The 57,671-nt window shown below is 70.1% G+C and carries 50 protein-coding genes, 3 tRNA genes and 1 pseudogene (1 of these 54 running past the window's edge); 22 read left to right on the top strand and 32 right to left on the bottom strand.

Annotation, left to right across the window (positions count from 1 at the left end; genetic code table 11):
• On the bottom strand, positions 1-236 hold the 5' portion of the coding sequence (locus IOD14_RS00270) for a 3-hydroxyacyl-CoA dehydrogenase (protein ID WP_212669350.1). It extends 1,282 nt beyond the left edge of the window; only the first 236 of its 1,518 coding nucleotides appear in the window; the start codon lies at positions 234-236; its stop codon lies beyond the left edge, outside the window.
• 160 nt (positions 237-396) lie between these two features.
• Between IOD14_RS00270 and paaN the strand changes: the two genes are divergently transcribed.
• Entirely contained in the window at positions 397-2,088 is a 1,692-nt protein-coding gene (paaN, locus tag IOD14_RS00265; RefSeq protein ID WP_212669348.1) for a phenylacetic acid degradation protein PaaN, read from the top strand.
• Here paaN and IOD14_RS00260 read toward each other — a convergent pair.
• Genes IOD14_RS00260 through IOD14_RS00250 form a run of 3 tightly spaced genes read right to left on the bottom strand, consistent with a single transcriptional unit; the run spans position 2,085 to position 5,349 of the window.
• Positions 2,085-2,834, bottom strand: coding sequence for a TrmH family RNA methyltransferase (locus IOD14_RS00260; RefSeq protein WP_212669346.1), 750 nt, complete (start codon positions 2,832-2,834; stop codon positions 2,085-2,087). The two genes, paaN and IOD14_RS00260, sit on opposite strands and share 4 nt — an antisense overlap.
• A complete protein-coding gene (locus IOD14_RS00255; protein ID WP_212669344.1) occupies positions 2,831-4,294 on the bottom strand; it encodes an HTTM domain-containing protein in 1,464 nt (487 codons plus the stop codon). Before IOD14_RS00255 ends, IOD14_RS00260 begins: the two co-directional genes overlap by 4 nt.
• Positions 4,291-5,349, bottom strand: coding sequence for a DUF5819 family protein (locus IOD14_RS00250; protein WP_212669342.1), 1,059 nt, complete (start codon positions 5,347-5,349; stop codon positions 4,291-4,293). Before IOD14_RS00250 ends, IOD14_RS00255 begins: the two co-directional genes overlap by 4 nt.
• Positions 5,350-5,662: 313 nt before the next feature.
• Here IOD14_RS00250 and paaA point away from each other — a divergent pair, with 313 nt between their 5' ends.
• The 7 genes from paaA (at position 5,663) to IOD14_RS00215 (ending at position 10,784) form a co-directional block, all read left to right on the top strand.
• A complete protein-coding gene (gene paaA, locus IOD14_RS00245; protein ID WP_123990419.1) occupies positions 5,663-6,673 on the top strand; it encodes a 1,2-phenylacetyl-CoA epoxidase subunit PaaA in 1,011 nt (336 codons plus the stop codon).
• Positions 6,670-6,957 (top strand): 1,2-phenylacetyl-CoA epoxidase subunit PaaB, encoded by a 288-nt coding sequence (paaB, locus tag IOD14_RS00240; protein ID WP_123990418.1) that lies wholly within the window; start codon positions 6,670-6,672, stop codon positions 6,955-6,957. The genes paaA and paaB overlap by 4 nt, the downstream gene beginning before the upstream one ends.
• Positions 6,954-7,703 carry a 1,2-phenylacetyl-CoA epoxidase subunit PaaC gene (paaC, locus tag IOD14_RS00235; RefSeq protein ID WP_123990417.1) on the top strand — a complete coding sequence of 250 codons (750 nt, stop codon included), beginning with the start codon at positions 6,954-6,956 and terminating at the stop codon, positions 7,701-7,703. The genes paaB and paaC overlap by 4 nt, the downstream gene beginning before the upstream one ends.
• Complete coding sequence (gene paaD / locus IOD14_RS00230; RefSeq protein WP_212669341.1) at positions 7,697-8,224, top strand: 1,2-phenylacetyl-CoA epoxidase subunit PaaD; 528 nt, start codon at positions 7,697-7,699, stop codon at positions 8,222-8,224. Before paaC ends, paaD begins: the two co-directional genes overlap by 7 nt.
• Positions 8,224-9,282, top strand: a complete 1,059-nt coding sequence (locus tag IOD14_RS00225) for a 2Fe-2S iron-sulfur cluster-binding protein (RefSeq protein ID WP_123990415.1) — start codon at positions 8,224-8,226, stop codon at positions 9,280-9,282. Before paaD ends, IOD14_RS00225 begins: the two co-directional genes overlap by 1 nt.
• Positions 9,283-9,381: 99 nt before the next feature.
• Positions 9,382-10,524 (top strand): acyl-CoA dehydrogenase family protein, encoded by a 1,143-nt coding sequence (locus IOD14_RS00220; RefSeq protein WP_123990414.1) that lies wholly within the window; start codon positions 9,382-9,384, stop codon positions 10,522-10,524.
• A gap of 74 nt (positions 10,525-10,598) precedes the next feature.
• Positions 10,599-10,784, top strand: coding sequence for a hypothetical protein (locus tag IOD14_RS00215; protein WP_123990413.1), 186 nt, complete (start codon positions 10,599-10,601; stop codon positions 10,782-10,784).
• A gap of 30 nt (positions 10,785-10,814) precedes the next feature.
• Here IOD14_RS00215 and IOD14_RS00210 read toward each other — a convergent pair whose 3' ends face one another.
• The 5 genes from IOD14_RS00210 to IOD14_RS00190 form a co-directional block, all read right to left on the bottom strand.
• The gene (locus tag IOD14_RS00210; RefSeq protein WP_123992746.1) at positions 10,815-11,144 is read right to left on the bottom strand and encodes a rhodanese-like domain-containing protein; all 330 of its coding nucleotides are present in this window, start codon (positions 11,142-11,144) and stop codon (positions 10,815-10,817) included.
• A gap of 56 nt (positions 11,145-11,200) precedes the next feature.
• Entirely contained in the window at positions 11,201-12,055 is an 855-nt protein-coding gene (locus IOD14_RS00205; RefSeq protein ID WP_249125782.1) for a J domain-containing protein, read from the bottom strand.
• Positions 12,056-12,134: 79 nt separating this feature from the next.
• Complete coding sequence (locus tag IOD14_RS00200; RefSeq protein WP_249126231.1) at positions 12,135-13,616, bottom strand: DUF2252 domain-containing protein; 1,482 nt, start codon at positions 13,614-13,616, stop codon at positions 12,135-12,137.
• Between the two features lie 176 nt (positions 13,617-13,792).
• The gene (locus IOD14_RS00195; RefSeq protein ID WP_282959513.1) at positions 13,793-14,425 is read right to left on the bottom strand and encodes a response regulator transcription factor; all 633 of its coding nucleotides are present in this window, start codon (positions 14,423-14,425) and stop codon (positions 13,793-13,795) included.
• Positions 14,425-15,732 (bottom strand): sensor histidine kinase, encoded by a 1,308-nt coding sequence (locus IOD14_RS00190; RefSeq protein ID WP_212673165.1) that lies wholly within the window; start codon positions 15,730-15,732, stop codon positions 14,425-14,427. Before IOD14_RS00190 ends, IOD14_RS00195 begins: the two co-directional genes overlap by 1 nt.
• A 191-nt stretch (positions 15,733-15,923) precedes the next feature.
• On the opposite strand from IOD14_RS00190, the gene IOD14_RS00185 reads away from it, so the two are divergent.
• Both IOD14_RS00185 and IOD14_RS00180 read left to right on the top strand, forming a co-directional pair.
• A complete protein-coding gene (locus IOD14_RS00185) occupies positions 15,924-16,865 on the top strand; it encodes an ABC transporter ATP-binding protein (protein WP_212669339.1) in 942 nt (313 codons plus the stop codon).
• Positions 16,859-19,375 carry an ABC transporter permease gene (locus IOD14_RS00180; RefSeq protein ID WP_212669337.1) on the top strand — a complete coding sequence of 839 codons (2,517 nt, stop codon included), beginning with the start codon at positions 16,859-16,861 and terminating at the stop codon, positions 19,373-19,375. Before IOD14_RS00185 ends, IOD14_RS00180 begins: the two co-directional genes overlap by 7 nt.
• A gap of 278 nt (positions 19,376-19,653) precedes the next feature.
• Here IOD14_RS00180 and IOD14_RS00175 read toward each other — a convergent pair.
• Positions 19,654-19,740, bottom strand: a tRNA-Leu gene (locus tag IOD14_RS00175).
• 467 nt (positions 19,741-20,207) lie between these two features.
• On the opposite strand from IOD14_RS00175, the gene IOD14_RS00170 reads away from it, so the two are divergent.
• The 6 genes from IOD14_RS00170 (at position 20,208) to pknB (ending at position 28,394) form a co-directional block, all read left to right on the top strand.
• Entirely contained in the window at positions 20,208-21,092 is an 885-nt protein-coding gene (locus tag IOD14_RS00170; RefSeq protein ID WP_123990409.1) for a DUF3662 and FHA domain-containing protein, read from the top strand.
• 10 nt (positions 21,093-21,102) lie between these two features.
• Positions 21,103-21,615, top strand: a complete 513-nt coding sequence (locus IOD14_RS00165) for an FHA domain-containing protein (protein ID WP_020134183.1) — start codon at positions 21,103-21,105, stop codon at positions 21,613-21,615.
• Between the two features lie 98 nt (positions 21,616-21,713).
• Positions 21,714-23,282, top strand: a complete 1,569-nt coding sequence (locus IOD14_RS00160; RefSeq protein ID WP_123992743.1) for a Stp1/IreP family PP2C-type Ser/Thr phosphatase — start codon at positions 21,714-21,716, stop codon at positions 23,280-23,282.
• Between the two features lie 27 nt (positions 23,283-23,309).
• Complete coding sequence (locus tag IOD14_RS00155; protein ID WP_123990408.1) at positions 23,310-24,761, top strand: FtsW/RodA/SpoVE family cell cycle protein; 1,452 nt, start codon at positions 23,310-23,312, stop codon at positions 24,759-24,761.
• Positions 24,758-26,230 carry a penicillin-binding transpeptidase domain-containing protein gene (locus IOD14_RS00150; RefSeq protein ID WP_123990407.1) on the top strand — a complete coding sequence of 491 codons (1,473 nt, stop codon included), beginning with the start codon at positions 24,758-24,760 and terminating at the stop codon, positions 26,228-26,230. The genes IOD14_RS00155 and IOD14_RS00150 overlap by 4 nt, the downstream gene beginning before the upstream one ends.
• A gap of 169 nt (positions 26,231-26,399) precedes the next feature.
• The gene (gene pknB / locus IOD14_RS00145; protein WP_212669335.1) at positions 26,400-28,394 is read left to right on the top strand and encodes a Stk1 family PASTA domain-containing Ser/Thr kinase; all 1,995 of its coding nucleotides are present in this window, start codon (positions 26,400-26,402) and stop codon (positions 28,392-28,394) included.
• Between the two features lie 66 nt (positions 28,395-28,460).
• On the opposite strand, the gene IOD14_RS00140 is transcribed toward pknB, so the two are convergent.
• The 6 genes from IOD14_RS00140 to IOD14_RS00115 are packed head-to-tail and all read right to left on the bottom strand — an operon-like array spanning position 28,461 to position 32,627.
• Positions 28,461-29,198 (bottom strand): class E sortase, encoded by a 738-nt coding sequence (locus IOD14_RS00140; RefSeq protein WP_212669332.1) that lies wholly within the window; start codon positions 29,196-29,198, stop codon positions 28,461-28,463.
• Positions 29,199-29,211: 13 nt separating this feature from the next.
• The gene (locus tag IOD14_RS00135) at positions 29,212-30,285 is read right to left on the bottom strand and encodes a class E sortase (RefSeq protein WP_123990404.1); all 1,074 of its coding nucleotides are present in this window, start codon (positions 30,283-30,285) and stop codon (positions 29,212-29,214) included.
• Positions 30,282-30,920, bottom strand: a complete 639-nt coding sequence (locus tag IOD14_RS00130; protein ID WP_123990403.1) for an aminodeoxychorismate/anthranilate synthase component II — start codon at positions 30,918-30,920, stop codon at positions 30,282-30,284. Before IOD14_RS00130 ends, IOD14_RS00135 begins: the two co-directional genes overlap by 4 nt.
• On the bottom strand, positions 30,917-31,078 hold the full coding sequence (locus tag IOD14_RS00125) for a hypothetical protein (RefSeq protein WP_155057297.1): 162 nt from the start codon (positions 31,076-31,078) through the stop codon (positions 30,917-30,919). The genes IOD14_RS00130 and IOD14_RS00125 overlap by 4 nt, the downstream gene beginning before the upstream one ends.
• Before the next feature lie 52 nt (positions 31,079-31,130).
• The gene (locus IOD14_RS00120; protein WP_123990401.1) at positions 31,131-31,820 is read right to left on the bottom strand and encodes a class E sortase; all 690 of its coding nucleotides are present in this window, start codon (positions 31,818-31,820) and stop codon (positions 31,131-31,133) included.
• Between the two features lie 27 nt (positions 31,821-31,847).
• Complete coding sequence (locus IOD14_RS00115) at positions 31,848-32,627, bottom strand: DUF881 domain-containing protein (protein WP_123990400.1); 780 nt, start codon at positions 32,625-32,627, stop codon at positions 31,848-31,850.
• A 140-nt stretch (positions 32,628-32,767) separates the two neighbouring features.
• On the opposite strand from IOD14_RS00115, the gene crgA reads away from it, so the two are divergent.
• Positions 32,768-33,022 carry a cell division protein CrgA gene (crgA, locus tag IOD14_RS00110; protein WP_123990399.1) on the top strand — a complete coding sequence of 85 codons (255 nt, stop codon included), beginning with the start codon at positions 32,768-32,770 and terminating at the stop codon, positions 33,020-33,022.
• 265 nt (positions 33,023-33,287) lie between these two features.
• Here crgA and IOD14_RS00105 read toward each other — a convergent pair whose 3' ends face one another.
• Together IOD14_RS00105 and IOD14_RS00100 are read right to left on the bottom strand one after the other, a co-directional pair.
• A complete protein-coding gene (locus IOD14_RS00105) occupies positions 33,288-34,172 on the bottom strand; it encodes a rhomboid family intramembrane serine protease (RefSeq protein ID WP_212669331.1) in 885 nt (294 codons plus the stop codon).
• A 105-nt stretch (positions 34,173-34,277) separates the two neighbouring features.
• Positions 34,278-34,811, bottom strand: coding sequence for a peptidylprolyl isomerase (locus tag IOD14_RS00100; RefSeq protein WP_123990397.1), 534 nt, complete (start codon positions 34,809-34,811; stop codon positions 34,278-34,280).
• A gap of 241 nt (positions 34,812-35,052) precedes the next feature.
• Between IOD14_RS00100 and IOD14_RS00095 the strand changes: the two genes are divergently transcribed.
• Positions 35,053-35,754: a DUF5324 family protein gene (locus tag IOD14_RS00095; RefSeq protein ID WP_123990396.1), complete on the top strand. Its 702-nt coding sequence runs from the start codon at positions 35,053-35,055 to the stop codon at positions 35,752-35,754.
• 118 nt (positions 35,755-35,872) lie between these two features.
• Positions 35,873-36,874, top strand: a complete 1,002-nt coding sequence (locus IOD14_RS00090) for a glycosyl hydrolase (RefSeq protein ID WP_249125781.1) — start codon at positions 35,873-35,875, stop codon at positions 36,872-36,874.
• 268 nt (positions 36,875-37,142) lie between these two features.
• On the opposite strand, the gene IOD14_RS00085 is transcribed toward IOD14_RS00090, so the two are convergent.
• A tRNA-Ala gene (locus tag IOD14_RS00085) sits at positions 37,143-37,215 on the bottom strand.
• A 184-nt stretch (positions 37,216-37,399) separates the two neighbouring features.
• Here IOD14_RS00085 and IOD14_RS00080 point away from each other — a divergent pair.
• On the top strand, positions 37,400-37,948 hold the full coding sequence (locus IOD14_RS00080; RefSeq protein WP_031036313.1) for a DNA-binding protein: 549 nt from the start codon (positions 37,400-37,402) through the stop codon (positions 37,946-37,948).
• A gap of 238 nt (positions 37,949-38,186) precedes the next feature.
• Positions 38,187-39,083: pseudogene (locus tag IOD14_RS00075) on the top strand (serine/threonine-protein kinase); the annotation flags it as partial.
• Between the two features lie 1,274 nt (positions 39,084-40,357).
• Here the strand turns inward: IOD14_RS00075 and IOD14_RS00070 are convergent.
• The 3 genes from IOD14_RS00070 to IOD14_RS00060 form a co-directional block, all read right to left on the bottom strand.
• Positions 40,358-40,564 (bottom strand): hypothetical protein, encoded by a 207-nt coding sequence (locus tag IOD14_RS00070; RefSeq protein ID WP_212673528.1) that lies wholly within the window; start codon positions 40,562-40,564, stop codon positions 40,358-40,360.
• A gap of 530 nt (positions 40,565-41,094) precedes the next feature.
• Positions 41,095-42,534, bottom strand: coding sequence for a hypothetical protein (locus tag IOD14_RS00065; RefSeq protein ID WP_123990395.1), 1,440 nt, complete (start codon positions 42,532-42,534; stop codon positions 41,095-41,097).
• A 245-nt stretch (positions 42,535-42,779) separates the two neighbouring features.
• Positions 42,780-42,908, bottom strand: a complete 129-nt coding sequence (locus IOD14_RS00060) for a DLW-39 family protein (protein ID WP_003999697.1) — start codon at positions 42,906-42,908, stop codon at positions 42,780-42,782.
• A 339-nt stretch (positions 42,909-43,247) separates the two neighbouring features.
• Between IOD14_RS00060 and IOD14_RS00055 the strand changes: the two genes are divergently transcribed.
• The gene (locus IOD14_RS00055; protein ID WP_212669325.1) at positions 43,248-43,589 is read left to right on the top strand and encodes a DUF6344 domain-containing protein; all 342 of its coding nucleotides are present in this window, start codon (positions 43,248-43,250) and stop codon (positions 43,587-43,589) included.
• Between the two features lie 435 nt (positions 43,590-44,024).
• On the opposite strand, the gene IOD14_RS00050 is transcribed toward IOD14_RS00055, so the two are convergent.
• From IOD14_RS00050 to dnaA, 10 genes are all read right to left on the bottom strand, one after another.
• Positions 44,025-44,378, bottom strand: coding sequence for a VOC family protein (locus IOD14_RS00050; protein WP_212669324.1), 354 nt, complete (start codon positions 44,376-44,378; stop codon positions 44,025-44,027).
• A 212-nt stretch (positions 44,379-44,590) separates the two neighbouring features.
• Positions 44,591-44,667 (bottom strand) — tRNA-Ile (locus tag IOD14_RS00045).
• Positions 44,668-44,778: 111 nt separating this feature from the next.
• Positions 44,779-45,612 carry a DUF3566 domain-containing protein gene (locus IOD14_RS00040; protein ID WP_212669323.1) on the bottom strand — a complete coding sequence of 278 codons (834 nt, stop codon included), beginning with the start codon at positions 45,610-45,612 and terminating at the stop codon, positions 44,779-44,781.
• Positions 45,613-45,630: 18 nt separating this feature from the next.
• Entirely contained in the window at positions 45,631-48,228 is a 2,598-nt protein-coding gene (gene gyrA / locus IOD14_RS00035) for a DNA gyrase subunit A (RefSeq protein WP_123990390.1), read from the bottom strand.
• A 42-nt stretch (positions 48,229-48,270) separates the two neighbouring features.
• Complete coding sequence (gene gyrB, locus IOD14_RS00030) at positions 48,271-50,340, bottom strand: DNA topoisomerase (ATP-hydrolyzing) subunit B (protein WP_212669319.1); 2,070 nt, start codon at positions 50,338-50,340, stop codon at positions 48,271-48,273.
• A 372-nt stretch (positions 50,341-50,712) separates the two neighbouring features.
• Complete coding sequence (locus IOD14_RS00025; protein WP_212669318.1) at positions 50,713-51,279, bottom strand: DciA family protein; 567 nt, start codon at positions 51,277-51,279, stop codon at positions 50,713-50,715.
• Positions 51,276-52,397 (bottom strand): DNA replication/repair protein RecF, encoded by a 1,122-nt coding sequence (gene recF, locus IOD14_RS00020; RefSeq protein WP_123990387.1) that lies wholly within the window; start codon positions 52,395-52,397, stop codon positions 51,276-51,278. Before recF ends, IOD14_RS00025 begins: the two co-directional genes overlap by 4 nt.
• A 53-nt stretch (positions 52,398-52,450) precedes the next feature.
• Positions 52,451-53,326 carry a phosphogluconate dehydrogenase (NAD(+)-dependent, decarboxylating) gene (gnd, locus tag IOD14_RS00015; RefSeq protein WP_123990386.1) on the bottom strand — a complete coding sequence of 292 codons (876 nt, stop codon included), beginning with the start codon at positions 53,324-53,326 and terminating at the stop codon, positions 52,451-52,453.
• A 217-nt stretch (positions 53,327-53,543) separates the two neighbouring features.
• Positions 53,544-54,674, bottom strand: a complete 1,131-nt coding sequence (dnaN, locus tag IOD14_RS00010) for a DNA polymerase III subunit beta (RefSeq protein ID WP_053847949.1) — start codon at positions 54,672-54,674, stop codon at positions 53,544-53,546.
• An 881-nt stretch (positions 54,675-55,555) separates the two neighbouring features.
• Positions 55,556-57,571 (bottom strand): chromosomal replication initiator protein DnaA, encoded by a 2,016-nt coding sequence (gene dnaA / locus IOD14_RS00005; protein WP_212669316.1) that lies wholly within the window; start codon positions 57,569-57,571, stop codon positions 55,556-55,558.
• Positions 57,572-57,671: the final 100 nt, after the last annotated feature.

The raw sequence follows: 57,671 nt of genomic DNA, 5'->3' as shown, positions 1-57,671 counted from the left end.
TCGGCGGCCACCAGCCGGGCGCGGGCCGCGTCCCGGTCGGCGGCGGTGAGCCGGTCCTTCTCGACGAGCCGGTCCAGGCGGGCGCCGATCGCGTCGGCCGCCTCCCGCGCACGGCCCGGGACGGCGTCGTACAGCCGCACCGGGTGCCCGGCGACGAGCGCGACCTGGGCGATGCCCTGGCCCATGGTGCCGGTGCCGACGACGGCCACGGGGCTGCTGAGGTCGAGTGCTGTCATGTGCGCGATCCTCCCGCACGGGGTTTTCCACAGATGCGGCGGACCCCCTTGTCCCGACCGATCGTTCGGTTACTCTAACTCTGTCTGGCTGTTCCTGCCCATGTTTCTGCCCAGGTCATGAGCTCGACGAAGAGTTCGAAAGACGAGGAGTTGGTCCCGCATGGCCGCCGAACTGACCGCCCACCAGCTGATCGCCGCGCACCGGCCCACCCTCGACCAGGCGCTGGAGGCGATCCGCACCCGCGCGTACTGGTCCCCGCACCCGGAGCACCCCAAGGCCTACGGTGAGAACGGCAGCCTGGACATGGCGGCGGGCAAGGCCGCCTTCGACGCCCTCCTCGGCACCCACTTCGACCTCGGCCAGCCCGGCACGGACGGCTTCGTGGGCGGCGAGGTCTCGCCGTACGGCATCGAGCTGGGCGTCGAGTACCCGCACGCGGACGTGGACGTGCTGCTGCCCGCGATGAAGGCGGGCCAGAAGGCCTGGCGGGACGCGGGCGCGGAGATCCGCGCGGTGGTCTGCCTGGAGATCCTCAAGCGGATCAGCGACCGGACCCACGAGTTCGCGCACGCGGTCATGCACACCAGCGGCCAGGCCTTCATGATGGCGTTCCAGGCGGGCGGCCCGCACGCGCAGGACCGCGGCCTCGAGGCGGTGGCCTACGCGTACGTGGAGCAGGCCCGCACCCCCGACACCGCGGAGTGGACCAAGCCCCAGGGCAAGCGCGACCCGCTCGCCCTCACCAAGCAGTTCACGCCGGTCCCGCGCGGGACCGCCCTGCTCATCGGCTGCAACACCTTCCCGACGTGGAACGGCTATCCGGGCCTGTTCGCCTCCCTGGCCACCGGCAACGCGGTCCTGGTAAAGCCGCACCCGCGCGCGGTGCTGCCGCTCGCGCTCACGGTCCAGGTCGCACGGGACGTCCTCGGCGAGGCCGGATTCGACCCGAACCTGGTGGCCCTTGCCGCCGAGCGCCCCGGCGAGGGCATCGCGAAGACCCTCGCCACGCGCCCCGAGATCCGGATCATCGACTACACCGGCTCGACGGAGTTCGGCGACTGGCTGGAGGCCAACGCCCGTCAGGCGCAGGTCTACACGGAGAAGGCCGGCGTCAACACCGTGCTCGTGGAGTCGGCCGGGAACTACAAGGGGATGCTCTCCAACCTGGCCTTCTCCCTGTCCCTGTACAGCGGCCAGATGTGCACGACCCCGCAGAACCTGCTGATCCCCCGCGACGGCATCCGCACCGACGAGGGCCCCAAGACCTACGACGAGGTGGTCTCCGACATCGCCCGCGCCGTCGACGGCCTCCTCGGCGACGACGCGCGCGCGAACGCGCTGCTGGGCGCGATCGTCAACCCGGACGTGAAGGCGCGTCTGGAGGCCGCGGCAGGGCTGGGCGAAGTCGCCCTCGCCTCACGGGAGGTCGCCAACCCGGAGTTCCCGGGCGCGGTCGTGCGTACACCGGTCGTCGTCAAGCTGGACGGCGCCAAGCCGGACGACGAGGCCGCCTACATGAGCGAGTGCTTCGGGCCCGTCTCCTTCGCCGTCGCGGTCGACTCGGCGGCCGACGCGGTGGAGCTGCTGCGGCGCACGATCCGCGAGAAGGGCGCCATGACGGTCGGCGCGTACACCACCGACGAGGAGGTCGAGCAGGCCGTCCAGGAGGTCTGCCTGGAGGAGGCGGCGCAGCTGTCGCTGAACCTCGTCGGCGGGGTGTACGTCAACCAGACGGCCGCGTTCTCCGACTTCCACGGTTCGGGCGGCAACCCGGCGGCCAACTCCGCGCTGTGCGACGGGGCGTTCGTCGCCAACCGGTTCCGGGTCGTCGAGGTGCGCCGGGAGGCCTAGACACCGCCGCCCAGGCTCCAGTGGTACAGCGTCATCGCCACGCTCGTCGCGAGGTTGTAGCTGGAGACCTGGGGGCGCATCGGCAGCGCCACCAGATGATCGGCACGCGCGCGCAGTTCGGGGGACAGGCCGCTGCGTTCCGAGCCGAAGGCGAGGACGGCGTCGTCCGGGAGCTTCACGCCCCGGATGTCGTCGCCCTCAGGATCCAGGGCGAACGTCGGTCCGCAGGGCAGTTCGGCGACCGTGAGCCGCTCCACCGCGGTCGCGAAGTGCAGGCCCGCCCCACCGCGTACGACCGTCGGGTGCCAGGGGTCGAGGGTGCCCGTGGTGACCACCCCGGTCGCCCCGAAGCCCGCGGCCAGGCGGATCACGGCGCCCGCGTTGCCGAGGTTGCGCGGGTTGTCGAGGACCACGACGGGTGCGGTGCGCGGTGTGTGCGCCAGCTTCTCCAGGTGGGCGGCCCGGGAGGGTCGTACCGCCAGGGCGGCCACCGCCGTGGGATGCGGTCGCGGCACGAGTGACGCGTACACCGACTCCGGGACCTGCGTCAGCAGTCCGTCCAGGGTGTCCCGTACGTCCGGCGCCAGCTCCTCGGCCAGGGCGAGCGCGGCACCCCGGTCGACGGCGACCGCCACCGGTACCTCGGCCCCGAAGCGCAGGGCGTGCTTGAGGGCGTGGAAGCCGTCGAGCAGCACGGAGGTGTCGGCGAGCCGGTGCCACAGGCTCACGGGTTCGGGACCGGTCATGCGGGGAAGCCTACGTGGCTGTGATCGGGGTTCTCGGGGTCGCCGGGGTCGGGACTGCCGGGGTTGCCGAGGCCGGGGTTCGTGGCGTGTGCGGGGCCGGGGTTCCTGGTGTGTGCGGGGCCGGGGTCTTCGGGGCGGCCGGAGTCGACAGCAGGGCCGGCGTGGACGGCACTGCCGCTTTCGGCGGGGTGCGGGGTCTTCGCGAGCTCCGGCTCCTCCTGTGCGCCCCGACCCTTGCGACCGGGCCGGGCCTCGAAGCCCCGTCGCCCTTGCGGACCACGCTGCCGGGGCAGCCCCGGACCAGGGACGGCCGCGCCCGCCAACCGTGCCCACAGCAGGCCACGCGCGCGTGCGACCGTTTCGCCGAGCCGGCGGAGGAACGACGTCGGCAGGAAGACCGAGTCGGCAGCGATCATCGCCAGCGAGAAGAACGGCAGGCCGAGAACGACCGCGATCACCGCGTGCTCCGTGATCATGGCGGCCAGCAGCACGTTCTTGACCCGCCGGTTGAACAGCGTGAACGGGAAGGCGACCTGCACGGCGACCGTGCCGTACGTCACCAGCATCACCATGACGCCGTTCGCCGACAGCAGGTCCGCGAGGGCGGGCCAGGGCGAGAAGGACTCCAGGTGGAGGGGGTAGTAGACGGCGGTGCCGTCCTGCCAGCGGGAGCCCTGGATCTTGTACCAGCCCGCCGTGGCGTAGATGAGACAGGCCTCGGCCATGATCACGAGCAGCGCGCCGTTGTGGACGATGTTGGCGACCACGTCGAGCATGATCCGCGGCTGCCCGGACCGGGCGAACCGTCCGACGACCCACCACAGCGCCTGCGCCAGCCACAGGGCCCACAGGAGCGCCGGGACGACCCAGTCGCCGCTCAGCCTGTCCAGGAAGGTCGCCGCCACCAGCACGAGCCCGAGGACGCCCCACAGGGCCGGCCCGACGCGGTCCACGACGTCCTCTCCACACGTGCGTGCCTCCCGGGTACGCCGGGCCCGTCGCTCGTCCAGCGACCAGACCTGGCCGCAGCGCGTGAAGATCAGGTAGATGCACATCAGATGCAGGACGTTGTCGCCGCCGTCGCCCATGAAGACGCTGCGGTTCTGGAGCGAGAGCACGCCGACCATGAAGAGCACGGACATCACGCGGGTGCGCCAGCCGAGCAGCAGCAGGAGGCTCGACAGGGCGGCGAGGACGTAGACCGTCTCGAACCAGAACTGTCCGTCCGACCACATCAGGGCCGTGAAGGCGCCGTTGGTCGAGATCAGCTGCTCGGCGAGGTTCCAGTTCCACGGGCCGTCCGGGCCGTAGAGCTCCTGGCGGTGGGGGAACTCGCGCAGCAGGAACAGCAGCCAGGTCGCGCTGAAGCCGATGCGGATCATGGCGGTCTGGTAGGGGCCGAGGGCGGCCTCGGTGACGCGGGCGATGCCGGTCGACACCGACAGAGCGAATCGGTTCACCGCGCGTTCCTCTCGGTGTCGTCCGCCGTCACGGCCCACCAGGGCAGCTCACGGTAGACCGGCTGCACGGAGACCTTCTCCTCGCTCCACTTCGGCGGCGGGACGTTGCTGGTCCTGGAGCGGACCTGGACGCTCGCGAGGACGTCGCCCCGCGCGGTCGCGTCCTCACGCTCCAGGCGCAGCACCACGATGCGGCGCAGATACGTCTCGGAAAGGCTGCCGCGCAGCCCGATGGGGCGGTTGTCGGCGTCGTGGGTGGCGACGAAGAAGTCCCAGGAGCGGCGCAGTTCGTTCTGCTGGGTGTGGCTGGGCAGCAGGTTGCCGTCGATGGCCCGGCCGTCCTGGGCGGACAGGTCGTACCAGCCGGTCGTACGGCTGCCGCCGTCGACGCCCCGTATCCGGGCCCTGACCTGCACCGCGATGTCCTGCTGAAGGGGATTGGGCGCGAAGAGCTTCCAGTTCTGCTCGAACTCCGGGTAGACCCAGTCCTCGACCGCCCTGCCGTGCTGCCTGGTCACCGTGTTCTGCGGCGCGACGTGCAGGAACACCATCCCGATGTGCACACAGACGGCGACGGCCACGACGGCGAGCGCCAGGGCGACGCCGATCTGATAGCGGAGGGAGAGGGCGGCGATGCCGGTACGGGGGTCGGGGGCGGGGGCGGAAGCGAGGCCTGGGGCCGGGGCGGCTGGGCGTATCGCCAAGTGGTGGGAGGAGGGGCGGGTGTCCGTGGGCTCGGTGTGCGGAGCGGGTGGAGCTGGAGGAACGGGTCGCGCCTCGGCGGGCTCACGAACCGGAACGTCGGCGGACTCGCCGACCGACGGGGAGGCCGACTCGGGAACGGGCGCGGTGGCCGACTCAGGAACCGATGCGGTGGCCGGCTCACCCGACTCGGTGGACGCGTCCGGCTCACCTGACGCTTCCGGCCCGTCCAGCCCGTAGTCCCCCTCCGGCCCGTATTGCCCCTCCGACCCCTCCGACTCGGGGGCATCGCCCGGCTCGCTCGGGGCGCCCGGCCGTCGCCGGGCGTTCGAGCCTCCGTCGTACGCGTCCATTCCGCCCCGTTCCCGATTCCGGTTCGTCCACCGCCGCCCGCCCCGGGGGACGGCTGCGCCCGGTGACCGGCGCCCGCACCCGCCTCGCCGCGGTGGCTCGCATCGGCACGGTACTCAGGGCCGACCGCCCCGCACAGCCCTTCTCGACAGGCACCGCCGTGGGCGTTCTCACTGCCGCCCAGGTTTTCCACAGGGGGTCTCGCGGGTTTTCCACAGCGGTTGACACCTTACGGCGCCCGGCACACCATGGAATCGCACGAACCGAACGATCGGTCGGGAGCGGATTCCGGCAGAGCCCAGGCGAGGGGGCCTCATGGCGACAGCAGCCGCGCATCAGACGGCGAGCTCACAGACGTACGGCGCCGAGGGCGCCGTCGACGACACCACCGCGTACCAGAGCGTCTTCGACGCCGCCGTGGCCGCCGACGAGCGCATCGAACCGCGCGACTGGATGCCCGACGCCTACCGCGCGACCCTGGTCCGCCAGATCGCGCAGCACGCCCACTCCGAGATCATCGGCATGCAGCCGGAGGCGAACTGGATCACGCGCGCCCCCTCCCTGCGCCGCAAGGCCATCCTGATGGCCAAGGTCCAGGACGAGGCGGGGCACGGCCTGTATCTCTACAGCGCGGCGGAAACGCTCGGCACCGGCCGCGACGAGCTCCTCGACAAGCTCCACTCCGGCCGCCAGAAGTACTCATCGATCTTCAACTACCCGACTTTGACCTGGGCGGACGTCGGTGCGATCGGCTGGCTGGTGGACGGCGCCGCGATCACCAACCAGGTCCCCCTGTGCCGCTGCTCCTACGGCCCCTACGCGCGCGCGATGGTCCGCATCTGCAAGGAGGAGTCCTTCCATCAGCGCCAGGGCTACGAGCTGCTGCTGGCGCTGAGCAACGGCACCCCCGAGCAGCACGCGATGGCCCAGGACGCGGTGGACCGCTGGTGGTGGCCGTCCCTGATGATGTTCGGCCCGCCCGACGACGAGTCCGCGCACTCCGCGCAGTCGATGGCGTGGAAGATCAAGCGCCACTCCAACGACGAGCTGCGCCAGCGCTTCGTCGACATCTGCGTCCCCCAGGCCGAGTCGCTCGGCCTCACACTCCCCGACCCGGACCTGAAGTGGAACGAGGAGCGGGGACAGCACGACTTCGGCCCGATCGACTGGACGGAGTTCCGGGAGGTCCTCAAGGGCAACGGCCCGTGCAACGAACAGCGGATCACCCAGCGCAGGAAGGCGCACGACGAGGGCGCCTGGGTGCGGGAGGCGGCCACGGCCCACGCGGCGAAGCACACCGGCGAAAAAGGAGCGGCACGCGCATGACGAACACCGACTGGCCCCTGTGGGAGGTCTTCGTGCGCTCGCGGCGCGGACTCTCCCACACCCACGCCGGCAGCCTGCACGCCCCGGACGCGGAGCTGGCCCTGCGCAATGCCCGTGATCTGTACACCCGGCGCGGCGAGGGCGTCTCCCTCTGGGTCGTGCCCTCGTCCGCGATCACGGCCTCCTCGCCCGACGAGAAGGACCCGTTCTTCGAGCCGTCCGCCGACAAGCCGTACCGGCACCCGACGTTCTACGAGATCCCGGAGGGGGTGAAGCACCTGTGAGCACCTCTGAGACGACCGCTGTCGCCGCTCCCGCCCCGGTCCCCACGGCGGCCGCCCTCGCCCTCGGCGACGACGCGCTGGTGCTCTCGCACCGCCTCGGCGAATGGGCCGGCCACGCGCCGGTCCTGGAGGAGGAGGTCGCCCTCGCCAACATCGCCCTCGACCTGCTCGGCCAGGCCCGGGTGCTGCTGTCCATGGCCGGTGACGAGGACGAACTGGCGTATCTCCGCGAGGAGCGCGCCTTCCGCAACCTCCAGCTGGTGGAGCAGCCGAACGGCGACTTCGCCCACACCATCGTCCGCCAGCTCTACTTCTCCACCTACCAGCACCTGCTCTACACCGAACTGGCCGCGGGCGACGGCCCCTTCGCCCCGCTCGCCGCGAAGGCCGTCAAGGAGGTCGCCTACCACCGCGACCACGCCGAGCAGTGGACCCTGCGGCTCGGCGACGGCACCGAGGAGAGCCACGCGCGGATGCTGCGGGCGGGTGAGGCGCTGTGGCGGTTCACCGGCGAGATGTTCCGGCCGGTCGACGGGGTGGACGTGGACGGGGAGCGCATGGAGGCCGCCTGGCTCGCGGCCGTGGGGGAGGTCCTGCGCCGGGCCACCCTGCCCCTCCCCGAGGGGCCGCGCGCGGGCGCATGGGCCGCAGGAGCGGGGCGGCAGGGTCTGCACACCGAGCCCTTCGGGCGGATGCTCGCCGAGATGCAGCACCTGCACCGCAGCCACCCGGGGGCGTCATGGTGACGCTCACGCCGCTGGAGACGGAGCTGTTCGCGCTCGCCGGTTCGGTGCCCGACCCCGAGCTGCCCGTGCTCACCCTGCGCGAGCTGGGCGTGCTGCGCGCGGTGCATGTCCGGGACGCGGACTCGGTCGAGGTGGAGCTGACCCCGACGTACACCGGCTGCCCGGCGATCGAGGCGATGTCCCTGGACATCGAGCGGGTGCTGCGGGAACACGGCGTGCGGGAGGTCACCGTCCGCACGGTGCTCGCACCCGCCTGGTCCACCGACGACATCACGGCCGAAGGGCGCCGCAAGCTGCGGGAGTTCGGCATAGCGCCACCCCGCGTCGTGGTGGCATCCGGACCCGTCCCGGTGGGGCTGGGGCCGACGCGCACCCTCGACGCGGAGCTCGAGGACGTCGTCTGCCCGCACTGCGGTTCCGCCGACACCGAACTGCTCAGCCGGTTCTCCTCCACCGCGTGCAAGGCGCTGCGGCGCTGCCTGGACTGCCGTGAACCGTTCGACCACTTCAAGGAGTTGTGATGGCCCGCTTCCACCCGCTCCCGGTGGCCGCGGTCGACCGGCTCACCGACGACTCCGTGGCACTGACCCTCACCGTGCCCCCGGAGCTGCGCGAGCAGTACCGGCACGCCGCGGGCCAGCATCTCGCCCTGCGCCGCACGGCCGACGGCCAGGAGATACGCCGGACCTACTCGATCTGCTCCCCGGCTCCCGACGCACAGGGGCCCCGCGAACTGCGGGTCGGCGTACGGCTGGTGGAGGGCGGTGCCTTCTCGACGTACGCCCTCAAGGAGATCAATGTCGGTGACGAGCTGGAGGTGATGACCCCGGCGGGCCGGTTCACCCTCGACCCGGCGCCCGGTCTGTACGCGGCGATCGTCGGCGGCAGCGGCATCACCCCGGTGCTGTCCATCGTGGCGACGCTGCTGGCGCGCGAGCCCGAGGCCCGGTTCTGTCTGATCCGCAGCGACCGCACCGCCGCGTCCACGATGTTCCTGGAGGAGGTCGCCGACCTGAAGGACCGCCACCCCGAGCGGTTCCAGCTGGTCACGGTGCTCTCCCGGGAGGAGCAGCAGGCGGGGCTGCCGTCCGGGCGGCTCGACCGGGAGCGGCTGACCGGGCTGCTGCCGGCGCTGCTGCCGGTGGACCGGGTGGCCGGGTGGTTCCTGTGCGGCCCGTTCGGACTGGTGCAGGGTGCCGAGAAGGCGTTGCGGGAGCTCGGGGTCGCCCGTACCCGGATCCACGAGGAGATCTTCCATGTGGACGCGGGGGCTGCCCCGGCGCCGACGGTTTCCGCGCCCGCGCACAGCACGGTGACGGCCCGGCTCGACGGACGGGGCGGCAGCTGGCCAGTCCAGGACGGTGAGTCGCTGCTGGAGACCGTGCTGCGCAACCGGTCCGACGCTCCCTACGCCTGCAAGGGCGGGGTGTGCGGGACCTGCCGGGCCTTCCTGGTCTCCGGCGAGGTACGCATGGACCGCAACTTCGCGCTGGAGCCGGAGGAGACGCAGGCGGGCTATGTCCTGGCATGCCAGTCGCATCCGGTGACGGAGAAGGTGGAACTGGACTTCGACAGGTAGGCCGGGAGGAGCCCGTTCCCTTCTTCTAGAACCTGTTCTATCTTGACGGACCGTCAGATCAGCGACCGGATCTGCCGACCCGTCGGAAGGACAGGGACCGTGGACTTCACCTTCAGCGAGGAGCAGCAGGCGGCGGCCGAGGCGGCACGGGGGGTGTTCGCCGACGTCCTGCCGGACGCGGTGCCGTCCCCTGCGCTGACCCCGGGTGCGGTGGCCGACGAGTTCGACCGCTCGCTGTGGGCCCGGCTCGCCGAGGCGGACCTGCTGAGCCTGCTGGTGGCGGAGGAGTACGGCGGGGCAGGCTTGGACGCCGTCGCGCTGTGCCTGGTGCTGCGTGAGTCGGCGAAGGTGCTGGCGCGGGTGCCGCTGCTGGAGAACAGCGCGGCCATGGCGGCCGTACAGGCCTACGGCGGCCAGGAGTTGCGGGCGGAGCTGCTGGAGCGGGCCGGGCGCGGGGAGACCGTGCTGACCGTCGCCGCGAGCGGTCGTACCGGGCACGACTCGGCGGAACTCGCCGTCGGGGCACGGCAGGAGGACGGGGAGGGCGCCGACTGGATCCTGGACGGGGTGCAGACGGCGGTGCCGTGGGCGTACGACGCCGACTTCGTCGTCGTGCCCGCGCACACCGCCGGAGGCCGGACCGTTCTCGCACTGGTGCCCCCGGGCCATGACGGGGTCGGGCTCGGCGAGCAGTTCTCCACCAGCGGGGAGCGGCTGGGCGAGTTGCGGCTGGAGTCGGCGCGGATCGCCGCTCGCCACGTCATCGACGTCGAGGGCGCCTGGGAGTGGCTGCGGGACCTGCTCACCACGGGGACGTGCGCGCTGGCGCTCGGACTGGGCGAGCGGGTGCTGCGGATGAGCAGCGAATACACCAGCAAGCGGGAGCAGTTCGGGTTCCCGGTCGCCACCTTCCAGGCCGTCGCCGTACAGGCGGCCGACCGTTACATCGACCTGCGCGCGATGGAGGTCACCCTGTGGCAGGCCGCGTGGCGGATCGCCTCGGGGGCACAGGGCGCGCTGCCGGTCGCTGGGGATGTCGCCGTGGCCAAGATCTGGGCCTCGGAGGGGGTGCGCCGGGTGGTGCAGACGGCACAGCATCTGCACGGCGGGTTCGGCGCCGACGTCGACTACCCGCTGCACCGCTACCACGCCTGGGCCAAGCATCTGGAGTTGTCGCTCGGTCCGGCGGCGGCGCACGAGGAGGCGTTGGGGGAGCTGCTGGCGGCGCATTCCCTGGGGTGACGCCGGATGCGTCCCACCGTCCGATCATCGGCTGAGATGATGACGGGGACCGCAACAGCAGAAGGAGACCGAGCATGCTGGTGCTCGTCCTGTCCGTCGTCCTCGTTCTCGTCGTCGGGGGATGCGTATGCGTCTGGTGGGCGGCGCGGGGCGGCCCGCGCTGGGTGCGGGCGGTGTCCGCGGCGACCCTCGCGGCGGGCGAGCTGGCCCGCGTCGTGAGCCGCGTGGAACGGAACCCGGGCGGCAAGGACGAGGGCTGAGCTCCCGCCCCCGCCGCGCGCGGTGGGCTGCTAGAGCACGAAGCCCGGCCGGCCGTCGTCGGTCACCACGGGGCGGCCCGCCTCGGCCCACAGCTGCATGCCGCCGTCGACGTTCGCCGCGTCGATGCCCTGCTGGGCCAGGTACATCGTGACCTGGGCCGAGCGGCCGCCGGAGCGGCAGATCACATGAACACGGCCGTCCTGCGGGGCGGCCTCGGTCAGCTCGCCGTAGCGGGCCACGAAGTCACTGATGGGGATGTGCAACGCCCCTTCGGCGTGACCCGCCTGCCACTCGTCGTCCTCGCGGACGTCCAGCAGGAAATCGCCGTCCTTGAGGTCCGTGACCTGGACCGTGGGCACACCAGCACCGAAATTCATGGCCCCGACGCTACCTGACGCCCCCGGGACGCGGTCGCTCACTCCTGCTCGAGCAGCTCCGCGAGCTCCGCCTCGCGCGTGGAGACGTCGGCGAGGAGTTTCTCGGCGATCTCCTCCAGGAGGCGGTCCGGGTCGTCCGGTGCCATCCGGAGCATCGAACCGATCGCGCTCTCCTCCAGCTCCCGGGCCACCACGGAGAGCAGTTCCTTGCGCTGGGCGAGCCATTCGAGGCGGGCGTAGAGCTCCTCGCTGGGGGTGGGACCCGGCTCCGGCGGCTTGGGCCCGGCGGCCCACTCCTCGGACAGTTCCCGCAGCAGAGGCTCGTCGCCGCGGGAGTAGGCCGCGTTGACCCGGGTGATGAACTCCTCGCGCCGGGCCCGCTCGGTCTCGTCCTGGGCGAGGTCCGGGTGGGCCTTGCGGGCGAGCTCGCGGTAGAGCTTGCGGGCCTCGTCGCTGGGGCGCACCCGCTGCGGGGGCCGCACCGGCTGCTCGGTGAGCATCGAGGCGGCTTCCGGGAACAGGCCCTCCCCGTCCATCCAGCCGTGGAACAACTCCTCGACCCCGGGCATCGGCATCACCCGGGCACGGGCCTCCTCCGCCTTGCGCAGATCCTCGGGGTCCCCGCTGCGGGCGGCCCGGATCTCCGCGATCTGCGCGTCCAGCTCGTCGAGGCGGGTGTACATGGGGCCGAGCTTCTGGTGGTGCAGGCGGGAGAAGTTCTCCACCTCGATGCGGAAGGTGTCCACCGCGATCTCGTACTCGATGAGCGCCTGCTCCGCGGCCCGCACGGCTCGCTCCAGCCGCTCCTCGGGCCGGGGGGCACCCCCGCCCTCGGCAGCCACCTGCTCCGCACCGGCGCCGCCGTCGTGCCGCTCAGCTTCCGGGGTCATCATCCGAACAGCGTAGGCCACGAGCGGAGGGCCGCCTCAACGATCGCCCCGGGTCCACCGCACCCGCCGCCGCGAAGACCGCTCACACGCCCGTCTCCCCCGCGATCCTCCCCGTCCGCACGGCCGCCAGCAGCTCCGCGTGATCCGCTTCCGTGCGGTCCGCGTAGGTCACGGCGAACGTGGCGATGGCCTCGTCGAGCTCGTCGTTCTTGCCGCAGTAGCCGGAGACCAGGCGCGGGTCGACGCTGTGCGAGTGGGCGCGGGCCAGGAGGGCGCCGGTCATGCGGCCGTAGTCGTCTATCTGGTCGGCGGAGAGCGCGGCGGGGTCGACGCTGCCCTTGCGGTTGCGGAACTGGCGGACCTGGAAAGGCCTGCCCTCCACGGTCGTCCAGCCCAGCAGGCTGTCGCTGACGACCTGCATCCGCTTCTGGCCGAGCACGACCCGGCGGCCCTCGTGGTCGACGGTCGGGGCGTCGAAACCCGCGGCGAGCAGGTGGGGCAGCAGGGCGGAGGACCTCGCCTCCTTGACCTGCAGGACCAGCGGTTCACCGCGGTGGTCGAGCAGCAGGACGACATAGGAGCGCGTGCCCACGCTGCCCGTGCCGACCACCCGGAACGCCACGTCGTGCACCGCGTGGCGGGCCAGCAGCGGGAGGCGGTCCTCGGAGAGCGTGGTCAGGTAGTGCTCCAGGGACGCGGCCACGGCGGCGGCCTCCTCGTCCGGCACCCGGCGCAGCACCGGCGGCGCGTCCACGAACCGTCGGCCGCCGTCCTCGGTCGGCTCCGTCGACTTCGCCGCGAAGCGCCCGCTGGTGTTGGCCCGCGCCTTCTCCGAGACCCGCTCCAGCGTGCCGACCAGGTCGTGGGCGTCGGTGTGGGAGACGAGTTCCTCGTCCGCGATCGCGTTCCACGCGTCCAGGACCGGCAGCTTGGCCAGCAAACGCATGGTGCGCCGGTACGCGCCCACCGCCCCGTGCGCCGCCGCACGGCAGGTGTCCTCGTCGGCACCGGTCTCCCGGCCCGCGAGGACCAGGGAGGCGGCGAGCCGCTTGAGGTCCCACTCCCAGGGGCCGTACACCGTCTCGTCGAAGTCGTTCAGGTCGATGACCAGGTCGCCGCGGGCGTCGCCGTACAGCCCGAAGTTGGCCGCGTGCGCGTCGCCGCAGATCTGGGCGCTGATCCTGGTCATCGGGGTGCGGGCGAGGTCGTACGCCATGAGGCCCGCCGAGCCGCGCAGAAAGGCGAACGGCGTGGCCGCCATCCGGCCGACCCGCAGCGGGGTGAGCTCGGGGATGCGGCCGCGGCTCGACTCCTCGACCGCGTGCACCGCGTCGGGGCGGGAGAGGTCGAGATCGAGCGCGGCATGGGCACTGCGCGGGACGCGCTCGCGCAGCGCCTTGCCCTCCTTCTTGGGCGAACCCTCGACGGGCCACTGGGCGAAGCCGGGCACCAGGGGCAGCCGCCGGGCCAGGCCCGCGGCGGTATCGGCCGACACCGAAGCCGACGCCGATGCGGACACCGGGGCCGACGCCTCCTGTGCCTCGGTCCCGTGACCGGCTCGCATCCCGGCCGTCGCGTTCACACCCGCATCGGTCACCGCGACCGCCTCCCCCGCAACTCGCAATTCGCAAGAACATCAACTTGTGCCGACCGTACAACGACCAGCCGAAACGCGTCAGACCCTGTGGACAACTCCGCGGCTGTGGAAAACAGATCCCGGAAAAGGATCCCCCGGGGCCCTCACGCCCGCAGGTACGCCAGCACCGCCAGCACCCGCCGATGGGTCTCCTCCGCCGGCGGCAGGTCCAGTTTCGTCAGGATGCCGCCGATGTGCTTGCCGACGGCCGCCTCGGAGACGACCAGTTCCCGCGCGATCGCCCCGTTGGACTTCCCCTCGGCGATCAGCGCGAGCACCTCACGCTCGCGCGGGGTGAGCCGCTCCAGCGGATCGCGGCGGCGGCGCAGCAGCTGGCGTACGACCTCGGGGTCCACGACCGTGCCGCCGTCCGCGACCTCGCACAGGGCGTCGACGAACTGCTCGACCTGGCCGACCCGGTCCTTGAGGAGATAGCCGACGCCCGTGCCGTCGCCGGAGTCGAGGAGTTCGGAGGCGTACGTCCGCTGCACGTACTGGCTGAGGACCAGCACCGGCAGGCCGGGGCGCCACTCTCGCAGCCGGACCGCCGCGTGCAGGCCCTCGTCCTGGAAACCGGGCGGCATACGGACGTCCGTCACCACGATGTCCGGGCCGTGCTCCTCGACCGCGACCAGCAGTGCCTCGGCGTCGCCGACCGCCGCCACGACCTCATGACCGCACCTGCCGAGCAGGCCGATGAGCCCTTCGCGCAGCAGCACGCTGTCCTCGGCCAGCACTATCCGCAGCGATCGGCCCGTGCCGCCAACCCGCTCGCCCCGCTCGCCCCGGCCGATTCCGTCAACTCGCAAGGGAACTCCACACGCAACAGGGTCGGACCACCCGGCGGACTGGACAGGGTGAGTGTGCCATCCAGCACCGACACCCGGTCGGCGAGTCCGGTCAGCCCACTGCCCGCCGAGGCGTCCGCGCCACCGCGACCGTCGTCCCGCACCTCCAGCAGCAGCCGTCCGCGGGAATGGCCGCCACGCACCTCGGCCCGTCCCGCGCCGCTGTGCTTGGCGACGTTGGCGAGGGCCTCGCAGACCACGAAGTAGGCGGCCGACTCCACGGCCTGATCCAGCCGCCCCGGCACCGCCAGCTCGACGTCCACCGGTACGACGGAACGGTCCGCCGCGTCGGCGACGGCGGCAGCGAGGCCGTAGTCCGCGAGGACCTTGGGGTGGATGCCCTGAATGAGCTCACGCAGTTCGGCGAGGGCCCGGCCGGCCTCGTCGTGGGCCTTGGCGAGCTGGTCGGCCAGGGGCCCCGGCGGGGCGTCGAGACGGGCCAGGCCGAGCGTCATCGTCAGGGCGACCAGGCGCTGTTGGGCGCCGTCGTGCAGATCGCGCTCGATGCGCCGGCGCTCCGCCTCGAAGGCGTCCACCAACCGCACGCGGGAACGGCTCAGTTCGACCACCCTGGCGTCCAGCTCACCGTCGCGCGAGGCGATCAGCAGCCGCGTCAGCCCGGCCCGGGCACCCGCCACGACCCCCATCGCGTACAGGCCCGACGCCAGGAGCAGCAGCCCGAGTACGGCCACCCCGAAGGCCGTCGGCCAGGTGGTGACCGTCCACTGCTTGAGCACCTTCGCCTCCCGGCCGTCCCCGACCGTGGCCATCAGCAGCGGAGTGGCGGCCATGGATGCCGGAACGAGCACGGCCACGGTGACCGCGAGGACGTCGAGCGGCCAGAGCAGTCCGGCGAACAGCAGGGTGTACCCGAGTTCACGCCAGGTCGCCTGTTCCTTGAGCCGCGTCGTCAGCCACGCCCACAGCCCTGTGGCAGCGGGTGCGCGGTGCGGATCGGGTAGCGGGTCCCCGTCGAGAAGGCGCAGCCTCCACCGCTCCGTCCGGGCGACCACGACGCCGGACAGCGCCAGCATGACGAGCAACGGCAGCCCCACGAGTACGGCCGCGAGCGCCCCGCCGGCCACCGCCAGCGTCACGACGCCCACCAGCACGACCGCGCCGGCCACGGCACCGGTCAGCAGATAGCCGACCGAGCGCCAGGGCCATGCCGACAGCAGGAAGCCCGGCCGGGACATGGCCTGCCACACATTCCGAGGATGCATGCGGATCACCGTAGAAGCGGGGCGCGGGGCGGGGCCATGGGCCAGGACGGAGGAGTCGGGGTATGGCCGGCCCTACCCCGGGTCTAGGTCCCGCCGCACTGCGCCCGACCGCCTCGGAACGGTTTCGTGGAACCACCGCGGACAACCGGACGAGTGGGGGACCCATGAACACCGACGCCATCAGCCTGCGATCCGTCAGCAGGACGTACGCCGGGACATACGGCAGGGCACTCGGCAGGGCATTTGGCAGGACGTACGCCAGGACGCGCCCCAGGAACACCAGCGGCGCCTCACCCGACGACACCTCCGTGACCGCACTCCACGACGTCACCCTCGCCTTCCCCCGCGGCACCTTCACCGCCGTCATGGGCCCCTCCGGCTCCGGCAAGTCGACCCTGCTGCAGTGCGCCGCGGGCCTGGACCGGCCCACATCGGGCTCGGTCACCATGGGCGGCACCGAGCTCACGACGCTCAGCGAGACCAAGCTGACCCTGCTGCGGCGCGAGCGCATCGGATTCGTCTTCCAGGCGTTCAACCTGCTGCCCTCGCTCACCGCCGAGCAGAACATCGCCCTGCCCCTCAGGCTGGCCGGCCGGCGCGTACCGAAGGCCCGGACCCGAGAGGTGCTCCACCAGGTGGGCCTGGCCGAGCGCGCCCGGCACCGGCCCACCGAGCTGTCCGGCGGCCAACAGCAGCGTGTCGCCCTGGCCCGGGCCTTGGTCACCCGCCCCGAGGTCCTCTTCGCCGACGAACCGACCGGCGCCCTGGACTCGCGGACCGGCCGCGAGGTACTGGCCCTGCTGCGCGCCATGGTGGAGCGCGAGGGCCAGACCGTCGTCATGGTCACGCACGACCCGGTGGCCGCGTCCTATGCCGACCGTGTGGTCTTCCTCGTCGACGGCCGGGTCAACGGCGAACTCGTCGGGGCCACCACCAACGACATCGCCACGCACATGACCAAGCTGGAGCCGGCACCCCCGACCCGACCGAGCGCCCGTATCGAGCCAACGCCCGAGCCGACCGCCCGCACCACACGCCCGACCCAGCCGACCGCCGCCCCTCCCACCCCCGGCACCGAGACCCGCCCGGAGAGCCACCCGTGCTGACCGTCGCCCTCCACGCCCTCCGCATCCGCTGGTCGACCTTCCTGGGCACCTTCGTCGCCCTCTCCCTCGGCGTCGCCCTGCTCGCCGTGATGGGCCTGACCCTCGCCTCCTCACTGGACGCGCCGAAGAGACAGCCCGAGCGGTTCACCACCGCACCTGTTGTCGTCCAGGGCCAGAACACCCTGAGCGTGCCGATCTCGATCGGCGGCCATGTTTCACGTGAAACACGCAAGCTCGCCCACCCCCACGCGGTGCCCGAGACCACCGTGGCCAAGTTGAAAAGGCTCGGCAGGGTCGTCCCGGACCGCTCCTTCCCGGTACGCGCCGAGGGCGCCCCACGCGATCTCGTCGGCCACCCCTGGTCCACCGCCGCCTTCGCCCCGTACAAGATCGCCGAGGGCCGCGCACCGCGCACCCGGGACGAGGTGGTCGTCACCGGTGGCTGGACGCACCCCGGGGACCGGCTGCGTACCGACCACGGCACGGTGCGCGTCGTAGGAACCGTCCCCTCCCGGGGCTTCGAGACCGCCGTCTTCTACAGCGACGCCCGGGCCGCCGAACTGTCCCCGCAGAGCACGCAGCTCGTGGTGGAGGCGGAGGCGCAAGACGTACGCGAAGCAGTGGAGGGGGAAGCCGTCCACGTCCTCACCGGCAGCGCCCGCCGTCTCGCCGACCCCGATCCGGACCGCGACCGGGAGGCGCTCACCGCCATGAACGCCCTGTTCGGCACCGCGGGGGGAGTCACCGCCTTCGTGTCGGTGTTCGTCGTGGCGTCCACCTTCGCCTTCTCGGTGGCCCAACGGCGCCGGGAGTTCGGCCTGTTGCGCACCGCGGGAGCCACGCCCGGCCAGATTCGCCGGACGGTGTGTGCGGAGGCACTCCTGGTCGGCGTGCTCGCCTCGGCCACCGGCTGTGTGCTCGGTGCGTACGGCGCCCCACGCCTCGCCGACCGAGTGGTCGACGTCGGCCTCGCACCGGACTGGTTCACCGTCGGCGACTCCAAGTGGCCGTACCACATGGCCTTTTGGACGGGTCTGCTCGTCGCGCTGCTCGGTGTGGTCGCCGCGTCCTGGCGTGCGGGCCGCACGAGCCCCGCCCAGGCACTGCGCGAGGCCTCCGTGGACGCCGGAGCGATGACACGGGGCCGGCTGCTGTTCGGGGCCGGTCTGCTGCTGACCGCCGCGGCGATGCCGGCCCTGGCCCTGATCTCGGACCCGGGCGAGCTGCTTCACCGCAAGACCTACGTGAGCCACCCGATGCTGCTGATCACCGCGGTCGCGTTGCTGGCGCCGGTCCTGGTGCGTCCCTTGACCCGGCTGTTCGTCTGGCTGCCGGCCCACCTGCCGGGAGCGGGCGGGATGCTGGTGCGTGAGAACGCCTCCGCGGGAGTCCGCCGTACGGCAGCCGTCGCGGCGCCCGTCCTGGTCACGGTCGCCCTCACGGGCTCGCTGCTGGGTGCGACGGCCACACTGAACGAGGCCAAGGCCACCGAGGCGCGCGAACGAACCACGGCCGACTTCGTGGTCGTGCCCACCGGAAACGCCGGCCACGGCAGCCATACCGGGAGCCACGACACCACCGCGACCCATGCCCCCACCCAGAACCCCGGCTTCGACGCCCGGACGCTCCGGAACCTCCGCACCATCCCCGGCACCACCGTCTCCGCGACCTCCTCGAGTGCCGTCTACGTCCTGGAGGACGGCGTGGCCCTGATCAGGTCCGAGGCCCCAGCCGGCGAGCCCGCAGCGCTCGCCGTGACCACCGCCCTCCCCTTGGCGGCCGGGCAGGTGAGCAACCTCGACGACCAGTCGATCATCGTCAACGAGGAGTGGGAGCGGCACACTGTGGGACAGACCGTGGACGTGTGGCTCGGCGACGGCACGAGGAAGTCGCTGCGGATCGCCGCCGTGATGACGACCGGCACCGGCGACAACGGGGTCTACGTCACCCCCGCCAACGCCCCCGGCGCCCACGTCGACCGCGTGGACGTCACTCTCGCCGCCGGTGCCGACCCCGCTGTCGTGGCCGGTGCGCTGCGGGAGGCGGGTGGGCACGTCCTCACCAGGGACCAGTGGCTGCGGGCAGGCAACCCCGGGACCGACCGGACCACCAGGTACGGCTTTCTGCTGGTCCTCGGCATCGCCCTGCTCTACACCGGGATCTCCCTGGCCAACACGATGCTCATGGCGGCCTCGGACCGGGTGCGCGACCTGGCGGTGCTCCGCCTCGCCGGGGCCACCCGACGACAGGTGCTGCGGCTGGTCGGCGCCGAGGCGCTGACGGTCGTGGCGGTGGGCGGGGTGCTCGGACTCCTGGTCACCGGGCTCAACCTGGCCGGGCTGCGGGGCGCGCTCGGCCTGCTGTCGGTGCATGCCCCGGTGCGGATCCCGTGGCCGGAGCTCGGCGCGGTCACCGGAGCGTGCGCGGTCCTCGCCGTGGTGTTCTCGGTCGCCCCGGCCGCCTGGGCGCTGCGCCGTGGAGCGATGGAACCGGCCGGTACGAGGGAGTGAGAGAGACCTCACAGCCGAGCCGCGGCGGCCGATGGGCACCACCGATTCACGCCCCGATTCGCACCACCGATTCACGCCCCGGTTCGAATCCGGGTCCCCCGGTTCACACTCCGGTCCGTACCGCCGCCACGGCATTGCGCGCGGCCACACGGACCGGCATCACAAGCACAGGGCCCCGGCCGTGAGATACCTCACCGCCCGGGCCCTTCAGCACAACGAGGAACGGGCCCTCACCATGACTTTCGTCACTGGTGAAGACCCGTTCCATCGGTTCTTCGTGGTGCGCGAGGGGGGAGTTGAACCCCCACGCCCTTGCGGGCACTGGAACCTGAATCCAGCGCGTCTGCCTATTCCGCCACCCGCGCATTGGGTGTGTCCTCGGGCCCCTCGCCTTGCGGTGCGGCGCCTTCCGACACGCAGAACATTAGCACGCTGGAGGGGGTGGGTTCACATCCCATATCCGGGGGCAGCCGCCCACCAGCGGGTTCGGCGGCGGCCCCCGAACCGGGGTGCCGCGGTGCACGTATCAACCTGTGCCGGTTCACGTATCAACCTCGTACCGGTAGGGCCCGTCTCCCCAGGAGCCGGTAGGGGTCCACAGTCAGGTGCGGGACACTGGTCTGCGGCCGCCTCTACGATCCTTGACAGAGGAGTTCGACAGCGGAGTTCGAAGTGGAGCTCCACAGGGAACTTCGGAGGCGTCGACACCCGTCGACCGTGCCGACAGGGGGAACCAGCCGATTCACCGGCGCGTGGATACGATCAGTAAGCAGTACCAGGTAAACAGCAGCCGGCGCAGTACCCAGGACGGCAACGACGGAGGAGGTGCCTCATGGGAGTCCTGAAGAAGTTCGAGCAGCGTCTCGAAGGTCTGGTCAACGGCACCTTCGCCAAGGTGTTCAAGTCCGAGGTCCAGCCCGTGGAGATCGCGGGAGCACTCCAGCGGGAGTGCGACAACAACGCGACCATCTGGAACCGCGACCGCACGGTCGTACCCAATGACTTCATCGTGGAGCTGAGCACGCCGGACTTCGAGCGGCTCAGCCCCTACTCGGGCCAGCTCGGCGACGAGCTCGCCGGCATGGTGCGCGACTACGCCAAGCAGCAGCGCTACACCTTCATGGGCCCGATCAAGGTCAATCTGGAGAAGGCGGACGACCTCGACACCGGTCTGTACCGGGTGCGCAGCCGTACGCTCGCCTCCTCCACCAACCAGCAGGCCCCCGGCCCCGCGGCCCCGGCCGGCCGGCCCGGCGCACCGGCATCCGGCGCGGGCGGCTACGGCTACCCGCCGGCCGCTCCGGCGGGCGCCCCGCCCATGCCGGCCGCCCCGCCTCCCGGCCGCGGCGCCCCCGGCGGCTACGGCTACCCGCAGCCGGCCCAGGCCCAGCGCCCCGGCGCCGGCGGCCCGGTCGGCGCGCCCGCGCCGGGCTCCCGCACCCGTCACTGGATCGAGATCAACGGCACCCGCCACCAGATCTCCCGCGCAACGCTGGTGCTGGGCCGCAGCACCGAAGCCGACGTGCGGATCGACGACCCCGGCGTCTCGCGCCGGCACTGTGAGATCCGGACCGGAACGCCCTCGACGATCCAGGATCTCGGGTCCACCAACGGCATCGTGGTGGACGGGCAGCACACCACCCGCGCTACGCTCCGCGACGGCTCGCGGATCGTCGTGGGCAGCACCACCATCATTTACCGGCAAGCCGAAGGGTGAAGCGGGGGCAATGTCAGAGCTGACCCTCACGGTCATGCGGCTGGGTTTCCTGGCCGTACTGTGGCTGTTCGTGATCGTGGCCGTGCAGGTCATCCGCAGCGACCTGTTCGGTACGCGCGTCACCCAGCGCGGCTCGCGCCGGGAGGCAGGCCGGGCCCAGCAGGCCCAGCGGCAGGCGCCCCCGCAGCAGCGCCAGCAGCCGGCCGCAGGGGGCCGCCAGCGCCGTAACGCCCCCACCAAACTCGTGGTGTCCGAGGGCACCCTCACCGGCACCACCGTCGCGCTCCAGGGCCAGACCATCACCCTGGGCCGGGCACACGACAGCACCATCGTGCTGGACGACGACTACGCCTCCAGCCGGCATGCCAGGATCTACCCGGACCGTGACGGCAACTGGATCGTCGAGGACCTGGGCTCGACCAACGGCACATACCTCGACCGGAGCCGGCTGACGACTCCCACACCGATTCCGCTGGGCGCGCCGATCCGTATCGGCAAGACCGTCATCGAGCTGCGGAAGTAGTGCTACATCATGAATAGGCGTGAGCGGAGCGAGCACGCGGCGTGGGCCCCCACCCCGGGCCCCGGCGCGCTCCCGACCGGAGGGTGGGCACCGTGCGGATGTATCCGGAGCCGACGGGCGAGGTGCGCATGAGTCTGTCACTGCGCTTCGCCGCCGGATCGCACAAAGGCATGATCCGGGAGGGCAACGAGGACTCCGGATACGCCGGTCCCCGCCTGCTCGCCATCGCCGACGGCATGGGCGGCGCCGCCGCCGGCGAGGTCGCCTCCTCCGAGGCCATCTCCACCATCGTCGCCCTCGACGACGACGTGCCCGGCTCCGACGTCCTCACCTCGCTCGGCGTGGCCGTCCAGCGCGCCAACGACCAGCTGCGCTCCATGGTCGAGGAGGACCCCCAGCTCGAAGGCATGGGGACCACGCTGACCGCGCTGCTGTGGACGGGCCAGCGGCTCGGCCTCGTGCACGTCGGCGACTCGCGCGCGTACCTGCTGCGCGACGGTGTCCTCACCCAGATCACCCAGGACCACACCTGGGTGCAGCGCCTGGTCGACGAGGGCCGCATCACCGAGGAAGAGGCCACCACCCACCCCCAACGCTCCCTGCTGATGAGGGCGTTGGGCAGCGGCGAACACGTCGAACCCGACCTCTCCATCCGCGAGGTCCGCGCCGGCGACCGCTATCTGATCTGCTCCGACGGCCTCTCCGGCGTCGTCTCGCACCAGACGCTCGAGGACACCCTCGCCAGCTACCAGGGCCCCCAGGAGACCGTGCAGGAGCTCATCCAGCTCGCTCTGCGCGGCGGCGGCCCCGACAACATCACGGTCATCATCGCCGACGTCCTCGACCTGGACACGGGGGACACCCTCGCCGGGCAGCTCTCCGACACCCCGGTCGTGGTCGGCGCGGTCGCCGAGAACCAGCACCAGCTGCACGACAACGGCATCATGCAGACCCCCGCGGGCCGCGCCTCCGGGCTCGGCCGCCAGGGCCACGGGCAGGGCGGAGGCGGCGAGTACGGCGGGCCCGGCTCGTCCGACACCACCGGCTACGTCCCCGCGGGCGGCTTCGGCGACTACTCCGACGACGACTTCGTCAAGCCCCGCACGGGCCGCAAGTGGCTGAAGAGATCGTTCTTCTCGGTCCTCGCGCTCGCCGTCATCGGCGGTGGCCTGTACGGCGGCTGGCGCTGGACCCAGACCCAGTACTACGTCGGCGTCAACGGCGAGCACGTGGCGCTGTACCGGGGCATCAGCCAGGACCTGGCGTGGGTCTCGCTCTCGAAGGTGTCCAAGGACCACCCCGAGATCGAACTCAAGTACCTGCCGCCGTACCAGCAGAAGTCGGTCGAGGGCACCATCGCCGAGGGCGATCTGAAGACGGCCCAGAAGAAGATCGACGAACTGGGCGTGCAGGCCTCCGCGTGCAAGAAGGAGGCCCAGGCGCAGGCCACGGAGAGCAACAAGAACTCCAAGACCGGCGAGGGCGAGGCAGGCGGCACCACGGGAACCACCCGGTCCTCCCTGACGTCAAAGGCCACACCGACCCCGACGAGCACGTCCTCCCCGTCCCCGAACGCTTCGGCATCCCCGACCACGCCCACTCCCACCCCCGGCCCCACCCTGTCGGACGAGGAGAAGCAGGTCGTCGGGAACTGCAGTACGCAGTAGGCAAGCCGTGAGAGGCCCTGTCACACGATGAGCAGCAGTACTTCGAACACCTCGACGCACCATACGTCCACGATCGGCGCGATCGGCGCTCCGAGCCGCCGCAACACCGAGCTGGCGCTGCTGGTGTTCGCCGTCCTCATCCCGGTCTTCGCCTACGCCAACGTGGGCCTGGCCATCGACGACCAGGTCCCGGCCGGGCTGCTGAGCTACGGCCTGGGCCTCGGTCTGCTGGCCGGCGTCGCCCATCTCGTCGTACGCAAGTTCGCCCCGTACGCGGACCCCCTGATGCTGCCGTTGGCCACCCTGCTCAACGGCCTCGGACTGGTCGCGATCTGGCGGCTGGACCAGTCCAAACTGCTCCAGTCGATCGGCCAGGCCGGCGGCAAGGCGACCAACCAGCTGATCTACACGGCGATGGGCATCGCCCTGTTCGCCGTCGTGCTGGTCTTCCTGAAGGACCACCGGACGCTGCAGCGCTACACCTACATCTCCATGGCCGGCGCGCTGGTCCTGCTGCTGCTCCCGCTGGTCCCGGGCCTCGGCGCCGAACTCACCTACGGAGCCAAGATCTGGATCCAGGTCGGCAGCTTCACCATCCAGCCCGGTGAGTTCGCCAAGATCGTGCTGGCCGTCTTCTTCGCCGGCTACCTCATGGTCAAGCGCGACGCGCTGGCCCTCGCCAGTCGCCGCTTCATGGGCCTGTACCTGCCGCGCGGCCGCGACCTCGGGCCGATCATCGTCGTCTGGATGATCTCGATCCTCATCCTGGTCTTCGAGACCGACCTCGGTACGTCGCTGCTGTTCTTCGGAATGTTCGTCATCATGCTGTACGTCGCCACCGAGCGGACCAGCTGGATCGTCTTCGGTCTGCTGATGTCCGCGGCGGGCGCCGTCGGCGTGGCCAGCTTCGAACCCCACGTCAAGACCCGTGTGCAGGCCTGGCTCAACCCGATGCGCGAGTACACCCTGAGCCGCACCCCGGGTGCCACCGGCGTCCACTCCGAGCAGGCCATGCAGGCCCTGTGGGCCTTCGGCTCCGGCGGCACCCTCGGCACCGGCTGGGGCCAGGGCCACTCCGAGCTCATCCGCTTCGCCGCCAACTCCGACTTCATCTTCGCCACCTTCGGCGAGGAGCTGGGCCTGGCCGGCGTCATGGCGATCCTGCTGATCTACGGCCTGGTCGTGGAGCGCGGGGTGCGCACCGCCCTCGCCGCCCGCGACCCGTTCGGCAAGCTGCTCGCGATCGGCCTGTCCGGAGCCTTCGCGCTCCAGGTCTTCGTGGTGGCCGGCGGTGTGATGGGCCTCATCCCGCTGACCGGTATGACGATGCCCTTCCTGGCCTACGGCGGTTCCTCCGTCATCGCCAACTGGGCCTTGATCGGCATCCTGATCAGAATCAGCGACACCGCACGCCGACCGGCGCCCGCCCCCGCCCCCAGCCCCGACGCCGAGATGACCCAGGTGGTCCGCCCGACATGAACAAGCCCCTGCGCCGGATCGCGATCTTCTGCGGACTCCTGGTCCTCGCCCTGCTCATCCGCGACAACTGGCTCCAGTACGTCAAGGCGGACAGCCTCAGGGAGGACCCGGACAACCGCCGTGTCCTGATCGCCAGGTACGCCACCCCCCGCGGCGACATCATCGTCGACGGCAAGGCCATCACCGGGCACGCCGAGACCACCTCGGGCGACTTCAAGTACAAGCGCACCTACAAGGACGGCGCGATGTGGGCGCCGGTCACCGGCTTCGTCTCGCAGTCCTACGGCGCCAACCAGCTGGAGTCGATCGAGGACGGCATCCTCACCGGCAACGACGACCGGCTCTTCTTCCGCAACACCCTCGACATGCTCACCGGCAAGCCGAAGGAGGGCGGCAATGTCGTGACCACCCTCAACGCCGCCGCCCAGAAGGCCGCCTACAACGGTCTGAAGAAGCAGGGCGGCAAGGGCGCGGTCGCGGCCATCGAGCCCTCCACCGGCAAGATTCTGGCGCTGGCCTCCTACCCGTCGTACGACCCCTCGACGATCGCCGGCGGCAGCGACTCCGACGCGGCGGCCTGGAAGAAGCTCGACAAGAAGAACAACCCCGACGACCCGATGCTCAACCGGGCGCTGCGCGAGGTCTACCCGCCCGGCTCCACCTTCAAGGTCATCACGGCGGCGGCCGCGCTGGAGAACGGCCTGTACAAGTCCGCCGACGAGCAGACCAAGTCCCCGCTGCCCTGGACCATGCCCGGCACCACCACCGTGCTGAAGAACGAGGGCAACATCCCCTGCAAGAACGCCACCCTGCGGGTCGCGCTCCAGTACTCCTGCAACACCGTCTTCGGCAAGGTCGGCTCCGACCTCGGCAACGAGAAGATGCTCGAGGAGGCCAAGAAGTTCGGCTTCACCGAGCAGCAGTTCGTACCGGTGCGCTCCAGCGCGTCGGTCTTCTCCGACGACATGAACCCCTCGCAGACCGCGCTGTCCTCGATCGGCCAGTACAACACCGCCGCGACCCCGCTCCAGATGGCCATGGTCGCCGCGGCCGTCGCCAACAACGGCACCCTGATGAAGCCGTACATGGTCGACTCCCTCCAGGCGCCGAACGTCGACACCCTCGAGAAGACCGAGCCGGAGAAGATGAGCGAGCCGCTGTCGGCGGAGAACGCGCAGATCCTCCAGTCGATGATGGAGACGGTCGTCAAGGACGGCACCGGCAAGACGGCCCAGATGCAGGGCGTCACCGTGGGCGGCAAGACCGGTACCGCCCAGCACGGCGAGAACAACAGCAAGAACCCGTACGCCTGGTTCATCTCCTACGCCAAGGTCGGTGACAGCGCGCCGGTCGCCGTGGCCGTGGTCGTCCAGGACGACAACGCGGTCCGCGAGAACATCTCCGGCAGTGGTCTCGCGGCGCCCATCGCCAAAAGCGTCATGGAGGCGGTCATCGACTCCAAGAAGTGACCCCGCTCACGTCGCCTTCACATCGGTGCACGTTGCGATACCGGTCCTGTATCGGGTGACGCACTTGGCCAGGTCACACAAAGCTAGCCGGGTACGGTAGGCCCGGAGTGCAGCCTCCGACGGCACACACGTGCCGGTCGGGACCGACGGAGAGGGCTGGTAGGAAGCTATGGAAGAGCCGCGTCGCCTCGGCGGCCGGTACGAGCTGGGCCAGGTGCTCGGCCGTGGTGGCATGGCGGAGGTCTACCTCGCCATGGACACGCGCCTCGGCCGCACGGTGGCGGTGAAGACACTGCGCGCGGACCTCGCGCGCGACCCGTCCTTCCAGGCCCGGTTCCGCCGGGAGGCCCAGTCGGCCGCCTCGCTCAACCATCCCGCGATCGTGGCGGTCTACGACACGGGCGAGGACTACATCGACGGGGTCTCGATCCCGTACATCGTCATGGAGTACGTCGACGGCTCCACGCTTCGTGAGCTGCTGCACTCCGGCCGCAAGCTGCTGCCGGAGCGCTCCCTGGAGATGACCATCGGGATTCTCCAGGCGCTGGAGTACTCCCACCGCAGCGGCATCGTCCACCGGGACATCAAGCCGGCCAACGTCATGCTCACGCGCAACGGCCAGGTCAAGGTCATGGACTTCGGCATCGCCCGCGCCATGGGCGACTCCGGCATGACGATGACCCAGACGTCCGCGGTGATCGGCACCGCCCAGTACCTCTCCCCGGAGCAGGCCAAGGGCGAGCAGGTCGACGCGAGGTCCGACCTCTACTCCACCGGCTGTCTCCTGTACGAGCTGCTGACGGTCCGGCCGCCCTTCGTGGGCGACTCCCCGGTGGCCGTCGCGTACCAGCACGTACGGGAGGAGGCGCAGCCCCCGTCGGTCTTCGACCCCGAGATCACGCCCGAGATGGACGCGATCGTGCTGCGGGCCCTGGTCAAGGACCCCAACTACCGGTACCAGTCGGCCGACGAGATGCGCGCCGACATCGAGGCCTGCCTCGACGGACAGCCGGTCGCCGCCACCGCGGCGATGGGCTCGGTGGGCTACGGCGGCTACCCGGACGACCAGCCGACGACGGCCCTGCGCTCCGACGCGGGCGCCACCACCATGCTCCCGCCGATGAACCCGGACGACGGCGGCTACGGCTATGACGACCGCCCCGACCGGCGCCGCCAGAAGAAGTCGAACACCTCGACGATCCTGCTGGTGGTGGCGGGCATCCTGGTGCTCGTCGGCGCGATCCTGATCGGCAAGTGGATCTTCAGCGGTGGCGGTGCCGGCAACGACCAGGTGGCCGTGCCGAACCTCGTCAACCAGACACAGGCCGACGCCACCAGACAGTTGGGCAACGTCGACCTGAAGCTCGGCGAGGTCACGCAGAAGGCGTGTGAGAACACGGCCAAGGGCAACATCTGCGAGCAGAACCCGACGGGCGGCACGAAGGTCGACAAGAACTCCGCCGTCAGCATCGTGGTGTCCACCGGGGCGCCGAAGGTGGCCGTCCCCAGCGTCCTCGGCCAGGACGTCGACAAGGCCACCGAGACGCTGGAGAGCGACAAGTACCAGTTCGTCGTCAAGACCAAGCAGGAGGTGTCCACCGAGAAGGCGGGCACCGTCACGGGGCAGGACCCGGAGCTGGGCGCGGAGGTGGAGAAGGGGTCCACCATCACCCTCACCGTCGCCAAGGCCGAGGAGAAGTCCACGGTCCCGGACGTCATCGGCCGGTCCTGTGACGAGGCCAAGGCGCAGATGCAGGCGAACAACCTCGTCGGCAACTGCACCGAGGTCGAGACCGACGACACCAACCAGATCGGCAAGGTCATCTCCACGGCCCCGCAGGCCGGTACCCAGGCCGACAAGAACTCCTCGGTGAACATCCAGATCGGCAAGCCGAAGGACAAGACCGAGGTCCCGAACGTCGTGGGCCGCACGGTCGCCCAGGCCAGGCAGATCCTCAACAGCGCCGGCTTCACGAACATCCAGTTCGCGAACGGCAGCGACCAGAGCGACACCGCACTGGTGGCCCAGCAGGACCCGGGCGGCGGCAACGAGGTCGACGACCCGGGCAGCACCCAGATCACCCTGGCCACGGTGAGCGTCGGAGGCGGCAACAACAACGGCGGCAACAACGGCGGAGGCTTCTTCGGAGGCGGAAACGGCTAGCCGCACGGCAGCGAACGGAAGAGCCCCGGCCCCCTCAGTGGGGGCCGGGGCTCTTCCGTTCGGTGGTTACCGCAGTTCCTTCGGCAGCGTCCGCTCGCTGTCCACCTTCTGCGTGCGGACCAGTTCGCCCCACACGACGTAGCGGTAGCGGGACGTGTAGACCGGCGTGCACGTCGTCAGGGTGATGTAGTGGCCGGCCTTCTTCTTGCCGGACTCCTTGGGGATCTGGCCGAGGACCTTGACGTTGTACTTCGAGGTCTCGGGGAGGACGGCGTAGACCTTGTAGACGTACCACTCGTCCTTGGTCTCGAAGACGATCGGGTCGCCCTTCTTGAGCTTGTCGATGTTGTGGAACTTCGCGCCGTGGCCGTCGCGGTGGGCGGCGAGGGAGAAGTTGCCGTTCTTGCCGCTGGTGGGGAGCGTGGCCTTGACGGGGTCGGTGTAGTAGCCGGCGACACCGTCGTTGAGGATCTTCGTCGAGGTGCCCTTCTCGACCAGGACCTCGCCGTTCTTCATCGCGGGCACGTGCAGGAAGCCGATGCCGTTCTTGGTGTCCAGCGCGCCGGGACCGCCGGTGGTCCGCTCGGTCCAGGCGTCGCGCACCTTGTCGGCCTGCTTGTCCGCCGCGCGGTCGGCGACGACGTTCGTCCACCACAGCGAGTAGACGACGAACAGGCCGAGCACCAGGCCTGCCGTGATGAGGAGTTCACCGAAGACACTGACCGCCATGGCGATCGGGCCGGGGCCGCGGCGGCGCGGCGCAGGCGTGCCGGTGTTCTGCTCTTGTTCGGTGGTCGCTGCCACTAGTCATCTGCCCTTACTGGACGAGCGCATCCGGCTTGCCCTTGCTGCGCGGCCGTTCCTCGACCATCTTGCCCCAGACGATCAACCGGTACTTGCTGGTGAACTCCGGCGTGCAGGTGGTGAGGGTGATGTAGCGGCCGGCCGTGGTGAAGCCGGATCCCTTGGGGATGGGGTCGATCACGCTCGTGTTGCTCGGAGCCGTCACCGGAAGCGTCGACGTCATCTTGTAGACGTAGTACTCGTCCTGCGTCTCGACGATGATCGCGTCACCCGGGCTGAGCTTGTTGATGTAACGGAAGGGCTCGCCGTGCGTGTTGCGGTGCCCGGCGAGAGCGAAGTTCCCGGTCTTCGCGTCGGGCATCGCCGTCTTCAGCGGGCCCTCCCCGTAGTGGCCGACCATGCCCTTGTCGAGGACCTTCTTGTTGCTGACGCCCTCGGCGATCGGCACGACCACGTCCAGCTTGGGGATGTGCAGCAGGGCGAAACCCTGTCCCGGCTCGAAGGTGCCCGGGGCGCCCTTCCCGCTCGCCCAGTCGTTCTGGAGGCTGCTCGCCTCCTTGTCCGCCGCCGCGTGCGCCCGCACGTTCGTCCACCACAACTGGTAGCTGACGAACAGCAGCATCAGCACGCCGGTGGTGATGAACACCTCACCGATCGCCCGGCTCGCGACGACGGCCGGGCCGGGTTTGCGTGCCTTTGCCTGTCTGCGGGCCTCGACACGGGAGAGCGGCTTCCCGTCCGCGGACTCCAGCTCCGGCTGCGCCTCGGGGGCGGCCGTACCGCCATGACGCCCGTGACGGCGCTTGGCGGCCTTTCTGCGGGCCGCGCGGCCGCCCTGTGGGGATCCAGTGGCGGATGTGACGGAAGAGGCCGCAGAGGCGGATATGGAGGGCGGCGGCGGATCGGGTATCCGCAACGCCACCGTCTCGTCGTCGGCCGGAGGCACATACGGCGCCGGCGCCCCGGCGGCAGACCCCCCGCCGTAGGGATCGCCCCCACGGGGTTGGCCCCCGTAGGCATCGCCGCCGTAGGACTCGTACGACGCGTCGCCGTACAAGTCCTCGCGCTCGGGGCGCAGGGCCGTCACGCCGTGGCCCTGCCCACCACCGGGGCGAGCCCCGCCGACCTCGCCACCGCGCCCTGGTCCCCGCACTCCACCAGCCAGTTGGCCAGCATCAGGTGACCGTGCTCCGTCAGGACCGACTCGGGGTGGAACTGCACACCCTCGACCGGGAGTTCACGGTGCCGCAGCCCCATGACGATCCCGTCCTGCGTCCGCGCGGTGACCTCCAGCTCGGCCGGAACCGTCGTCGGCTCGGCGGCCAGCGAGTGGTACCGGGTGGCGGTGAACGGCGTGGGCAGCCCGGCGAAGACCCCGCGACCCTCGTGCTCGACCAGCGACGTCTTGCCGTGCAGCAGCTCGGGAGCCCGGTTGACGACCCCGCCGTACGCCACCTGCATCGACTGCATGCCGAGGCAGACACCGAAGACCGGTACTCCGGTCGAGGCGCAGTGGCGGACCATGTCCACGCACACGCCCGCCTCCTCCGGTGTCCCGGGGCCCGGCGACAGCAGGACGCCGTCGAAGCCGTCCTGGGCGTGCGCCGTCGACACCTCGTCGTTGCGCAGCACCTCGCACTCGGCGCCCAGCTGGTACAGGTACTGGACCAGGTTGAAGACGAAGCTGTCGTAGTTGTCGACGACGAGAATGCGCGCGCTCACTGGTTGTCCACCGTCACATCGTTGAAGGGCAGCAGCGGTTCGGCCCACGGGAACACGTACTGGAACAGGACGTAGACCACAGCAACGACCAGCATGAGCGAGAGCAGCGCCTTCACCCATGCGTTCCCCGGCAGATGCCGCCAGATCCAGCCGTACATGCCGTCCCTTCCGTCGCACCACGGCACCACACACACGCCGTACCGCACCAGACTAACGGCGCAGGGCAACAGGCTTGCCGTCCTCCACAGGCTGTGTGGAGTCCAGGTGTGCCCAGACGATCAGCCGGTGACTGTGTCCCCACTCCGGATCGCACGTGGTCAGCGTGAGATAGCGGCCAGGCCGCGTGTACCCGGATTTACGTGGCACAGGATCGATCACCTCAATGTCAGTGGGCACTGTTTTGTAAGGCCCTTTGTCGATCCGATACGTGAACCAGGTCGTCCCGTCGGTCAGGACGACCGCGTCACCGCGCCGCAGCTCGGGAAAGTCCTTGAAGGGGTCCCCGTAGGTGCGCCGGTGCCCGGCGACCGAGAAGTTGCCCTGCTGCCCCAGCTGCGCGGTGTTCGCGTAGTGACCGAGCCCCTTCTTCAGGGTGCCGACCCCGGTGCCCTCGAGCACGGGCTTGTTCCACGTGAAACCAAGCCGCGGGATGTACATGATCGCGAAGGGCTTCCCGTTCCGGTACGGCGCCGGCTCCGCGGGAGCGGCGGACGCACCACCCGTCACCTTCGGCTGCGGCACGCTCCCCTGCGACCACTGGTGCTGTAACTGGTCGATCTGGTCGTCCATGACGGTGTCGGCCTTCACACCGGTCCAGAACAGCACATAGGCGACGAACAACACGATCAGGGCGCCGGCGGTGATGCACAGCTCGCTGACGGTCCTGACGACGACACGCACCGGCGGCTCCAGGGGCTCACACCGTGCTCACTCCACGGGCTTGGCGTACTGCAGATCCACTGTGCCCGAGTAGCCGGGAAGAGTCACCGTGCCGTCGTCGGCGACATTCCAGCCGAGGCCGTAGACGTTGACGTAGACCATGTAGTTCTGGATCGCCTTGGAGTCCGCGAGCGCCTGCTTCAGCCTGCCGGGGTCACCGACCGCCTGGATCTTGTACGGCGGCGAATAGACGCGGCCCTGAAGGATCAGGGTGTTGCCGACGCAGCGCACGGCGCTGGTGGAGATCAGCCGCTGGTCCATCACCTTGATGCCCTTGGCCCCGCCCTTCCACAGGGCGTTGACCACGGCCTGCAGGTCCTGCTGGTGGATGACCAGGTAGTCGGGCTGCGGCTCGGGATAGCCGGGGAGCTTCGCGGTGGCGTTCGGCGGGGCGTCGTCGAGCGTGACCGTGACGGCCTTCCCCTTGAGCTTCTGGGTGCCCGCCCGGTCCTCCAGGGCGGCGAGCTTGTCGTCCTCGGCCTTGGTGCTGCCGTCGTCACGCTCGGCGAGCGACTCGACGTCCCGGCGCAACGAGCCGTTCGACTCGTCGAGCTCGCCGTTGTTGCGGCTGCGCTCCTGGATCAGGTCCGAGAGCTTCAGCAGGGAGGCGTCCGTGCGGATGTCGGTGCCCTTGGCCGTATTGAAACTCGTGAAGAAGATGAGTCCGGCGAGAGCGAAGACAGCCACCGTGAGCACTCTCACCGGCCGGAAACCCCGCCTGCGGACAGGACTGGATCCGGACTGGGGGGAGTCGGCAGAATTGCTCAACGTACCCTTATCTCCTTCGGCGCTACGGAAGCACTACGCTAACGGACGCCCGGGGGAGCACTCAGTGTCCCCTTGTACGCTGCCCCGAGCCCGACCAGTTACCTGCGCGGCCACGCAGCGCATCGACAGGAGAGACCCTCGTGCCGAAGTCACGTATCCGCAAGAAGGCCGACTACACGCCGCCCGCGGCGAAGCAGGCGACCGCCATCAAACTGAACAGCCGCGCCTGGGTCGCCCCGGTGATGCTGGCCATGTTCCTCATCGGGCTCGCCTGGATCGTCGTCTTCTATGTGACCGACGGCTCGCTGCCCATCGACGCTCTGGACAACTGGAACATCGTGGTGGGCTTCGGTTTCATCGCCGCCGGATTCGCCGTCTCCACCCAGTGGAAGTAGCTCTCCCCAGGGGTATCCGCTGAGTTATCCACAGCCCGGCGGCATTTCCACAATGGGCTGGGGAAAAGACGACGATCTGTGGATAACCCCTCGGGCGTTGACGCCGGTACGACCATCGCACCAGTGCCCGCAAGCTTGTTCGCCCCCTTCCTGGCCTGCGTAAACACGGGTCAGCGACAGGGGGCACAGCTGTTCCCGCACTGTATGCACAAGATCGGGCACTCGCTGTGGACAACGGCCGCTCAGAGGGGTCGTGCGGACCGTTTCAGGTCAACTGGGCGGTCCGAACCACGATCATGACCACGACGACCAGCAGCACCAGCGCACAGGTGCCGTACTGCACCAGCGCCCGCCGCTCGCGTGGGGCGTGGACCATGCCGTAGCCCGTGATGAGCCCGGCGACGAGGCCGCCGATGTGGGCCTGCCAGGAGATGCTGCTCCAGCCGAAGGTGAAGATCAGGTTGATCACCAGCAGTGCGATGATCGGCCGCAGATCGTAGTTGAGCCGGCGCATCAGGACCGCGGTCGCGCCGAACAGGCCGAAGATGGCACCGGAGGCGCCGAGCGTCTGGGTGACCGGACTGGCCAGCAGATAGGCCAGGGCGCTGCCCGCGAGACCGGAGACGAGGTAGACCGCGAGATAGCGCGCCCGCCCCAGGGCCGCTTCCAGGGGGCCGCCGAGCCACCACAGGCTCAGCATGTTGAAGCCGATGTGCCAGATCTCCTGGTGCGCGAACATCGAGGTCACCAGGCGGTAGTACTGCCCGTCGGCGACGCCCTCGGTGGGCTGGAACGGCGCCGGCGGATAAGCGCCGATGAGGCTGAGGTCGGTCGCCAGGGACGCGTTGGCCTGGATGGCGATGAACACCGCGAGGTTGATCCCGATGAGGATCTTGGTGAACAGCCGGGGATCGGCCGTGACGCTGCCGCCCGCGATGGTGCGGGGCCGCGCCGCCGCCGGAGCCGGTCCGCTGCCGCCCCCGTCGCGCACGCACTCGGGGCACTGGAAGCCGACGGAGGCACTGATCATGCACTCGGGGCAGATCGGGCGCTCGCAGCGGGTGCAGCGGATGCCGGTCTCACGGTCCGGGTGCCGGTAGCAGCCAGGCAGGCTCTGGGCCTCCTGCGAACTGCCCGCCTCCTGATTCATGCCATCCCCTAAGTCGCCCTGAGTCGTCGTACCCACGTGCACCGCCCCGCTCATCCTTACGGTTGAGCGGGGCGTTTGGTTCCCTGCGCGACGGTTGCCCGAGGCTCAGCCCTTGCGGGTCTCCACGACGACCTGCTCGATGACGACGTCGTTGACCGGGCGGTCGTTGGGGCGGGTGGTCTTGACGCCGGCGATGGCGTCGACGACCTTCTGGCTGGCCGCGTCCGTGACCTCGCCGAAGATGGTGTGCTTGCGGTTCAGCCAGGCCGTCGGGGAGACGGTGATGAAGAACTGCGAGCCGTTGGTGCCCGGGCCGGCGTTGGCCATGGCGAGCAGGTAGGGCTTGTTGAAGCCGAGGTCGGGGTGGAACTCGTCCTCGAACTCGTAGCCCGGGCCGCCGATGCCGGTGCCCAGGGGGTCGCCGCCCTGGATCATGAAGCCGCTGATGACGCGGTGGAAGATCGTGCCGTCGTAGAGCCTCTTGGTGGACTTCTCACCGGTGCCCGGGTGCGTCCACTCGCGCTCGCCCTGGGCGAGTTCGACGAAGTTCTTGACCGTCTTCGGGGCGTGGTTCGGCAGGAGCCGGACTTCGATGTCGCCGTGGTTGGTCTTCAGGGTGGCGTAAAGCTGCTCGGCCACGATCTGCCTTCCGTTGTCTTCCTGTGCCGACCGATCCTCGCACGGATCCAGCCGAGGAGGGTCCGGGCAGGGGCACGCAGCGGCGATCCGTGGCATTGTCGTCGACAAGCCCCTGTTGCCACGCATTCATCCATTATTGATCCGGATGCCCGCCCTCAGGTGCCGGGCTGCACTCCGGCAGGCATGATCCGTAAAAGGGTGGAAAGTCGAATTACCGTACGCCACCGAGGAGGAGGATCCCGTGACCCGCATCGACAGCGTGCGCGCCGCGACCGGTTCGGCGAAGGAAAGCGTGCTGCACGCCGCGGAAGCGGTGGCGCCCTACGCCGACACGGCCAAGGACAAGGCCTCGCACTACGCGACGGAGGCACGCGTACGTCTCGCGCCGAAGGTTTCCCAGGCGGCCGAGCAGGCGCGCGTCCAGTACGGCGCGCATGTCGCGCCGCGTCTGGAGCAGGCCCGTACACATGTTCCGCCGAAGGTCGACCAGGCCGCCCATGAGGCGGCCGTACGCACCCGCAAGGCGGCCCGCCAGGCCGCCGACTACTCCCGTCCGAGGATCGAGCAGGCCGTCGCGGCGGCCGGACCGGTCCGTGAGGAGGCCACCGCCCGGAGCGTGGTCGCGCTGGCGGCGCTGCGCGGCCAGATCACGCCCAAGGAGGTCCAGAAGCTGGTCCGCAAGCATGAGCGGCGGGCCCGCGCAGGACGTCTCGCCAAGGCGCTGGCGGTCGTGGGCATCGTGGCGGGCGGCGCCTTCGCCGCCTGGAAGTGGTGGGACAAGCAGGCCAACCCCGACTGGCTGGTCGAGCCGCCCGCCGCGACCGAGGTGCCCGAGACGGGCCGGCTGACGTCCGTTGACGGCAGCGGTCAGTCGGTCCTGGACCCGGAGGTCCAGGCGAAGGAGGCCGAGGAGGACGCCGCGAAGCACGACGAAGGGCGCTGACGCCGGCAACGGCGTGTACCACTGGTGGGGCGGAGAGGTTCCGCCCCACCGTCATGTTCACCCGACGGTGTGGCCCGGGCGGTGCGGCAGGGCTCCGGTGCGTCACAGTCGCCGGGACATGTCCGCCACCGGATGGACCGCCGCCCCGATGAAGCCCTCGCGCCCGGAGCCCTCGCGCCGCGGGCCGCTCGCCCTGGCCGTCGTCCTGCTGCTCCTGGCTTCGGCCTGCACCGCCCGCGCCCCCGGGCCCGAGCCCGCGGCGGCTTCCGCGTACGGCGCGTACGTCGGCTACGAGCCCGCCGACGTGGGGCGGCTCGGCGAACTCGGCGTCTGGCTCGGCGGGCCCGCGCCCCGGGTCGGGCACGTGTATCTGCCCGGCGACCGCTGGAGCAACATCGAGGGGGCGCCGGGCTGGCTGGAGTCCTGGGCCGCCTGGCGGCGGGCCGATCCGCGGCGGCTGCTCGTCCTGAACGTGCCGATGCTGGAACGCACGGAGGCCCATCTCCCCGACAGCGCTGTCCGTGAACAGCTCCGGCGCGGGGCGAGCGGCGACCACGACGGCCATTTCCGCGCCCTGGCCCGGCGGTTGGCGGCTCTCGGCGTCCCGGACACGATCGTCGTCCTGGGCTGGGAGATGAACGGCACCACGTACACCCACCGCTGCGGCCCGGATCCCGCCGCCTGGAAGACGTACTGGACGCGGATCGTGCGCGCGATGCGCTCGGTGCCCGGTCAGCGCCTGCGCTTCGAGTTCACGCCCAACCGCGGCCGCGACGCGATCCCGTGGCCGCGCTGCTATCCGGGCGACGAGGTCGTCGACATCATCGGGATGGACGCCTACGACGCCCCGCGCGGTCTGAGCTTCACCGACCAGGTGACCGAGCCGTACGGTCTGCGCGCGCACGTCCGTTTCGCCCGCGCCCACGGCAAACCCTTCTCGTACCAGGAGTGGGGCCTGTACGAGAACGGCGACAACCCGGCGTACATGCGCGGCATGCTCACCTGGTTCGCCCGGCAGCGGCCGCTCTACCAGAGCATCACCGACTACTGCCCGCACGGTGTGTGGGGCTGTGGCGCCCATCCCGAGTCGTCGGCGGTGTACCGCTCGCTGATGAGGTGAGACGACAGGTCCGCGACGGGACACCTGCTGGGGCGGGCCGTCGACCGCTCGCGCCAGGTCCAGCGGGGGTTCCCGGCGTCGAGGTGGACCCGGGTGTGCGGCTGGGACTCGGTGACCGGGGCGCCCTCGCGCCCACCCGCAGGGCCGGCGTCTCGGGGGTCGCGGCTGGTCCTACGGCCCGGGCGGCGCCCACACGCGGACTGCTGCCAGCGCGCGCACGAAAAACCCCTCCGCCCGCGTATTCGCAGGTCGGAGGGGTCTTCTGGAGTGGAGCCTAGGGGAGTCGAACCCCTGACATCTGCCATGCAAAGACAGCGCTCTACCAACTGAGCTAAGGCCCCGGGAAGAGGAACGTCCGCCGGAAGAACCACGTGCCGGTGGGCGCCGATGACCAGAGTACCGGGTCATCCCGGGTATTCCGCAAAAAGATTGGGGGTCCCCGCGAACGACCACTCTCCGTAGGATGCTCGGCGTGGTTCGCTGTCGCGAACCACGGTTTTTTGGGGAAGCGATGGGGAGACGCACATGGACGCCGCACAGCAGGAAGCGACCGCAAGAGCGCGGGAACTGCAGCGGAACTGGTACGGGGAGCCGCTGGGGGCGCTCTTCCGTAAGCTCATAGACGACCTCGGCCTCAACCAGGCTCGTCTCGCGGGGGTGCTGGGACTGTCCGCTCCGATGCTGTCACAGCTGATGAGCGGTCAGCGGGCGAAGATCGGCAATCCCGCCGTGGTCCAGCGGGTGCAGCTGCTGCAGGACCTGGCGGGGCAGGTCGCGGACGGCAGCGTGAGCGCGGCCGAGGCGACCGAGCGCATGGACGAGATCAAGAAGTCGCAGGGGGGCTCGGTGCTCAGCAACACCACGACCACGACGAGCAGTTCGGGTGCCCCGACGGTCAAGCGGGTCGTCCGCGAGATCCAGTCACTGCTGCGTTCGGTGGCAGCCGCCGGAGACATCATCGACGCGGCCGACACCCTCGCCCCGACCCACCCGGAACTGGCAGAGTTCCTCCGGGTCTACGGCGCCGGCCGCACCTCCGACGCGGTCACGCACTACCAGTCCCACCAGAACTGAGCCGCCCGCCCGGCGGCCGAAGGGGGTTCGGCAGCCGGGCAGGGGGCCGTGCGGTGCCACGGAGGGGCGCGAGGGGGTCGCGCTCCTCAACGGCGGGTGACACACGGGGGTGTGTCGGCCGCCGAGGAGACGAGGAACACGGGGCCGTATCTCTCATCCGGGAGGCCACGAGGGGTCGTATCGCTCATCACGGGGGAAGCAAGGGGGACAGCCGTAGGGGGAGGAGCGACGCGCAGTCATGGGTGAGGTGTTCGCCGGCCGGTACGAACTGGCCGATCCGATCGGACGTGGAGGCGTCGGCGCGGTCTGGCGTGCCTGGGACCACCGGCGCCGCCGCTATGTGGCCGCCAAGGTGCTGCTGCAGAGCGATGCCCACTCCCTGTTGCGCTTCGTCCGTGAACAGGCCCTGCGGATCGACCACCCCCATGTCCTCGCGCCGGCCAGCTGGGCCGCCGACGACGACAAGGTCCTGTTCACCATGGACCTGGTCGCCGGCGGCTCGCTGGTCCACCTGATCGGGGACTACGGTCCCCTGCCGCCCGTCTTCGTCTGCACCCTGCTCGACCAGCTCCTCGCGGGGCTGGCCGCGGTGCACGGGGAAGGTGTCGTGCACCGTGACATCAAACCCGCCAACATCCTGCTCGAAGCCACCGGCACCGCCCGCCCGCGGCTGCGGCTGTCCGACTTCGGCATAGCGATGCGGCTGGGCGAACCACGCCTGACCGAGACCAACCTCGTCGTGGGCACGCCCGGCTATCTCGCCCCCGAGCAGATGCTGGGCGCCGAACCGGACTTCCCCGCCGACCTGTTCGCCGTCGGCCTGGTCGCGCTGTACCTCCTGGAGGGGGCCAAGCCCGACGCCAAGGGACTCATCCAGTACTTCGCCGCCCACGGCACTCCAGGAGCGCCTCAGGGCGTCCCCGACCCGCTCTGGCAGGTCGTGGCCTCCCTCCTCCAGCCGGACCCCCAGGCCCGTTTCCGGACCGCCACGGGCGCCCGCAAAGCCCTCGCCGCCGCCAGAGAGCTCCTCCCGGACCCCGGCCCCGACGACGAGTCCATCGAAATCTTCGACCAACTCGGCCCCCTGCCCCCCGGATTCGGCCCGGAAGGCCCCCTGAACCGATCACCGGGCGTCGACCCGAACAGGACGCGGAACGGAGGGTCCGGAACGGGGGGAGGGCCGGCGCGCTTCGGAGCGGGTGACGGAAGCGGGGGATTCTTCGGGGACGGCGGAAGTGCTGGATCCGATGCGGGCGCCGGTTCGAGTTCGGGGGCGGGATCCGGGGGCGGTACCGGGTCTGGGGGTGGTGTGGGATCTGATTCCGGTGTGGGACCTGGTGTCGGGGTGGGACCTGGTGTCGGGGTGGGACCTGGGGCTGGGTCCAGCGCTGGTGCGGGGCCCGGCGCTGATGCCGTGTCCGGCCCTGGTGCCGTGTTCGGTCCGGGTGACGCGGGCGGAGCTCCTGCGTGGCCCGGTCGGGGCGACGGCGTGGGTTCTCGGGCCGGTGAGGCGAGTGGAGCGGGTGCGGCGTCCTCCTGGTTCGGTGAAGGAAACGGGGTGGAATCCCGGCCCGGTGAAGCGGGCGCGTCCCTCCGGGCCGACAACGGGGATGGGGCGGCCGCCTTCCAGGCCCGGGGCGCGGGCGGGGCCGGGGCTCCCTCGTGGTCGGGCGAAGGCAACGGGGCGGGGTCCCGACCCGGTCAAGCGAGCGATACCCCTCTCTGGCCCGACGAAAATGGGCAGGCAGCCTTCCAGCCCGGAGCGGCAGGCGAAGTTCCTCCCTGGTCCGGCGGCGACATCGGGGCGGGGTCCGGGCGCCGTGAAGCAGGGGGATCCTCCCTCGGAGCCGGCGAGTACAACGGGCCGGCCTCCTCCCCGTCCGGGAATGCCGGCGGACCTCCCAACTGGTCCGGCGAAGCCAACGGACAGTTTTCCCACCCTGGGGTGCCGGGCGGAGTGCCGTCCTGGCACAGCGAGGGCGGTGGGACACCACCCCAACCTCGCGAAGCAAGTCAGGTGCCCTATCCGGGAGGCGGGGCGGGTGGCTCTGCCTACGGGCAAGGTGAGCCGAATCGTCCCGCTCACCAGCGCGGTGAACCGAGCAGGCCCGCGTTCCCGCCGGGCAAGGCGAGCGGAGTCGGGGCCTGGCCAGGCGAGGCAGGCGGAGCGGGGGCCAGGCCGGGCGAGGCAGGCGGAGCGGGGGCCAGGCCGGGCGAGGGAAACGAAGTGTCCTGGCCCAGCGAGGGCGGCGAGGCCTCCCGGCGTCACGAGTGGGTCGGCGATACTTCCCGGCCTCCCAGGGAGGACAGCCCGGTATCTCGGCCTATCGGAGGGAACACACCACCCGGACCCGCAGGGGCCAACTCGGCGCTCTGGTCCAGGGATCCGAATGCCGCACCGTGGCCCGATCAGGCCGCCAACCCGCCGTCGTGGCCCGGCGAGGTCAGCCCACCGCCCTCCTGGCCCGGCGAGGTCAGCGCATCGCCCTCCCCGACGACGGGCACCGACGCGTCCTCCCCCGCCCCTGGCAGCGGAACGCCCTGGCCCACTCCCACCAGCCCGCCTTCCCAGGCGTCGAACACCGGCGACTTCCAGCTGCCGCCGCCCCGGTCCACGGACTACTCCGGCCCTCAGCCCTCCACGCCACAGGAGCACCAGCCTCAGGCCCAGGCACAACCGCACCACCCCCACCCACAGGCCCAAGCGCAACCACACCGGCCTGCCCCGCCTCAGTCCGCCTACGTCTCCTCCCACGACCCCACACCCCCCACCCACGTCCTTCCCTCCCCCCAACACCACGCCCCCCGCTTCCCCGAGCAGGCTCCGACGCCGGCCCGGCACCAGTTCCACGCCGATCCCTCTACTGCTTCGTACACCGCTCAGAGCCCGCAGGTTCCACCTCCAGGACCATCACTTTCGCGAGCACGTCGAAGCGGCCCACCCGCAAAGGTGGCGATCCCTCTCCTGCTCCTGGCCCTCGCCTGCTACGCCGTGGGGTTCTGGGCACTCACCCAGATCTGAGCGCCCTGCACACAAAGGAAGGCCAGTACGGAGGGCGGGAAAGTAGGGCGAATCACTGGTAATGCTGCAGGCCGCAACGTCGCCGGCCCAGAAACCCCGCACCCAAGGGCCACGCCCCCGCGCCCTACACCCCGGCAGCCCTCCGCCGCCCCACCACAACCCACACCCCGAGAACCACCAGCACCACGGTCCCCGCCCCGATCCCCCCGACAGCCACCAGCTTCATGCCGGCACCGCCACCACCGGCCCCACCACCGTCACTGCCGCTCGAGTCCGCGCCGTCCTCCGCGTCCGAGCCCTGCCCAAGAAGCCCGACCTGGAAAATCCCCGAAGGCTCGGACCGCCCGACGTAACCGGGCCCGGCCTGTGCCTCGCCCTTCACCCGCACACGCAGTGTCAGCGCGATCGGCCCGTCGCCGAACTCCTCGCCCACCTGCGCGGCCAGATGCACGACGAGGTAGTAGGCCCCGGCGAACCGCATCCCGCCCACCCGGTCGGAAACGGCGTACCGGTTGTCGTACCCGACTGGCGGCAGGGCAGCGAGCGCACCCGATTTCCGGCTGCCGTTGTAACTGATGCTCGTGTCGTCGACGAGGCCGCGCACAGGGTTGTACAGGGCCAGATTCACGCCCCCCGGCACAAGACCCACGCCCTCCCCGCCGCCGCTCGCGCCGCCCAGGTCGGCCGTGGCGTACACCTGCTGTCCCCAGTCGACCGGCACCTCGTAGAACAGCGTCTGCCCGGGGCGCACGTCGTCGTGCCAGACCCCCTGCTTCAGCGGGGACGCCGAGTCGAAGCCACCGCCGCCCCGGAGCCGCACGGCCTCACCGGCGGGAGGCGAGGGCGTGGCCGAGTCCCAGGTCTCGGGCGCGCTGCTCGAACCGGCCTGCCGCAGCCGCGGTTCCAGCACGGGCGCGAGTTCCAGGTCCCAGTCGCCCGGCGAGGACTCGGTGCGCAGCACCCGCTCCACGACGACGTAGTACGTACCGGCGCGCCGGCACTGCGACCGGCTCGACGGAAGCTGCCGTGCGGCCCACACGGTGAGGGGGCGCGGGCTGCGGCCGGCGCCGATGCTGGCGGTGTCCACCGCGGAGCAGGAACGGCCGTCGGCGTCCCGCACGGAAACCCTGACGCCCTCGGTGGGGGTGACCGCCGCATCCGCCGGGGGTACGGCCGTCGCGGCGACGTACACGGTCGACGTGCCGTCGAGCACGAGGCGGTAGTACACCTTGCCGTCGCTCGGCAGCGAACTCCGGTACGTGGTGCCGGGTTCGAGACGCTCGGCGTCCGCGGTGTCCGTGGCTCCGGTGACGGACGGGGCGTCCTCGGCGAACGCGTACGAGGACGCCGTATCCGAGGAAGAAGCCGTGGCGGAGGAGGCACCTGTGGCCGACGAAGAACCCGAGGCCGACGAAGAACCTGTGGCCGAGGAGGAAGGCGAGACGGCGGGAGACCTGGCGGGAACGGCTGGGGCGGCGAAGCCCGGAGAGCCGGAGGCGCCCGCCACCGCGCCCAGTGCGACCCCTACGACGGCCACCCGCCACCACGCCGTACGCCGCCCCATCCCGCGCCACCCCTCCGTGCCCGCGCCCGAGCTCCTACGACCGTCATCGATGCGACATGACCACCCCGTGCGGCCGGGCGGCCGTGGCCCATCCTGCCCCGCCGGACCGCCGCCCACCCTCGCAATCCGTACGACCGTCCGAAACCCCGGTCACAGGTGCCGGCCGGCACCGGGACGGGCCCCGGGCAACACAAAACCCCGACCGCAACAACGGCCGGGGTCTGCTCAGGATCGGATGTCGGTACTCACGAACCCGTGGGCACGGAGTCAGTCGCCTCCGTCCACAGATCCTGCTCGGCGCGATCCGCCTGGATCTGGCGGTACACGAGGAGCCCGCCGATGGCGGCCAGTGCGACCAGGAGAAGCTTCTTCACCGCGCGACCTCGTCTTTCCTTGACGTAGGGGACCTCTGGCGCCCGACTATACACACCGACCGATACCGATCGGTGACCTGCGTCCGGGCCCCCAACTCCCGTCGGGAACGGCCCAGTAGAAGCGGAACGCAGACCTCCGATCAGAGGGTGATCACACCTCCACGGACGGTCACTTCAGCCCCTATCGCACCGGTTCTCCTATTTTTCGCCCTTCATGCACCCATCCGTGTGGTGTTCATCTGAAGATCGACGCGCCACAGGCCCGGGTCCGTGATTTCGCGACGCCCATACACATCATGAGGAAAGTACGCAAATCGCCCAACCCGAAAGTGAGGGACCATGGCCCGGAACAAGGTCATGAAGCTCTGGACCGTCGTCATCACCGCCTTCCTGGCGCTGTTCACGGCGCTCGGACTCATCACGACGACCGCCGCCGCTGCCGTACCGCAGACCCAGTCGGCCCGCAACAGCGCCGTCGCACACCCGGAGCCCCCGGTGATGTCCCATGGCCTCTGGTCCTACGTCAGATCGCTGCCGCCCACCATGAAGCAGCGCATCCGGGCCGAGGCTCACGGCAAGACTCCCAGCTGCCGCCCTCGCTCCCTCGCCGACACGGATACGGCCGCGGACACGGAAGCGGAAGCGGAGCCGGCGGGACAGGCCGCAGCGAACTGCACCTGACGCCGCTGTTTCACCAGAGAGAACCGAAGAAGCACCGAAGAAGCACTGCAGACGGACCGAGAACGACGGCCCGAGGACGGACCGGAGACGGCGGAGACCGCTGAAGCCGGACCGAAGCCGGACCGGAGGACGGACCGAAGCCGGACCGAGGACAGATCGAAAGCGGACCGGAGACGGTCCGGAGACGGACGACGACGTAGTGAAGACGGACGGCCTGACAGGCGCACGAAAGACGGATCGAAGAAGCGCCGAAGACATCACGACGTGACATCAAGGCATGACGGCAGGACGCGACGGCGTCACGCACGGCACAGCCCCGCACGACAACACCCACTCGAACGCCGAAGACCCCCAACCGGAACCGGCTGAAGGTCTTCTTCTTTCAGTGGGACGCGCCACCCGTGTTCGCCGGCACCCGCCCCCGCCCAGGAGTTCTCACTGACGCCGTTGGCCCAGGACACAGAACTCGTTGCCCTCGGGGTCGGACATGACCACCCACGACTGGTCTCCCTGGCCGATGTCGACACGCTTGGCACCATGAGCCTCAAGGCGAGCCACCTCGGCGGCCTGGTCATCAGGCCTGAAGTCGAGATGCAGCCGACTTTTGACTTTCTTGATCTCATCAATCCTGACGAAGTCCAACCCCGGCAGACGATCAGGCTCCGGACGGATCTCGAACTCGTCGTCGGAGGTGTGGACCACCACCCAGCCGAGAGCGTCGGCCCACCACTGCCCCAGGGCCGCCGGATCCACCGCGTGAACGATTACCTGTTCCCATTCCAAGGTCATCTGCCGAGTCTAGGCACACGAGCACCGCGGAAACAGCCGCTTTGGCGCATGCAAGGAAGGCCACCGGACGCGCCATCGGCGGGGCCGCTCTCTTCCGACTCCGCACCGCCGTGGACAGCAACCGCTGTGGACACCAGCCGGCAACAGCCGTGGACACCACCCGTCATGCACACCAAAAGACCCCCGGCCCTGTGGACCGGAGGTCTTCTCGATGGTGGGGCTAACAGGATTTGAACCTGTGGCCTCATCCTTATCAGGGATGCGCTCTAACCAACTGAGCTATAGCCCCGCCGCGCTCTGCGGAGTGTGTCCCGCGCGCTGACTCCTGAAGATTAGCGCACGACGTGGGCAGTCCCAAAATCGGTTCCCGGAGGACCGCCCGCGCACGTTTGAGGCAGCGTTACTCGTCCTCGGCCAGCGTCAGCTCGACGCCGCCGACGAAGCCAGCGGACAGGTTGTAGATGAACGCGCCGAGGGTCGCGAGGGCCGTCGCGAGGACGACGTCGATGACCGCGATGATCGACGTGAACATCAGGACGTTCGGCAGGGAGAGGAACGCCTGGAGGTCGAAGCCGTTCGACTCGTTCGAGCCGGTCGCCTCGGAGATCGTCCCGCCGACCGTGGAGAAGACGCCCATGGCGTCCATGACCATCCACAGCACGGCGGCCGCGACGATCGTGCAGATGCCGAGCGCGATGGAGAGCAGGAAGCTGACCTTCATCACCGACCACGGGTCGGCCTTGGCGACCCGCAGACGCGCCTTGCGAGTGCGGGGCACGGTGCGCGCACCCGTGCGCGGGCGGCGTACGGCACCGGCCGGGGCGGCCTGGTTCTGGTAGGCCTGCGGCGGGTGGTAGGGACCCGCCTGCTGCTGCGGCTGCCGTTCCCCCGGCAGCGGAGAGGGCGAAGCTGGGGCCGCGGGCTGGGGCTGCGGCTGTGCCGCCGCCCTCGGCGGTGCGGCGGGCGCCGTCGGCTGGGCCGGCGGCTGGGTGTCCGTCACAGGTCCCCCCTGGGATCCATGAGTCTCGGGCGAGCGCGGCTGGGTCGCCGGCGGCTTGATCGCCTTGAGTTGAGTCGTGTGCGTGTCCGCCGTGTTCGGTTCTGTGGGACGCGCTTCCGCTGCCCGCGCGTCGGTCGCACGCGCGGCAGAGCCACGGCCGCCGCCGTCCGCCTCCGTGCCGGGGGAGGACCCCCTAGAGGTTCCGGTCGATCCGGCGCCCGTGGCTCCGCTCACGATGACTCACTCCTCGTGCTACTCGGCCGAGGGTGCCTCACCCTCGTCCGTGCCGATGGTCTCGGCGGCACCTTCGACGGTCTCGTCGTCGGCCACATCGCCGTCGACCTCCTCCGCCTCACGTCCCGCCTCGGCGTTACGTGCGATGCCGACCACGGCATCGCGCTTGCCCAGGTTGATCAGTTGGACGCCCATGGTGTCACGGCCCGTCTCCCTGACCCCGTTGACTCGCGTACGAATCACGCCGCCGGACAGCGTGATGGCGAGGATCTCGTCGGTCTCCTCGACCACCAGCGCGCCGACGAGCGATCCGCGGTCCTCCACGATCTTGGCGGCCTTGATGCCCAGCCCGCCGCGACCCTGGACGCGGTACTCGTCGACGGCGGTCCGCTTCGCGTACCCGCCGTCCGTAGCAGTGAACACGAACGTACCGGGTCGAACAACATTCATCGAGAGCAGCTCGTCTCCCTCGCGGAAGCTCATGCCCTTGACACCCGAGGTGGCGCGGCCCATCGGACGCAGTGTGTCGTCCGAGGCCGTGAACCTGATCGACTGTGCTTTCTTGCTGATCAGAAGCAGATCACTGTCGGCCGAGACCAGTTCGGCACCGATCAGTTCGTCGTCCGAACCGTCCTCGCGCTCGCGCAGGTTGATGGCGATGACGCCACCGGAACGCGGAGAGTCGTAATCCTTCAGTGATGTCTTCTTGACCAGACCCGCCTTGGTGGCGAGCACCAGGTAGGGCGCCGCGTCGTAGTCGCGGATCGCGAGGATCTCGGCGATCGCCTCGTCCGGCTGGAAGGCCAGCAGGTTGGCGACGTGCTGTCCGCGCGCGTCACGGCCGGCGTCGGGCAGCTCGTAGGCCTTCGCCCGGTACACACGGCCCTTGTTGGTGAAGAACAGCAGCCAGTGGTGCGTGGTGGACACGAAGAAGTGGTCGACGATGTCGTCTTCCTTGAGCTTCGTGCCGCGCACGCCCTTGCCGCCGCGCTTCTGGGCGCGGTAGTCCACGGTCTTGGTGCGCTTGACGTACCCGCCGCGCGAGACCGTGACGACGATGTCCTCCTCGGCGATGAGGTCCTCGATGGACATGTCACCGTCGTAGGGCACCAGCATGGTCTTGCGGTCGTCGCCGTACTTCTCGACGATCGCGGCGAGTTCGGCGCTGACGATCCCGCGCTGGCGGACCGGCGAGGCGAGGATCTCGTTGTACTCGGTGATCTTCGCCTGGAGTTCGTCGTGCTCCTGGACGATCTTCTGGCGCTCCAGGGCGGCCAGTCGGCGCAGCTGCATCTCGAGGATGGCGTTGGCCTGGATCTCGTCGATCTCCAGGAGCTCCATCAGGCCCGTGCGCGCGATGTCGACGGTGTCGCTGCGCCGGATCAGCGCGATGACCTCGTCGATGGCGTCCAGGGCCTTGAGGAGGCCGCGCAGGATGTGCGCCCGCTCCTCGGCCTTGCGCAGCCGGAACTTCGTACGGCGGACGATGACCTCGATCTGGTGCGCCACCCAGTGCCGGATGAACGCGTCGAGGGACAGCGTGCGCGGGACGCCGTCGACGAGCGCCAGCATGTTGGCGCCGAAGTTCGACTGCAGGTCCGTGTGCTTGTAGAGGTTGTTCAGCACGACCTTGGCGACCGCGTCACGCTTCAGAACGATCACGAGCCGCTGGCCCGTGCGCGACGACGTCTCGTCCCGGACGTCCGCGATGCCGCCGACCTTGCCGTCCTTCACCAGGTCGGCGATCTTCTGCGCGAGGTTGTCGGGGTTGGTCTGGTACGGCAGCTCCGTGACCACCAGGCACTGGCGGTTCTGGATCTCCTCGACCTCGACGACCGCACGCATGGTGATCGAGCCACGGCCGGTGCGGTACGCCTCCTCGATGCCCTTGCGGCCGACGACGAGGGCGCCGGTCGGGAAGTCGGGGCCCTTGATGCGCTCGATCAGCGCGTCCAGGAGCTCCTCGTGGGAGGCCTCCGGGTTCTCCAGGTACCACTGGGCGCCGGCCGCGACCTCGCGCAGGTTGTGCGGCGGGATGTTGGTCGCCATGCCGACCGCGATACCGGCCGAGCCGTTGATCAGCAGGTTCGGGAAGCGGGCCGGCAGGACCGTCGGCTCCTGGGAGCGGCCGTCGTAGTTGTCCGTGAAGTCGACGGTCTCCTCGTCGATGTCACGGACCATCTCCATGGACAGCGGCGCCATCTTGCACTCGGTGTAGCGCATGGCCGCCGCCGGGTCGTTGCCCGGGGAGCCGAAGTTGCCGTTGGAGTCCACCAGCGGCATCCGCATCGACCACGGCTGGGCGAGGCGCACCAGGGCGTCGTAGATCGAGGAGTCGCCGTGGGGGTGGTAGTTGCCCATGACGTCGCCGACCACGCGCGCGCACTTGTAGAACCCGCGCTCGGGGCGGTAGCCGCCGTCGTACATGGCGTACAGGACGCGGCGGTGGACGGGCTTGAGACCGTCCCGGACGTCCGGCAGCGCGCGGGACACGATGACGGACATCGCGTAGTCGAGGTACGAACGCTGCATCTCCGTCTCGAGCCCGACGGGCTCGACACGCTGGGCGATGATGCCGCCTGCTTCGGGGGTGGCAGGGGTGATGTCGTCGGCCATTGCTGGTGAAGATCCTTTCTGATGCGGTCAGCTGAGACCGACTCAGATGTCGAGGAAGCGGACGTCCTTGGCGTTGCGCTGGATGAACTGGCGCCGGGCCTCGACGTCCTCGCCCATCAGGACGGAGAACAGGTCGTCGGCCTGGGCGGCGTCATCGAGGGTGACCTGGCCGAGGACGCGGTGCTCCTGGTCCATGGTGGTCACGCGCAGCTCCTCGGCGTTCATCTCGCCGAGGCCCTTGAAGCGCTGGATGGAGTCCTCGCGGATGCGCTTGCCGCGCTGACGGCCCATCTCGATCAGCGCGTCGCGCTCGCGGTCGGAGTAGGCGTACTCGATGTCGTCCCGACCCCACTTGATCTTGTACAGCGGGGGACGGGAGAGGTACACGTGCCCGGCCTCGACCAGCGGCCGCATGAAGCGGAACAGGAAGGTCAGCAGCAGGGTGGAGATGTGCTGGCCGTCGACGTCGGCGTCCGCCATCAGGATGATCTTGTGATAGCGCAGCTTCTCGATGTCGAAGTCCTCGTGGACTCCGGTGCCGAAGGCCGAGATCAGCGCCTGGATCTCCTGGTTCTGGAGGATCTTGTCGATCCGGGCCTTCTCGACGTTCAGGATCTTGCCGCGGATCGGGAGGATCGCCTGGTACTCGGGGTTCCGGCCGGACTTGGCGGAGCCGCCGGCGGAGTCACCCTCGACGATGAAGATCTCGCACTTGGTGGGGTCGTTCGACTGGCAGTCGGAGAGCTTGCCCGGCAGGGACGCGGTCTCCAGCAGGCCCTTGCGGCGGGTCAGGTCGCGGGCCTTGCGGGCCGCCACACGCGCGGTGGCCGCCTGGATCGACTTGCGGATGATGTCCGCGGCCTCGACGGGGTTGCGGTCCAGCCAGTCGGTGAGGTGTTCGTAGACGACCTTCTGGACGAAGGTCTTCACCTCGGTGTTGCCCAGCTTGGTCTTGGTCTGGCCCTCGAACTGCGGCTCGCCCAGCTTGACCGAGATGATCGCGGTCAGACCCTCGCGGATGTCGTCACCCGTGAGGTTGTCGTCCTTGTCGCGCAGCAGCTTCTTGTCGCGCGCGTACTTGTTGATCAGCGAGGTCAGCGCCGCGCGGAAGCCCTCTTCGTGCGTGCCGCCCTCATGCGTGTGGATGATGTTGGCGAAGGAGTAGACACCCTCGCTGTAACTGCTGTTCCACTGCATGGCGAGCTCGACGGCCAGGTTCTTGTCCTTGTCCTCGGCCTCGAGGTCGATGATGGTCGGGTGCACCACCTCTCCCTTGCGGGAGTTGAGGTACTTCACGAAGTCGACGATGCCGCCCTCGTAGTGGTAGTCGACCGACTTGACCTCGGCGCTCTCGTCCGCGCCCGCCTCGTCCGCGCCGGACGTCGCCTTGGCCGACTCCCGCTCGTCGGTGAGTTTGATCCTCAGACCCTTGTTGAGGAACGCCATCTCCTGGAAGCGCCGCGAGAGCGTCTCGAAGGAGTAGTCGGTGGTCTCGAAGATGTCGGGGTCCGCCCAGAAGGTCACCGAGGTGCCGTGCTCGTCCGTGGCCTCGTGCTTGGCCAGCGGGGCCGTCGGCACGCCCAGCTTGTAGTCCTGCGTCCAGCGGTGACCGTCGGTCTTGATCTCGACGGCCACCTTGGTGGACAGGGCGTTCACGACGGAGACGCCCACGCCGTGCAGACCGCCGGAGACCGCGTAGCCGCCGCCGCCGAACTTGCCGCCCGCGTGCAGCACGGTGAGCACGACCTCGACGGCCGGCTTGCCCTCGGACGGCACGATGCCGACCGGGATGCCGCGGCCGTTGTCGACGACCCTGACCCCGCCGTCGGGGAGGATCGTCACGTCGATGGTGTCCGCGTGGCCCGCCAGTGCCTCGTCGACGGAGTTGTCGACGACCTCCTGCACCAGGTGGTGCAGGCCGCGCTCACCGGTCGAGCCGATGTACATACCGGGTCGCTTGCGGACCGCGTCCAGACCCTCGAGGACGGTGATGGCGCTGGCGTCGTACGCCGTGGCAATGGCCTCGGCAGCTTCGGCCGGGGCCTCGGTGGACGGGATGTTCTCGTTGGGGTTGCCGGAATCGGCCACGAAGCGCCCTTTCTGGCACAGCACGAGCCGGGCTCGTCGGCGGGTTGCCGGAGCGGCTGCGGCATGTTGCGTTGGTAAGCCTTGATCAGCGTTGCTCAGCTTCTCCCGGGCGGTCCCCACGTTTGGGGCGGGATTGGCTTCCAGTCTACCGGTAGCGCCGACAGTGATGGGGGTTTGCCGGTACCTGAGTCCGCATGTGCCGCCCTCAACCGGCGTCTTCCGGGTCCCCATATACGGAGCGGGGCTCCAAGAGGCTCACGGAGGCACTCAGCGCTTCGGGCTGTCAACCCTTGGCTACTTGGGAGTCAGGTCGGAATTCGCAACCGCGTGCACTGCTACGACAAGGGCGTCGGCGGTGCCTCGAAGGCACCGCCGACGCCCTTGATGTGATGTCCGTCACCCGTAGGTGTCACCGGGTCCCGTGCTGCCGGGGGCGCGCAGCGGACCGTAGCGACGCGGGGGTCCGCCGGGTCCGTTCACCTTGATCAACTTCACGGCGCCGTGCCCGAGATCCTCGTTGAGGCGGGCCACCAGCTGCGGCGCGAGCAGCCGCAGGTTCGTCGCCCACGCCGTCGAGTCGCAGCGCACCACCAGGACCCGCTCGTCCTCGTCGTACTTCTCCGGAACACAGTGCTTGGCCAGGTCCTCGCCCACGATCTGCGGCCAGCGCCCCATCACTCCGCCCACCGCGGCCGGCGTCTCCCAGCCGCGCTCGGTGATCAAGCGGTTGATGGCGGCGCCGAACGCCATCGGGTCGCGTCCGTCGGCGCGCGCGCCGGAGCGCAGTCCGCCCCCGCGCCGTGCCTGCCGCTTCTGCTGTGCAGCGTCCCCACGCGCGCGTGCCTGTTCCTTCGCGGCCCGCAGCGCCACGCGCGCGAGGTCGACGCCGGAGGGCTCGGCGGACTTGGGGTTCTCCGTGCTGTTCTTCTCGGGGTTCCCTGCGGGGCGTGGTTCGTCGGTCATGCGCGCTCCACCGTCCCCTCGGACACGGTGTACCGCGTCCCCGTCAGCACGTGCGGCACGTCGTCGTCGACCGCAGCCGTCACCAGGACCTGCTCACCGGGCGCGACCAGCTCGGCCAGGCGCTCACGGCGACGGGTGTCCAGCTCGGCGAACACGTCGTCGAGGATCAGCACGGGCTCGTTCCCCTCGGCCCTGAGCAGGTCGTACGACGCGAGACGCAGCGCCAGCGCGTACGACCAGGACTCGCCGTGCGAGGCGTACCCCTTGGCGGGCAGCTGACCGAGCTTGAGATTCACATCGTCCCGATGGGGTCCTACGAGGGTCACGCCTCGCTCGATCTCCTGCTTGCGCGCCTCGGCGAGCGCGGCCATCAGCTGCTCGTAGAGGTCCTCACGCGTGTGTGCCTCGCCCGGCGCGGACGGCTTGTACTCCAGGGCGACCGGGCCGCCGCCGGGGGCCAGTTGCTCGTACGCCTTGTCGGCCAGCGGCTGGAGAGCGGCGATCAGGTCGAGCCGCTGGGCGAGCAGTTCGGCGCCCACGCGCGCGAGGTGCTGGTCCCACACGTCGAGGGTGGACAGGTCCATCGAGCGGCCGCCGTGCCTCCTGGCGAGCGCAGCCGACTTCAGCAGGGTGTTGCGCTGCTTGAGGACCCGCTCGTAGTCGGAGCGGACGCCGGCCATGCGCGGGGCGCGGGCGGTGATCAGCTCGTCCAGGAAACGCCGCCGCTCGCCCGGATCGCCCTTCACGAGGGCGAGATCCTCCGGTGCGAAGAGCACGGTCCGCACGATCCCGAGCACATCACGGGGCCTGACCTGCGAGGACCTGTTGATGCGGGCACGGTTCGCCTTGCCGGGGTTCAGCTCCAGCTCGACCAGCTGCTGCCGCTCGCCCTGTCTGACCTGCGCCCGCACGATCGCGCGGTCGGCGCCCATACGGACCAGGGGGGCGTCGGAGGCGACCCGGTGACTGCCCAGGGTGGCGAGGTAGCCGATCGCCTCGACCAGGTTGGTCTTGCCCTGCCCGTTGGGGCCCACGAACGCGGTGACGCCCGGGTCGAGCGGAACTTCGACCCGGGCGTACGAGCGGAAGTCGGCCAGCGACAGATGCGTGACGTGCATGGTCGGTCGCCGACCTCCCCCAGCTTGTGGACTGTTGTGAACAGCCCTGTGGATTACTTCGTCTCGACCGCGTGGCCGCCGAACTGGTTGCGCAGCGCCGCGATCATCTTCATCTGCGGCGAGTCGTCCTGGCGGGACGCGAACCGCGCGAACAGGGACGCGGTGATCGCCGGCAGCGGCACCGCGTTGTCGATGGCGGCCTCCACGGTCCACCGGCCCTCGCCGGAGTCCTGTGCGAAGCCCTTGAGCCGGTCCAGGTGCTCGTCCTCGTCGAGGGCGTTGACCGCGAGGTCGAGCAGCCAGGAACGGATGACCGTGCCCTCCTGCCAGGAGCGGAAGACCTCCCGGACGTCGGTCACGGAGTCGACCTTCTCCAGGAGCTCCCAGCCCTCGGCATAGGCCTGCATCATCGCGTACTCGATGCCGTTGTGGACCATCTTCGCGAAGTGGCCCGCGCCGACCTTGCCGGCGTGCACCGCGCCCGCCTCACCCTTGGGCTTGAGGGCGTCGAAGACCGGCTGCACCTTGGCGACGTTCTCCGCGTCGCCGCCGTACATCAGCGCGTAGCCGTTCTCCAGGCCCCACACGCCGCCCGAGACGCCGCAGTCGACAAAGCCTATGCCCTTGGCGGCCAGTTCCCCGGCGTGCTTCTCGTCGTCCGTCCAGCGGGAGTTCCCGCCGTCCACCACGACGTCGCCGGGCTGAAGGAGCTCTGCCAGCTCGTCGATGGTCGCCTGGGTCGGCGCACCGGCCGGGACCATCACCCACACGACCCGCGGGCCCTGCAGCGCGTCCACAAGCTCCTTCAGGCTGTGGACATCCGCGAGGTCCGGGTTGCGGTCGTATCCGATCACGGTGTGGCCTGCGCGGCGGATCCGCTCGCGCATGTTGCCGCCCATCTTGCCGAGGCCGACGAGACCGAGCTCCATCAGTGGTTCCTTAGGTTGCTGTGGCGTGTGTGGCACTTCGTACCCACGTACGAGCCTAAACCCGGACGCTCACGCACACCTGTGGGCATACGCGCTCAAACGTATGCCCTCACCTGGGGCTTTGACTCAGCCGCTCAGCCGCACCGGCATGCTGCGATCTTGTGGGGGACGACCCCCACACCCCCAGCAGCCGTCCGGCCCGGGCAGGCCGACATGCTCAGCCGCTCAGCCGCACCGGCATGATCAGGTACTTGTAGGCCTCGTCCGCCTCGGCGTCCAGGGCCGGCTTGCCGCTGAGCAGCGCCGGCTTGGTGGACGTCGTGAAGGAGAGCTGGGCCACCGGGGAGTCGATGGCGCTCAGGCCGTCCAGCAGGAAGGTCGGGTTGAAGGCGATCGAGATGTCGTCGCCCTCCAGCTGGGCGTCGACCCTTTCCACAGCCTGTGCGTCGTCGCTGGAGCCGGCCTCCAGGATCAGCACGCCCTGCTCGAAGCTCAGCCGGACCGGGGTGTTGCGCTCGGCGACCAGGGCCACACGCTTGACGGCCTCCACGAAGGGGGCGGTCTCGATCACGGCGACGGAGTTGAACTCGGTCGGGAACAGCGTGCGGTACTTCGGCAGGTCGCCCTCGAGCAGACGCGTGGTCGTACGGCGGCCCGCGCCCTCGAAACCGATCAGGCCCTCGCCCGCACCCGAGCCGGACAGCGCCAGGATCACGCTGTCGCCGCTCGTGAGCGCCTTGGCGGTGTCCAGGAGCGTCTTGGCGGGCACCAGGGCGACCGCGGACGCCTCGGGGTTCTCCGGCTTCCACAGGAACTCGCGGACCGCGAAGCGGTAGCGGTCGGTGGACGCGAGGGTCACGGTGTCGCCCTCGATCTCGATGCGCACACCGGTCAGGACGGGGAGCGTGTCGTCACGACCCGCGGCGATGGCCACCTGGGCGGCGGCGGAGGCGAAGACCTCACCGGGGACGGTGCCCGTGGCGCTCGGCATCTGCGGCAGTGCCGGGTACTCCTCCACAGGCAGGGTGTGGAGTGTGAACCGCGAGGAGCCGCAGACCACCGTCGCCCGTACACCGTCTGTGGAAATCTCCACCGGGCGGTTGGGCAGGGCGCGGCAGATGTCGGCGAGCAGGCGGCCGGAGACCAGCACCGTGCCCTCCTCCTCGACCTCGGCCTCGACGGACACCCGCGCGGAGACCTCGTAGTCGAAGCTGGACAGGCTCAGCTGGCCTTCCTCGGCCTTCAGGAGAAGGCCGGCGAGGACAGGCGCCGGCGGACGGGCCGGGAGGCTGCGCGCCGCCCAGGCAACTGCCTCCGCGAGTACGTCGCGTTCCACCCGGATCTTCACTGTTGCCGCCTCCTGCTGTTGCCGGCGCTGCTCGGCCTGCCTGGCTTCGTCGTCTGTCTCGGTGTCGTCGGCCCCTGTGGCGGGAAGGACACCGGGGAACAGTCTGACGCACCCCACTGACAGTAGGTGCCTCTCGGGGTCAAGTCGTGACGAGGGGCAGTCGGGCACCGGACAGCGAGTTGTGCACAGGGCCCCCTTCGAAACGGATTCCCAGCTCTCTCTAGTTGGGAGTAGTAGTAGGGGCTGTGGATACCGTGGATAACCCCGTTTTCCCAGCTCAGAGGGGAAATTTTGTCCACGGACCCTGTGGGCGACACCGGTGGACAACTGGGCGTCTCTGTGGAGAACAGAAAGTTCTGCACACTCCGTGCACAGCCTGAGGCGACTTCTCCCCAGCGCCGTCCCCAGCTTTACCCACCTTTCCCACAGGCCAACCCGGCGCCTTCGTGTGACGCCTTTCACTCGACCCGGTGATCAGGCGCGTCGCGTTGCCGAACAGTGGACAGCCATGTGGAGAAGCTGGTGATCGCTGGGGACAACCGGCCCGAGCCTGTGGGTTGCCGGTGGACAACTCGATGCACAGCCTGTGGATCTTCTCGCTGTCCACAGTCTGTGGAGATCGTTCGTCCACGAATCCACAACCACCTGACCTGGACCGATGGTCTTTCGACAGGGAACCTGTGGACCGCGTTCTGGACAACTTCGCGGTCCCCAGGATGTGGACGGGAAAAAGTCACCGGATCTGTGGAGAGAGGCCGTAACCCGGCGGGGAATCGAACACCGGGCTACGGCATCGTGACCTCGGGAATGACGAAGGGCGCCCCCGGGACCTCGTCCCCAGGGCGCCCTTCGCCGTCGAAGCCGCCGTAACTCTCCTGCCGTCAGCCGTTCTTGATGCGGTTGGTCAGCTCGGTCACCTGGTTGTAGATGGAGCGCCGCTCGGCCATCAGATTGCGGATCTTGCGGTCCGCATGCATGACGGTGGTGTGGTCGCGGCCGCCGAACAGCGCGCCGATCTTCGGCAGCGAGAGGTCCGTGAGCTCACGGCACAGGTACATGGCGATCTGGCGTGCCGTGACGAGCGCGCGGCCGCGCGAGGTGCCGCACAGGTCCTCGACGGTCAGGCCGAAGTAGTCCGCGGTGGCGCTCATGATGGCCGTCGAGGTGATCTCCGGGGCCGAGTCCTCGCCGCCGGGGATCAGGTCCTTGAGGACGATCTCGGTCAGGCCCAGGTCCACCGGCTGCCGATTGAGGGACGCGAAGGCCGTGACGCGGATCAGCGCGCCCTCCAGCTCGCGGATGTTGCGCGAGATGCGGGAGGCGATGAACTCCAGGACCTCCGGCGGGGCGTTGAGCTGCTCCTGGACCGCCTTCTTGCGCAGGATCGCGATCCGGGTCTCCAGCTCGGGCGGCTGGACGTCGGTGATCAGACCCCACTCGAAACGGTTCCGCAGCCGGTCCTCCAGCGTCACCAGCTGCTTGGGCGGCCGGTCGCTGGAGAGCACGATCTGCTTGTTCGCGTTGTGGAGCGTGTTGAAGGTGTGGAAGAACTCCTCCTGCGTCGACTCCTTGTCCGCCAGGAACTGGATGTCGTCGACGAGCAGGATGTCCATCTCGCGGTAGCGCTTGCGGAAGCTGTCGCCCTTGCCGTCGCGGATGGAGTTGATGAACTCGTTGGTGAACTCCTCCGAGCTCACGTAACGCACGCGCGTGCCGGGGTACAGACTGCGCGCGTAGTGCCCGATGGCGTGCAGCAGGTGAGTCTTGCCGAGTCCCGACTCCCCGTAGATGAACAGGGGGTTGTACGCCTTTGCCGGAGCCTCGGCGACCGCCACCGCGGCCGCGTGGGCGAAGCGGTTGGACGCGCCGATGACGAAGGTGTCGAAGAGGTACTTCGGGTTCAGCCGCGCGGTGGGTTCGCCGGGTCCGGTCGCCGGCGCGGGCTGTGCGGCGAGCGGACCGGGGGCCCCGGTGGTGGGCAGGTTGGAGCCGACCGGACCGCCGCGGTGCACATGACCGGAGCTGCGCGGGGGCTCGGGCAGCTCCCGGCGGGCGTCGCGCTGGTCGTAGTCGTTGCGCGGCTGGTCGTACTCGGGCCGGGGCTGGTCGTAGTCAGGGCGGGGCTTGTCGTAGTCCGGCCGCTGGTCGTAGTCGTTGCGCGGGTTGTCGTAGGAGGGCCGATCCATCGGCTGCGGGCGGTAGTCCTGCGACGGGGCGCCGTACGCCTCCTGCTGGTAGGGCTCCTGTTGGTACGAATCCTGGGGATACGGCTCCTGGGACGGCGACGCGTAGGGGTCGCGCTCCGGGAAACCGAGCCGCTGCTGCTGCCAGCTGTACTCGTCCTGCGGGGGCCGCGGCCAGGCGCCGGGCTCGGGGCGCTGGTACTCCGAGGGGTAGGCGGGGCGCGCGGTCGGGAGCTGGTCCGCGCGGGACGGGTGGTCGCCCTGGTGTCCGGGGCGCTGCTCGCCGCGGCCGGGGACGGAGTCGTCGGCGCGGTGACGGCCGTAACCGCCCTCGTACTGGTTGTGCTGGTTGTCGTACTGGCCGGAGGGGAGCTCCGGCTCCTCGTAGCGCGGCTGGGCCCGGGGGGCCGGAGGCGCGGGCGGTGCCGGGGGCTCGCCCGCGGAGTCGTCGACAGTGATCGCGATACGGATCGGACGGCCGCACTCGCGGCTCAGCGTCTCGCTGACGGCCGGGGCCAGACGGCCCTCCAGTACGCCTTTCGCAAATTCGTTCGGTACGGCGAGCAGGGCGGTGTCGGCGACCAGCGCGAGCGGCTGGCAGCGCCGGATCCAGTGCTCGTCCTTGGCCTCCACACCCTGAACGCGTCCCTCACCGAGAAGCTGCTCGAGTACGCGTGGCCACACTGCGGCAAGATCGGCAGGTACGTCAGCCACAGGGCACGCTCTCTCACGGGTCCCACGAACGTGTGGTTGTGGGACGAGTTGGGATTCAAATGGGGTGGAGCCGAAACACAGGGGTCAAGGGAACGAATCG

This window comes from Streptomyces sp. A2-16, from assembly GCF_018128905.1.
In the GTDB taxonomy this organism is placed as follows: Bacteria; Actinomycetota; Actinomycetes; order Streptomycetales; family Streptomycetaceae; genus Streptomyces.
This window is presented reverse-complemented; position numbering and strand designations above follow the sequence as displayed.

Coding starts and splice junctions, on each gene's coding strand:
- paaN (WP_212669348.1), top strand. CDS start 397: ATGGCCGCCGAACTGACCGCCCACCAGCTGATCGCCGCGCACCGGCCC.
- IOD14_RS00260 (WP_212669346.1), bottom strand. CDS start 2,834: ATGACCGGTCCCGAACCCGTGAGCCTGTGGCACCGGCTCGCCGACACC.
- IOD14_RS00250 (WP_212669342.1), bottom strand. CDS start 5,349: ATGGACGCGTACGACGGAGGCTCGAACGCCCGGCGACGGCCGGGCGCC.
- paaA (WP_123990419.1), top strand. CDS start 5,663: ATGGCGACAGCAGCCGCGCATCAGACGGCGAGCTCACAGACGTACGGC.
- paaB (WP_123990418.1), top strand. CDS start 6,670: ATGACGAACACCGACTGGCCCCTGTGGGAGGTCTTCGTGCGCTCGCGG.
- paaD (WP_212669341.1), top strand. CDS start 7,697: ATGGTGACGCTCACGCCGCTGGAGACGGAGCTGTTCGCGCTCGCCGGT.
- IOD14_RS00225 (WP_123990415.1), top strand. CDS start 8,224: ATGGCCCGCTTCCACCCGCTCCCGGTGGCCGCGGTCGACCGGCTCACC.
- IOD14_RS00215 (WP_123990413.1), top strand. CDS start 10,599: ATGCTGGTGCTCGTCCTGTCCGTCGTCCTCGTTCTCGTCGTCGGGGGA.
- IOD14_RS00205 (WP_249125782.1), bottom strand. CDS start 12,055: ATGATGACCCCGGAAGCTGAGCGGCACGACGGCGGCGCCGGTGCGGAG.
- IOD14_RS00200 (WP_249126231.1), bottom strand. CDS start 13,616: ATGCGAGCCGGTCACGGGACCGAGGCACAGGAGGCGTCGGCCCCGGTG.
- IOD14_RS00190 (WP_212673165.1), bottom strand. CDS start 15,732: ATGTCCCGGCCGGGCTTCCTGCTGTCGGCATGGCCCTGGCGCTCGGTC.
- IOD14_RS00185 (WP_212669339.1), top strand. CDS start 15,924: ATGAACACCGACGCCATCAGCCTGCGATCCGTCAGCAGGACGTACGCC.
- IOD14_RS00170 (WP_123990409.1), top strand. CDS start 20,208: ATGGGAGTCCTGAAGAAGTTCGAGCAGCGTCTCGAAGGTCTGGTCAAC.
- IOD14_RS00165 (WP_020134183.1), top strand. CDS start 21,103: ATGTCAGAGCTGACCCTCACGGTCATGCGGCTGGGTTTCCTGGCCGTA.
- IOD14_RS00160 (WP_123992743.1), top strand. CDS start 21,714: ATGTATCCGGAGCCGACGGGCGAGGTGCGCATGAGTCTGTCACTGCGC.
- IOD14_RS00155 (WP_123990408.1), top strand. CDS start 23,310: ATGAGCAGCAGTACTTCGAACACCTCGACGCACCATACGTCCACGATC.
- IOD14_RS00150 (WP_123990407.1), top strand. CDS start 24,758: ATGAACAAGCCCCTGCGCCGGATCGCGATCTTCTGCGGACTCCTGGTC.
- pknB (WP_212669335.1), top strand. CDS start 26,400: ATGGAAGAGCCGCGTCGCCTCGGCGGCCGGTACGAGCTGGGCCAGGTG.
- IOD14_RS00125 (WP_155057297.1), bottom strand. CDS start 31,078: ATGTACGGCTGGATCTGGCGGCATCTGCCGGGGAACGCATGGGTGAAG.
- IOD14_RS00105 (WP_212669331.1), bottom strand. CDS start 34,172: ATGAATCAGGAGGCGGGCAGTTCGCAGGAGGCCCAGAGCCTGCCTGGC.
- IOD14_RS00090 (WP_249125781.1), top strand. CDS start 35,873: ATGTCCGCCACCGGATGGACCGCCGCCCCGATGAAGCCCTCGCGCCCG.
- IOD14_RS00080 (WP_031036313.1), top strand. CDS start 37,400: ATGGACGCCGCACAGCAGGAAGCGACCGCAAGAGCGCGGGAACTGCAG.
- IOD14_RS00065 (WP_123990395.1), bottom strand. CDS start 42,534: ATGGGGCGGCGTACGGCGTGGTGGCGGGTGGCCGTCGTAGGGGTCGCA.
- IOD14_RS00055 (WP_212669325.1), top strand. CDS start 43,248: ATGGCCCGGAACAAGGTCATGAAGCTCTGGACCGTCGTCATCACCGCC.
- IOD14_RS00050 (WP_212669324.1), bottom strand. CDS start 44,378: ATGACCTTGGAATGGGAACAGGTAATCGTTCACGCGGTGGATCCGGCG.
- gyrA (WP_123990390.1), bottom strand. CDS start 48,228: ATGGCCGACGACATCACCCCTGCCACCCCCGAAGCAGGCGGCATCATC.
- IOD14_RS00025 (WP_212669318.1), bottom strand. CDS start 51,279: ATGACCGACGAACCACGCCCCGCAGGGAACCCCGAGAAGAACAGCACG.
- recF (WP_123990387.1), bottom strand. CDS start 52,397: ATGCACGTCACGCATCTGTCGCTGGCCGACTTCCGCTCGTACGCCCGG.
- gnd (WP_123990386.1), bottom strand. CDS start 53,326: ATGGAGCTCGGTCTCGTCGGCCTCGGCAAGATGGGCGGCAACATGCGC.